49 protein-coding genes and 4 pseudogenes (2 of these 53 only partly in view) are annotated in these 57,025 nt (G+C 71.8%); 18 read left to right on the top strand and 35 right to left on the bottom strand.

The window, feature by feature from the left end; all coding sequences use genetic code 11:
• On the top strand, positions 1–3,189 hold the 3' portion of the coding sequence (gene cydD / locus ACR68M_RS15435; RefSeq protein ID WP_441251070.1) for a thiol reductant ABC exporter subunit CydD. 261 nt of this gene lie to the left of the window's left edge; 3,189 of the gene's 3,450 nt are visible here — the last part of the coding sequence; its start codon lies off the left edge, out of view; the stop codon is at positions 3,187–3,189.
• Positions 3,190–3,213: 24 nt separating this feature from the next.
• Complete coding sequence (locus ACR68M_RS15430) at positions 3,214–4,986, top strand: sensor histidine kinase (protein ID WP_441251069.1); 1,773 nt, start codon at positions 3,214–3,216, stop codon at positions 4,984–4,986.
• Between the two features lie 30 nt (positions 4,987–5,016).
• On the opposite strand, the gene ACR68M_RS15425 is transcribed toward ACR68M_RS15430, so the two are convergent.
• The 5 genes from ACR68M_RS15425 to ACR68M_RS15405 form a co-directional block, all read right to left on the bottom strand.
• Positions 5,017–5,841, bottom strand: a complete 825-nt coding sequence (locus ACR68M_RS15425) for an HAD family hydrolase (protein ID WP_441251068.1) — start codon at positions 5,839–5,841, stop codon at positions 5,017–5,019.
• 46 nt (positions 5,842–5,887) lie between these two features.
• Entirely contained in the window at positions 5,888–6,760 is an 873-nt protein-coding gene (locus tag ACR68M_RS15420; RefSeq protein ID WP_441251067.1) for a hypothetical protein, read from the bottom strand.
• Between the two features lie 77 nt (positions 6,761–6,837).
• On the bottom strand, positions 6,838–7,275 hold the full coding sequence (locus tag ACR68M_RS15415) for a DUF6153 family protein (RefSeq protein ID WP_441251066.1): 438 nt from the start codon (positions 7,273–7,275) through the stop codon (positions 6,838–6,840).
• Positions 7,276–7,342: 67 nt separating this feature from the next.
• Entirely contained in the window at positions 7,343–7,942 is a 600-nt protein-coding gene (locus ACR68M_RS15410) for a hypothetical protein (protein ID WP_441251065.1), read from the bottom strand.
• 62 nt (positions 7,943–8,004) lie between these two features.
• A complete protein-coding gene (locus ACR68M_RS15405; protein WP_441251064.1) occupies positions 8,005–8,892 on the bottom strand; it encodes an LLM class flavin-dependent oxidoreductase in 888 nt (295 codons plus the stop codon).
• 98 nt (positions 8,893–8,990) lie between these two features.
• Between ACR68M_RS15405 and ACR68M_RS15400 the strand changes: the two genes are divergently transcribed.
• Together ACR68M_RS15400 and ACR68M_RS15395 are read left to right on the top strand one after the other, a co-directional pair.
• Positions 8,991–9,272 (top strand): hypothetical protein, encoded by a 282-nt coding sequence (locus ACR68M_RS15400; protein ID WP_441251063.1) that lies wholly within the window; start codon positions 8,991–8,993, stop codon positions 9,270–9,272.
• Complete coding sequence (locus ACR68M_RS15395; protein ID WP_441251062.1) at positions 9,269–9,661, top strand: type II toxin-antitoxin system VapC family toxin; 393 nt, start codon at positions 9,269–9,271, stop codon at positions 9,659–9,661. Before ACR68M_RS15400 ends, ACR68M_RS15395 begins: the two co-directional genes overlap by 4 nt.
• A 135-nt stretch (positions 9,662–9,796) precedes the next feature.
• On the opposite strand, the gene ACR68M_RS15390 is transcribed toward ACR68M_RS15395, so the two are convergent.
• A complete protein-coding gene (locus ACR68M_RS15390) occupies positions 9,797–10,429 on the bottom strand; it encodes a hypothetical protein (protein WP_441251061.1) in 633 nt (210 codons plus the stop codon).
• Positions 10,430–10,457: 28 nt separating this feature from the next.
• The gene (locus ACR68M_RS15385; protein ID WP_441251060.1) at positions 10,458–10,814 is read right to left on the bottom strand and encodes a hypothetical protein; all 357 of its coding nucleotides are present in this window, start codon (positions 10,812–10,814) and stop codon (positions 10,458–10,460) included.
• 61 nt (positions 10,815–10,875) lie between these two features.
• Here ACR68M_RS15385 and ACR68M_RS15380 point away from each other — a divergent pair, with 61 nt between their 5' ends.
• Entirely contained in the window at positions 10,876–11,340 is a 465-nt protein-coding gene (locus ACR68M_RS15380) for a MarR family winged helix-turn-helix transcriptional regulator (RefSeq protein WP_441251059.1), read from the top strand.
• A gap of 322 nt (positions 11,341–11,662) precedes the next feature.
• On the opposite strand, the pseudogene ACR68M_RS15375 reads toward ACR68M_RS15380, so the two are convergent.
• From ACR68M_RS15375 to ACR68M_RS15340, 8 genes and pseudogenes are all read right to left on the bottom strand, one after another.
• Positions 11,663–11,854: pseudogene (locus ACR68M_RS15375) on the bottom strand (LLM class flavin-dependent oxidoreductase); the annotation flags it as partial.
• 178 nt (positions 11,855–12,032) lie between these two features.
• Positions 12,033–12,446, bottom strand: coding sequence for a hypothetical protein (locus tag ACR68M_RS15370; RefSeq protein ID WP_441251058.1), 414 nt, complete (start codon positions 12,444–12,446; stop codon positions 12,033–12,035).
• A gap of 461 nt (positions 12,447–12,907) precedes the next feature.
• Positions 12,908–13,143 (bottom strand): annotated as a pseudogene (locus ACR68M_RS15365) (LLM class flavin-dependent oxidoreductase); the annotation flags it as partial.
• A gap of 63 nt (positions 13,144–13,206) precedes the next feature.
• Complete coding sequence (locus ACR68M_RS15360; RefSeq protein WP_441251057.1) at positions 13,207–13,959, bottom strand: hypothetical protein; 753 nt, start codon at positions 13,957–13,959, stop codon at positions 13,207–13,209.
• Positions 13,960–13,961: 2 nt separating this feature from the next.
• The gene (locus ACR68M_RS15355) at positions 13,962–17,798 is read right to left on the bottom strand and encodes an RHS repeat-associated core domain-containing protein (protein WP_441251056.1); all 3,837 of its coding nucleotides are present in this window, start codon (positions 17,796–17,798) and stop codon (positions 13,962–13,964) included.
• Between the two features lie 147 nt (positions 17,799–17,945).
• Positions 17,946–18,047, bottom strand: a pseudogene (locus ACR68M_RS15350) (LLM class flavin-dependent oxidoreductase); the annotation flags it as partial.
• 52 nt (positions 18,048–18,099) lie between these two features.
• Positions 18,100–18,741, bottom strand: a complete 642-nt coding sequence (locus ACR68M_RS15345) for a hypothetical protein (RefSeq protein ID WP_441251055.1) — start codon at positions 18,739–18,741, stop codon at positions 18,100–18,102.
• Positions 18,742–18,769: 28 nt separating this feature from the next.
• Positions 18,770–19,126, bottom strand: a complete 357-nt coding sequence (locus ACR68M_RS15340) for a hypothetical protein (protein ID WP_441251054.1) — start codon at positions 19,124–19,126, stop codon at positions 18,770–18,772.
• A 61-nt stretch (positions 19,127–19,187) separates the two neighbouring features.
• On the opposite strand from ACR68M_RS15340, the gene ACR68M_RS15335 reads away from it, so the two are divergent.
• Positions 19,188–19,652 carry a MarR family winged helix-turn-helix transcriptional regulator gene (locus ACR68M_RS15335; protein WP_441251053.1) on the top strand — a complete coding sequence of 155 codons (465 nt, stop codon included), beginning with the start codon at positions 19,188–19,190 and terminating at the stop codon, positions 19,650–19,652.
• Positions 19,653–19,725: 73 nt separating this feature from the next.
• On the opposite strand, the gene ACR68M_RS15330 is transcribed toward ACR68M_RS15335, so the two are convergent.
• From ACR68M_RS15330 to ACR68M_RS15315, 4 genes are all read right to left on the bottom strand, one after another.
• Positions 19,726–20,037 carry an Imm53 family immunity protein gene (locus ACR68M_RS15330; RefSeq protein ID WP_441251052.1) on the bottom strand — a complete coding sequence of 104 codons (312 nt, stop codon included), beginning with the start codon at positions 20,035–20,037 and terminating at the stop codon, positions 19,726–19,728.
• Positions 20,028–23,726, bottom strand: coding sequence for a DUF6531 domain-containing protein (locus ACR68M_RS15325; protein WP_441251051.1), 3,699 nt, complete (start codon positions 23,724–23,726; stop codon positions 20,028–20,030). The genes ACR68M_RS15330 and ACR68M_RS15325 overlap by 10 nt, the downstream gene beginning before the upstream one ends.
• A gap of 186 nt (positions 23,727–23,912) precedes the next feature.
• The gene (locus tag ACR68M_RS15320) at positions 23,913–24,314 is read right to left on the bottom strand and encodes a hypothetical protein (RefSeq protein WP_441251050.1); all 402 of its coding nucleotides are present in this window, start codon (positions 24,312–24,314) and stop codon (positions 23,913–23,915) included.
• Between the two features lie 83 nt (positions 24,315–24,397).
• Complete coding sequence (locus tag ACR68M_RS15315; RefSeq protein WP_441251049.1) at positions 24,398–25,150, bottom strand: hypothetical protein; 753 nt, start codon at positions 25,148–25,150, stop codon at positions 24,398–24,400.
• Positions 25,151–25,416: 266 nt separating this feature from the next.
• Here ACR68M_RS15315 and ACR68M_RS15310 point away from each other — a divergent pair, with 266 nt between their 5' ends.
• The 10 genes and pseudogenes from ACR68M_RS15310 to ACR68M_RS15265 all read left to right on the top strand — a co-directional run bounded on the left by ACR68M_RS15310 (position 25,417) and on the right by ACR68M_RS15265 (position 35,133).
• On the top strand, positions 25,417–26,475 hold the full coding sequence (locus tag ACR68M_RS15310; RefSeq protein ID WP_441251048.1) for a hypothetical protein: 1,059 nt from the start codon (positions 25,417–25,419) through the stop codon (positions 26,473–26,475).
• The gene (locus ACR68M_RS15305; protein WP_441251047.1) at positions 26,462–27,763 is read left to right on the top strand and encodes a KamA family radical SAM protein; all 1,302 of its coding nucleotides are present in this window, start codon (positions 26,462–26,464) and stop codon (positions 27,761–27,763) included. Before ACR68M_RS15310 ends, ACR68M_RS15305 begins: the two co-directional genes overlap by 14 nt.
• A gap of 190 nt (positions 27,764–27,953) precedes the next feature.
• Entirely contained in the window at positions 27,954–28,757 is an 804-nt protein-coding gene (locus tag ACR68M_RS15300) for a hypothetical protein (RefSeq protein ID WP_441251046.1), read from the top strand.
• Between the two features lie 40 nt (positions 28,758–28,797).
• Complete coding sequence (locus tag ACR68M_RS15295; protein ID WP_441251045.1) at positions 28,798–29,565, top strand: hypothetical protein; 768 nt, start codon at positions 28,798–28,800, stop codon at positions 29,563–29,565.
• Entirely contained in the window at positions 29,562–30,461 is a 900-nt protein-coding gene (locus tag ACR68M_RS15290; protein ID WP_441251044.1) for a hypothetical protein, read from the top strand. Before ACR68M_RS15295 ends, ACR68M_RS15290 begins: the two co-directional genes overlap by 4 nt.
• The gene (locus ACR68M_RS15285) at positions 30,458–31,423 is read left to right on the top strand and encodes a hypothetical protein (RefSeq protein ID WP_441251043.1); all 966 of its coding nucleotides are present in this window, start codon (positions 30,458–30,460) and stop codon (positions 31,421–31,423) included. The genes ACR68M_RS15290 and ACR68M_RS15285 overlap by 4 nt, the downstream gene beginning before the upstream one ends.
• A 90-nt stretch (positions 31,424–31,513) precedes the next feature.
• Positions 31,514–32,539 (top strand): ABC transporter ATP-binding protein, encoded by a 1,026-nt coding sequence (locus tag ACR68M_RS15280; RefSeq protein ID WP_441251042.1) that lies wholly within the window; start codon positions 31,514–31,516, stop codon positions 32,537–32,539.
• Positions 32,523–33,461, top strand: a complete 939-nt coding sequence (locus tag ACR68M_RS15275) for an ABC transporter permease (protein WP_441251041.1) — start codon at positions 32,523–32,525, stop codon at positions 33,459–33,461. Before ACR68M_RS15280 ends, ACR68M_RS15275 begins: the two co-directional genes overlap by 17 nt.
• Before the next feature lie 75 nt (positions 33,462–33,536).
• Positions 33,537–34,388: pseudogene (locus tag ACR68M_RS15270) on the top strand (ABC transporter ATP-binding protein); the annotation flags it as partial.
• A 28-nt stretch (positions 34,389–34,416) separates the two neighbouring features.
• Complete coding sequence (locus ACR68M_RS15265) at positions 34,417–35,133, top strand: ABC transporter permease (protein WP_441251040.1); 717 nt, start codon at positions 34,417–34,419, stop codon at positions 35,131–35,133.
• A 23-nt stretch (positions 35,134–35,156) separates the two neighbouring features.
• On the opposite strand, the gene ACR68M_RS15260 is transcribed toward ACR68M_RS15265, so the two are convergent.
• The 7 genes from ACR68M_RS15260 to ACR68M_RS15230 form a co-directional block, all read right to left on the bottom strand.
• Positions 35,157–36,131, bottom strand: coding sequence for an NAD-dependent epimerase/dehydratase family protein (locus ACR68M_RS15260; protein WP_441251039.1), 975 nt, complete (start codon positions 36,129–36,131; stop codon positions 35,157–35,159).
• Positions 36,132–36,222: 91 nt separating this feature from the next.
• The gene (locus tag ACR68M_RS15255) at positions 36,223–38,799 is read right to left on the bottom strand and encodes an ABC transporter permease (RefSeq protein WP_441251038.1); all 2,577 of its coding nucleotides are present in this window, start codon (positions 38,797–38,799) and stop codon (positions 36,223–36,225) included.
• Positions 38,800–38,861: 62 nt separating this feature from the next.
• The gene (locus ACR68M_RS15250) at positions 38,862–39,608 is read right to left on the bottom strand and encodes an ABC transporter ATP-binding protein (RefSeq protein ID WP_441251037.1); all 747 of its coding nucleotides are present in this window, start codon (positions 39,606–39,608) and stop codon (positions 38,862–38,864) included.
• A gap of 186 nt (positions 39,609–39,794) precedes the next feature.
• Positions 39,795–40,490, bottom strand: coding sequence for a response regulator (locus tag ACR68M_RS15245; RefSeq protein ID WP_441251036.1), 696 nt, complete (start codon positions 40,488–40,490; stop codon positions 39,795–39,797).
• Positions 40,487–42,199 (bottom strand): sensor histidine kinase, encoded by a 1,713-nt coding sequence (locus tag ACR68M_RS15240; RefSeq protein ID WP_441251035.1) that lies wholly within the window; start codon positions 42,197–42,199, stop codon positions 40,487–40,489. The genes ACR68M_RS15245 and ACR68M_RS15240 overlap by 4 nt, the downstream gene beginning before the upstream one ends.
• Positions 42,200–42,294: 95 nt before the next feature.
• On the bottom strand, positions 42,295–43,524 hold the full coding sequence (locus tag ACR68M_RS15235; RefSeq protein WP_441251034.1) for an MFS transporter: 1,230 nt from the start codon (positions 43,522–43,524) through the stop codon (positions 42,295–42,297).
• 82 nt (positions 43,525–43,606) lie between these two features.
• Positions 43,607–44,332: a FadR/GntR family transcriptional regulator gene (locus ACR68M_RS15230; RefSeq protein ID WP_441251033.1), complete on the bottom strand. Its 726-nt coding sequence runs from the start codon at positions 44,330–44,332 to the stop codon at positions 43,607–43,609.
• Positions 44,333–44,650: 318 nt separating this feature from the next.
• On the opposite strand from ACR68M_RS15230, the gene ACR68M_RS15225 reads away from it, so the two are divergent.
• Entirely contained in the window at positions 44,651–46,516 is a 1,866-nt protein-coding gene (locus ACR68M_RS15225) for an LCP family protein (protein WP_441251032.1), read from the top strand.
• A 68-nt stretch (positions 46,517–46,584) separates the two neighbouring features.
• Here ACR68M_RS15225 and ACR68M_RS15220 read toward each other — a convergent pair whose 3' ends face one another.
• The 9 genes from ACR68M_RS15220 to ACR68M_RS15180 all read right to left on the bottom strand — a co-directional run bounded on the left by ACR68M_RS15220 (position 46,585) and on the right by ACR68M_RS15180 (position 56,643).
• Positions 46,585–47,424 (bottom strand): HAD family hydrolase, encoded by an 840-nt coding sequence (locus tag ACR68M_RS15220; RefSeq protein ID WP_441251031.1) that lies wholly within the window; start codon positions 47,422–47,424, stop codon positions 46,585–46,587.
• Positions 47,425–47,483: 59 nt separating this feature from the next.
• On the bottom strand, positions 47,484–48,758 hold the full coding sequence (serS, locus tag ACR68M_RS15215; protein WP_441251030.1) for a serine--tRNA ligase: 1,275 nt from the start codon (positions 48,756–48,758) through the stop codon (positions 47,484–47,486).
• A gap of 712 nt (positions 48,759–49,470) precedes the next feature.
• On the bottom strand, positions 49,471–50,406 hold the full coding sequence (gene pheA / locus ACR68M_RS15210; RefSeq protein WP_441251029.1) for a prephenate dehydratase: 936 nt from the start codon (positions 50,404–50,406) through the stop codon (positions 49,471–49,473).
• Between the two features lie 99 nt (positions 50,407–50,505).
• Positions 50,506–51,714, bottom strand: coding sequence for an iron uptake transporter deferrochelatase/peroxidase subunit (efeB, locus tag ACR68M_RS15205; RefSeq protein ID WP_441251028.1), 1,209 nt, complete (start codon positions 51,712–51,714; stop codon positions 50,506–50,508).
• The gene (locus ACR68M_RS15200; protein WP_441251027.1) at positions 51,711–53,687 is read right to left on the bottom strand and encodes a FixH family protein; all 1,977 of its coding nucleotides are present in this window, start codon (positions 53,685–53,687) and stop codon (positions 51,711–51,713) included. The genes efeB and ACR68M_RS15200 overlap by 4 nt, the downstream gene beginning before the upstream one ends.
• A 6-nt stretch (positions 53,688–53,693) precedes the next feature.
• On the bottom strand, positions 53,694–54,188 hold the full coding sequence (locus tag ACR68M_RS15195) for a copper chaperone PCu(A)C (RefSeq protein WP_441251026.1): 495 nt from the start codon (positions 54,186–54,188) through the stop codon (positions 53,694–53,696).
• Positions 54,185–54,853 (bottom strand): SCO family protein, encoded by a 669-nt coding sequence (locus tag ACR68M_RS15190; protein WP_441251025.1) that lies wholly within the window; start codon positions 54,851–54,853, stop codon positions 54,185–54,187. Before ACR68M_RS15190 ends, ACR68M_RS15195 begins: the two co-directional genes overlap by 4 nt.
• Before the next feature lie 85 nt (positions 54,854–54,938).
• Complete coding sequence (locus tag ACR68M_RS15185) at positions 54,939–55,667, bottom strand: YcnI family copper-binding membrane protein (protein ID WP_441251024.1); 729 nt, start codon at positions 55,665–55,667, stop codon at positions 54,939–54,941.
• Between the two features lie 130 nt (positions 55,668–55,797).
• Complete coding sequence (locus tag ACR68M_RS15180) at positions 55,798–56,643, bottom strand: hypothetical protein (protein ID WP_441251023.1); 846 nt, start codon at positions 56,641–56,643, stop codon at positions 55,798–55,800.
• Between the two features lie 230 nt (positions 56,644–56,873).
• Here ACR68M_RS15180 and ACR68M_RS15175 point away from each other — a divergent pair, with 230 nt between their 5' ends.
• Positions 56,874–57,025, top strand: partial view of an ATP-binding protein gene (locus tag ACR68M_RS15175; RefSeq protein WP_441251022.1) — the start only. The gene runs 493 nt beyond the window's last position; the window shows 152 of its 645 coding nt (coding positions 1–152); its start codon is at positions 56,874–56,876; its stop codon lies off the right edge, out of view.

Raw genomic sequence — 57,025 nt, 5'->3', positions numbered from 1 at the left:
AAGTCCGACCTGCGGCGGCAACTGCTGGAGCGGGCCACCGCGCTCGGCCCGGCCTACCTGAGCGGGCGCCGCACCGGCGAGCTGACCACCCTCGCCACCCGGGGCGTCGACGCCCTCGACGACTACTTCGCCCGCTACCTCCCGCAGCTCGCGCTCGCCGTCGTCGTCCCGGCCGTGCTGCTCGCCCGGATCGCCGGGGCCGACTGGGAAGCCGCCGCGATCATCGCCGGCACGCTGCCGCTCATCCCGCTCTTCATGGTGTTGATCGGCCTCGCCACCCAGGCCCGGATGGACCGTCAGTGGCGCACCCTGGCCCGGCTCTCGCACCACTTCCTCGACGTCGTCGCCGGGCTGCCCACCCTCAAGGTCTTCAACCGGGCCAAGGCCCAGGCCCGCACCATCGCCCGGATCACCGACGACTACCGCCGGGCCACCCTGCGCACCCTGCGGATCGCCTTCGTCTCCTCCTTCGCGCTGGAGCTGCTCGCCACCCTCTCCGTCGCGCTGGTCGCCGTCTCGATCGGCTTCCGGCTGGTCGACGGCAGCCTCTCGCTGGAGACCGGGCTGCTCGTCCTGGTGCTCGCCCCCGAGGTGTACCTCCCGCTCCGCCAGGTCGGCGCTCTCTACCACTCCAGCGTCGAGGGCCTCAGCGCCGCCGAGCAGATCTTCGAGGTGCTGGAGACCCCGCTGCCCCCGGCCGGGCGGGTAGCGGCCCCCGACCTCACCCGCGCCACCGTCGAGATCGACTCCCTCACCGTCACCCACCCCGGCCGGGCCCACCCCGCCCTCGACGGCGCCACCCTGACGATCACCCCCGGCACCACCACCGCCCTCACCGGCCCCAGCGGCGCGGGCAAGTCGACGCTGCTGAGTGCCCTGCTCGGCTTCGCGACCCCGGCTTCCGGCCGGGTGCTCATCCACGCGGACGGCGCTACCCACCATCTCGCCGAACTCGACCCCGAGAGTTGGCGGCGGCAGATCGCCTGGGTGCCGCAGCACCCCCACCTGTTCGCCGGGACGGTCGCCGAGAACGTCCGCCTCGCCCGCCCCGAGGCGAGCGACGACGAAGTCCGCGCCGCCCTCGCGGCCGCCCACGCCACCGACTTCGCCGAGCTCACCACCCGCCTCGGCGAAGGCGGCAGCGGCCTCTCCGCCGGGCAGCGCCAACGCCTCGCACTGGCCCGCGCCCTGCTCACCGACCGCCCGCTCGTCCTACTCGACGAACCCACCGCCAACCTGGACGGCGCCAGCGAGGCCACCGTCGTCGAGGCCGTCCGCGCGCTGGCCGGCCGCACCGTCCTGCTCGTCGCCCACCGCCCGGCCCTGCTCGCCGCCGCCGACCACCGGCACCACCTCCCCGGGCCCGCGCTACCGGTCGCCTCCGCGCTCCCGGCCTACGAGGGTCTCGGCCGTCCGGCGCTCGCTGAGCCGCCGGTGGTGGACCTCCCGGCCGAGCCGCGCCTCGCGCTGCCCGTCCTGCTCGGCTCGCTCGCGCTCGGCTGCGCCGTCGCGCTGATGGCCACCTCCGGCTGGCTGATCTCGTACGCGTCCGAGATGCCGCCGGTGCTCTACCTGATGATGGCCGTCACCTCGGTGCGCGCCTTCGGCATCGGCCGCAGCGTCTTCCGCTACGCCGAGCGGCTGGTCTCGCACGACACCGTGCTGCGCGCCCTCGGCGGCGTCCGCACCGCCGTCCACCGCAGGCTGGAGCAGCTCGCCCCCGCCGCCCTGCCCGTCTTCCGCCGGGGCGACCTGCTCTCCCGGCTGGTCGCCGACGTCGACTCGGTGCAGGACCACCACCTGCGCTGGCGGCTGCCCGCCGCCGTCGCCCTGGTCGTCTCGCTCGCCTCCGCCGCCGCGCTGGCCGCCTTCCTCCCGCTCGCCGGGGCGCTGCTCGCGCTCGGGCTGCTGCTCGCCGGGGCGGCCGTGCCCGCGCTGGCGGTCCGGATCTCCGGCCGGGCCGAGCGCCGGCAGGCCCCCGCCCGGGGCGAGCTGGCGGTCTCCGTGGTCGACACCCTCACCGGCACCGCCGAGCTGGCCGTCGCCGGGGCGCTGCCCGCCCGGCTCGCGGCCGCCCGCCACGCCGACGGCCGCCTCACCGCGCTCGCCGCCCGCTCCGCCGCCACCGCCGGGCTCTCCGCCGGGCTGGTCGCCCTCGTCACCGGGCTCACCGTCACCGGCACGGCCTGGGCCGGCGTACGCGGCGTTGGGGCCGGCACCCTGCCGGGCGTCTGCCTGGCCCTGGTCGTGCTGCTGCCGCTGGCCGCCTTCGAGGCCGTCGCCGGGATGCCCACCGCCGTCCAGTACCGCGAGCGCAGCCGGGCCGCCCGAGCCCGGCTCGCCGAGGTGCTGGAGGCCGAGCCGCCCGTCGCCGAGCCCACCGACCCGGTGGCCCTCCCCGTCGCTGCCCTGCCGGTGACCGTACGCGGCCTGACGGCCCGTTGGCCCGGCCGGGCGGCGGATGCGCTGCACGGCGTCGACCTCGACCTCACCCCAGGCCGCCGGGTGGCCGTCGTCGGGCCCTCCGGCTCCGGCAAGACCACGCTCGCCCACGTACTGCTGCGCTTCCTGGAGCAGCGCGCGGGGAGCGTCACGTTCGGTTCTCCACAGCCTGTGGACAGCCGTTCCGTCCCGTCCGACGAAGTGCGCCAGGTGATCGGCCTGTGCGCCCAGGACGCCCACGTCTTCGACAGCTCACTGCGCGAGAACCTCCGGCTCGCCCGGCCCGGGGCCGACGACCCGGCGCTGCGCGCCGCGCTCGGCCGGGCCCGGCTGCTCGACTGGGCCGACACCCTCCCCGAGGGCCTCGACACCATGGTCGGCGAACATGGCGCCCGGCTCTCCGGCGGTCAGCGCCAACGCCTCGCGCTGGCCCGCGCCCTGCTCGCCGACTTCCCCGTGCTCGTCCTCGACGAGCCCGCCGAACACCTCGACCTGCCCACCGCCGACGCCCTCACCGCCGACCTGCTCGCCGCCACCACCGGCCGCACCACCCTGCTGATCACCCACCGGCTCGCCGGCCTGGACGACAGCACCGTCGACGAGGTGCTGGTGCTCGACGGCGGCCGGGTGGTCGAACGCGGCCGCTGGTCCGAGCTCGCCGCCGACCCCGACAGCCGGCTGAGCGCGATGCGCGAGCGCGAACAGCGCGCCGACACGCTGCTCACCGACACCTGCTCCGTGCTCTAAACCGGGACAAACTACGCTCAGCCCATGGAGACTCCCCAGGACCAACCTCCCCACCGCGTGCCCGAGATCGCCTCCCTCGGCCTGGACACCCTGGTCACCGAGGTCTCCGAACGCCTGCAGTCCGCCGCCGCCGTCACCGACCGGATGCAGCGGCTGCTCGAGGCCGTCGTCTCCGTCGGCGCCGGGCTCGACCTGCACGCGACCCTCCAGCGGATCGCCAACGCCGCCGCCGAGCTGGTCGACGCCAAGTACGCGGCCCTCGGCGTCATCTCCCCGCACGCCGACGGGCTCTCCGACTTCATCCACATCGGGGTGGACGACGCCACCGCCGCCGCGATCGGCGAACTCCCCGCCGGGCGCGGCATCCTCGGCGCACTCATCGACCGCCCCGAGCAACTGCGCCTCGACGACCTCGCCGCCGACCCGCGCTCGACCGGCTTCCCCCCGCACCACCCGCCGATGCGCTCCTTCCTCGGCGAGCCCATCCGCGTCCGCGACGAGGTCTTCGGCAATCTCTACCTCACCGAGAAGCGCGGCGGCAGTGCCTTCACCCCCGAGGACGCCCAGGTCGTGCACGCCCTCGCGGCGGCGGCCGGAGTCGCCATCGAGAACGCCCGCCTCTACGAGGAGGGCCTGCGCCGCGAACGCTGGATCGCCGGAGCCTCGGCCGTCACCACCGCGCTGCTCTCCACCGACGAGGCCCAGGTCGCCCTGACCATCGCCGCCGAGCAGGTCCGCGAGCTGGCGGGCGCCGCCCTCGGCATGATCCTGCTGCCGACCGGCGACGGGCAGATGCGGGTCGCCCACGCCTCCGGCGAGGCCGCCGAGTTCGTCAACGGCGAGCTGATGCCGCCGACCAGCTTCGCGGCCGACCTGCTCGCCGGGAACAGCGTCTACCTGGACGACATGTCCAGCGACCCGACGGTGGTGCTGCGGCTGGCCCGCAGCTTCGGCCCCTCGATGGCGGTGCCGATGGTCGCCGCCGGGCGGGTGCTCGGCGGGCTCTGCGTCTGGCGCAGCCGGGGCGCCGCGCCGTTCATGGAGGCGGAGAAGCAGCTCGCCGAGACCTTCGCCTCGCAGTCCGCCCTCGCCCTGCGGCTGGCCGAGGGCCAGCGCGACCAGCAGCGCCTCGCCGTCTTCCAGGACCGCGACCGGATCGCCCGTGACCTCCACGACCTGGTCATCCAGCGGCTGTTCGCGACCGGCATGATGCTGGAGACCGCCGCCCGGCGCGCGATCGTCCCCGACGTGCAGACCGGGATCGGCAAGGCCGTGGACGAGCTGGACGCCACCATCCAGGAGGTCCGCACCACCATCTACGCCCTCCAGCACGACGACACCGGCAACGAGCCCGACACCCTGCGGACCCGGGTCCTGCGCGAGGGCAGCCAGGCCGCCGCCGCCCTCGGCTTCAAGCCGTCGGTGACCTTCACCGGTCCGGTGGAAAGCCTGGTCGGCGAGAAGACCGGCCGCCAACTCCTGGCCGCCCTGCGGGAGATGCTCTCCAACACGGCCCGCCACGCCCGAGCCTCCCGGGTCGGCGTCGAGGTCGACGCGACCGTCCACCTCGACGCACAGGGCCGCCCCGTCCCCGGCGACCCCGAATCCCTCGACCGGGCGGGCCGGCCCGGCGTGCTGCTCACCGTCACCGACGACGGCGTCGGCATCCCCGACGGCGGCCGCCGCAGCGGCCTGCGCAACCTCACCCGCCGCGCCGAGACCCTCGGCGGCGACGCCTGGCACGAGCCTGGCCCGTACGGCAAGGGGACGCGGGTGCGGTGGTCGGCGCGGCTCTGAGCAGTGCTGCTCTGCTCAGTGCTGTTCTGCTCAGCGCTGCTCGATCAGCTGCTCCAGGACGGCCGCGACGCCGTCCTGGTCGTTGCTGAAGGTGTGCTGGGCGACGGCGGCGAGGACATCCGGGTGGGCGTTGGCGACGGCGTACGAGGTGCCGGCCCAGGCGAGCATCTCCAGGTCGTTGGGCATGTCGCCGAAGGCGACCACCTCGGTGCGGTCGATGCCCTGCTCGGCGCACCAACTGGCAAGCGTGCTGGCTTTGGTGACGCCGCGTGCGCTTATCTCGACCATGGCGACCGGTGCCGAGCGGGTGATCTCGGCGAGGTGCCCGGCGGCCCGGCGGGCGGCGGCGAGGAAGGTGTCCGGTTCGAGGGTGGGGTGCTTGGCGAGCAGCTTGAACAGGCCCGCCACCCGCCCGTCGGCGAGCAGCTCCTCCGCCGGGGCGACATCGTGCTGCACGTCGTCCCCCCACATCCGCAGCTCGTACCCCGGCTCCCGGGCCCACCCGCGCGGGTGCTCGAACGCGAAGGCCACGCCCGGGAGTTCGGCCCGCAGCGCCTGGACCAGCGCGAGCGTGTCCGCAGCCCCGAGCGGGAAGCTCTCCAGCAGCTCACCCCGGCGGACGTCGACGACCGCCCCGCCGTTGGAGCAGATCGCGACGCCGTGCCCGCCGATGTGCGGGCTGACCTGCTTCATCCAGCGCGGCGGCCGGCCCGTCACGAACACCACCTGGATGCCCGCGGCCTCCGCCGCCGCGAGCGCGGCGGCGGTCCGGGCCGAGACGGTACCGCCGTCGCACAGCAGCGTGCCGTCGAGGTCGGTGGCGATCAGGCGGGTGCGGCGAGGGGTGATGGTCACCCGTCCATCTTCGCTCACGCCGCCTGATCGCCACCTGTCCCGGTGCTCAGCCGACCTTGAGGGTCAGGGCGGCGGTGTGCAGGACGCCGCCCGTCCGGAACTGCAGGAAGAGCCGCCAGTCACCCGGCTGGGACAGCTCGGCGTGGAAGGGCAGGGTCGGGCCGCCGCCGGTGGTCCCGTTCACCGGGGTCCCGGGGTGCAGGTGGGCGAAGGCCTGGTCGCCGGCGTGGAAGGCGGTCAGGTGCGCGTACGTGTCGAGGTAGGGCTCCAGGTCGGTGACGGGCTTGCCGTCCTTGGCGAAGCCGACCTTCAGCTCGCCCGCCTGCCCCGCCTTCGGGCTGCCCTCGACCGTGACGGTGTAGCCGTCGGCGGTGGTGGAGCCGCTCGCGGCGGGCAGCGGCACGGCCGCCGCCTGCCCCGGCACGGTGACGGCCCGGCTGAGCACCATCGTGGTGCCCCTGCCCGGCCCGCTCGCCGGGGTGAACTGCGTGTACAGCCGCCAGCTGCCCGGCTGGAGCGCGGCGAGCGCGGCCGTCCAGGTGCCGTCCCCGGTGGTGGTCGGGTGCAGGTGCTGGAACCCGGAGAGGTCGCTGCGGACGGCGTAGAAGTGCAGCTGCTTGGTCTGTTCGGTCTCGAAGGCCGTCAGCGGCTTGCCGTCCGGCGCGGCGATCCGGAACCGGAAGTCGGCCGCCGCGCCGGCGGGCAGCTCGCCGCTCAGCGGCTCCAGTCGGTAGCCGCCCTGCTCGGCGGCCAGGCCGTCACCGGCACCCGCCATGGTGGTGGCGGTCGCGCCGTGGGACATGCCGGGCATGTCGCCGCTCATCGAGCCTGCGGAGCCTGCGGATCCGGACGAGCCGCAGGCGGTCAGGGCCAGCGCGAGCGCGGTGGTGGTCAGGGCGTAGCGGATCGGTGAGCGCATGAGAGGTCCCTCAGGGTGTGCGGGAGTGGGCAGGACGCGGCGCCCGGGGTCTCCTCGCGGAGCCCGGGTGCGGCCTGTCACGTCCGTGAGACGCACACCTGGAGCAGTACGGCGCGCCCGCCGGAGGGCGGCGCGCGGGAGCCGTCGGCCGTACCGGCGGGCGGCTCGGGGCAGTGCGGCGGGGCCGCTGCGGCGGCGTACGGCGACGGGCCGGGGGTGGTGAGCGGCAGCCCGTCGCGGCCGGGGGTGGCGAGGCAGGTCTCCCCGGCATGACTGTGCCCGCCGGGGCCGGGGCCGGGGCCGGGGGCTGGGGCGGCCTGCGGGCCGTCCCCGTGGTCGGCCATGGGCATCGCGTGCCCGGCCGGGGCCATGGCCCCGGGGTCGACCGCCGTCCGGTGACAGCCGGTCGCGGCGGCCGCCGGGCTGCCGTGCATCAGGAACAGCCCGGTGAGGACGCCGAACAGCAGCAGGAGCAGCCGGGCCGTCGGCCCGCCACCCTTCGCCGTCCTCGTCACGCCCAGCCTCCACCGTCGTCGTCGTCGTTCCGGTGGTCGACGATACCCCCTCCAGGTACCCGGAGGGTCAGGAGTGCCACAACTCCCGGATGGCGGTGATCCGGCCCGCCGAGTTCTGGGTGATCTCGTACGCGGGGTACGCCGAGCAGCTCAGCGGCGCCTGCACGTCCGCCCCGCCGCTCAGGCAGTCGCCGATGTGCGTCCAGAGATCACCGACCAGAGCACTCTGCGGCGCCCCGCCCTCGCCGGCCAGCTCCGCCTTCACCTCGGGCGCGAACTGGTACGTCTGCTCCGCACCGCCCGCCCGGTAGTGGCCGTCGTTCGGATCGCAGACGTACTCGCCGACGCGGGCGAACATGACCCCCTGCGTCGGCCGCGCCCTCGGCACCACGACGTGGTGGCCGGGGGCGAGGGCGGGCGTGCTGCAGTCCATCCCGGGGGCGTCGTCCGAGGGCTGCGTCTTGGGTGTGGGCGTGCGGGAGCTGGGCGCGTCCGGCACGGCCTGGACGGGCGGCGCGGTGCTGCCCGCAGCCTGCGTGGTGACCGCGACCGGCGGAGGCGCCGCCGCCCCCGCCCCGCCGCCCGGCCGGCACCCGGCCAGCCCCAGCGCGCCCGCCACCAGGCCCGTCACCACACCCGCCACCGCGACCGACCGCCGAGCCGACATCCGCTGCTCCCCCTGACCGAGAACCACCTACCGCTGACGGTCCGACAGACTATCCGCCGCACTCAACCCAGCTGAGCCAGGCCCTCGGTGGCGATCCGCTCGAAGACCGCGAGGTCGTTCTCGAAGATCGAGCCGGGCACCGGCCAGTGGATCACCAGCTCGGTGATGCCCAGCTCCCGGTACGTCCCCGCCCAGTCCACGAACGCGTCCAGCGACTCCAGCGGCCGCTCCGCCGTCGAGCCCTGCAGCAGCACCTTCTCCAGCTCGCCCGCATCCCGGCCCCGCGCCTCGCAGACGGCCGTCAGCTTGGCCAGCTGCGCCGCGATCACGGCGGGCGCCTGCTCGACCGGCACCTCCGCCGGGCCCTTCGGGTCGCCGTACGTGACCCAGCCCTGCCCGTACTCGGCCGCCAGCCGTAGCCCGCGCGGGCCGGTCGCGGCGACGTAGAACGGCACCCGGGGCTGCTGCACGCACCCGGGGATGTTCCGCGCCTCGACCGCCGAGTAGAACGTGCCCTCCTCGGTCGTCGAGTCCTGCGTCAGCAGCTTGTCGAGCAGCGGCACGAACTCCGCGAACCGGTCCGCCCGCTCCTTCGGCGACCAGGCCTCCTGCCCCATCGCCGTCGCGTCGAACCCGACCCCGCCGGCCCCGACCCCCACCGTCAGCCGCCCACCCGACACGTCGTCGACCGACACCAGCTCCTTCGCCAGCGTCACCGGATGCCGGAAGTTCGGCGAGGTCACGAGCGTGCCGAGCCTGATCCGCTCGGTCGCCGCAGCAGCCGCCGTCAGCGTCGGCACCGCCCCGAACCACGGCTCGTCCCGGAACGACCGCCACGACAGGTGGTCGTAGGTGTAGGCGGAGTGGAAGCCGAGGTCCTCGGCCTGCCGCCAGATCTTCTGCCCCTCGCTCCACCGGTGGATGGGAAGGATCACTGTGCTCAGACGCATATTCGCGACCCTACGTGCATCAGGGGCCGGGAGGCACGGTTGAGCGCTTCAGGGCTGATCGCCAGCAGCCTCACACATCATGTACTACAGTTTTTTTCATGGATACACCTCGTCCTGGCAAGACCCGAGTCACCAGCGTCTCCCTGCGAGCCGAGACCCTGGAAGCGATCCGCGCACGCGCCGGCAAACAGGGCATCTCCTCATACATCGAGGAGGCCGTGCAACGACAGCTCCAGCGCGAAGCAATCGACGAATTCATCGAGGCTGCCGAAGCCGAGCACGGACCGGTGGATCCGGCCGATGTGGCGGCCAAGGCCGAGCGCATTCGCGCGCACCACGTCGCTCACCGCGGAGACTCCGCCCCGGCGGACGCCGCGTGAGCGGCACCCTTGTTCTCGACAGCGAGGCTCTCTCGAAGCTCTCCCGGCGGCATCGCGACATGACCACGTGGCTGGACGTCGCCCGCACGCTGGATCTTCTGGTGGTGACGAGCGCGGCCACACTGGTGGAGGCGCGTGACCCGAAGGTGCCGCAGGCGGCGTTCGATCACGCGGTCTCCCTGGCCAAGGTACGGCCCGTCACCGAGGAGATCGCACGTGCCGCGAGCAAGCTGCTCGTAGCCGAGGGCCTTCACGGCCACAAGCACGCCATCGATGCGATGCTCGCCGCCACCGCCCACCTGGAACACGGCGACGTGACCGTCGTGACCAGCGATGTCGATGACCTGCGACGGCTGTGCCAACGCCGCATCGCGGTTGAGCCGATCTGACCCGCTCCTTCCGTCCCTTCGGCCGCGTCCCCGCAGGTCAGGATGCGACGGGTGAAAGCGGGTTGACCGAGGTCACCAGGTGGTCGGGTGTAGTCGGAGTGGAAGCCGTGCTCCGCGCCTCTGAGGCCGGCCCGGTCACACCCGGCGCGAGGTGACGGCGGTGGCCGTCACCCAGAGCAGGAGCAGCACGCCGGAGACGTACGCCGCCGGAGCGAGTGCCGTGCTGAGCAGGAGGTAGCCGATGCCGGAGACCGTGATGGCCGCGGCCAGGGCCAGGCCCGTCCAGTTGATCCAGTTGGCCGACCGGGACCGGACGGCGGGCGCGGAGGCGAGGAGTGCGGTCGCCGCCAGCAGCAGCATCTTCACGCCGTCGAGGCGATTGAGTAGGGCGAACGCGCTGTGAGCGGCGGCGACTTGGTGCGCGGGGGCGAGGTACGCGGCCAGCTGCACGCCGAGTGCGCACTGCACCAGGGAGACCGCGACTGCGGCGTAGCCGGTGAGCCGTGCGGGCCGGCGCAGTCGGCCGGCCACCACCACCGCCAGGGCGAGCCCGGCGATGCCCTGGGTGGCGACGTACTGGGTGATCGCCGCTCCGGTGTGCCCGGCCAGTCCGGCCAGCACCTCGGGGCCGGTCGCGGTGACGGCGGGGTTGGTCGGCCAGACTGACAGGCCGATCACCCAGGCGGCGAGGTAGCCGATCCCGGCGACGGCGACGCGGCGAGGGCGAACGATCGGGGCGGCGAGTGTGGCGAGGGCGTTGCTGGTCATGGTGGTTCTCCTTCAGGGGCGGTTGCGGTCAGCGGGCGAGCAGCCAGGTGGCCGAGGCCAGGTGGATCAGGGCGAGGCCGACGCAGCTGGCGGCCATCGGGTGGTTGCCCCGACGGGCGCCGAGGACGGCGTCTCCCACCCGGGCCAGCCCGGCCACCGCCAGCACGGGCACCTGTGCGGCGACCGGGCCGGCGAGCAGCACCACCAAGGTGACCAGGCTCAGCGGCAGCGCGCGGGCGGCGTAGGCGCCCAGGAAGAACGATCCCGCAGCGCCGAGTTGCTCGCCCTCGGCAAGCGCGACCGACGGTCGGACCAGGCCGACCAGCGAGGAGCCCCCTGACAGCAGGGCCACTGCGGCGTTCGCGGCTACCAGTACGGTCTGCACTCTCTTCGCACCTCAAATCATTCGAGCTCTGAATCATTTGCTTGATTGTATGCTTCGAGGCATGGATGAAGTCAAGGGCGGCAGTGGGGAAGCCGGGATCCCCAGCACGGCGGTGTTCCGGCTCGGCACCCTGGGGACGGTCGCGGCCGACCGGTTCGCGGCGGCCGTCGAGCCGCTGGACCTCAAGCCCAAGCACGTCGGCCTGATGGCCGCACTGGCACACGGCGAAGCGTCGGCCTCACAGCAGGAACTGGCCGGCCGCCTCGGCGTGGTCCCCAGCCTGGTGGTCTCGCTGGCCGACCATCTCCAACACCTCGGCGCGGTCCACCGCGTCCGCGACCCGGACGACCGGCGCCGCCAGATCCTCACCCTCACCGACCAGGGCCGCACCCTCCTCGCCCAATGCACGGCCGCAGCAAGGGAGTTGGACGAGCAGTTCACCGCGACCCTGACCCCCGCCCAGCGCAACGCACTTCAGGAGGCGCTCGCCATCCTGGCGGCGGAGGCGGGTCTGCCGACGAAGTGACGTGCAGAGTGGGCGAGTTGCCTGCTACTGCGGTCGACTGCTCCGCTTGCTCTGTTGTCGGAGCGCGACGCCAACTTGCCCATGGCGTAGATCTCCTGGACATCGCCGGTGTTGCTCAGTGGCGATCCCATGGAGACAGCGCGCTGGCCCCGCTGGGCTGGCAGCTGCCACCAGGTTCGTCCCGGCGCCTGGGCGACTGAGGTAGCCGCCGTGGGCTCCGATGGCTCGAGGCCAGCCACGACGCGTGAGCTCCGGACTGTTCCACAGGTCAGGCTGCGACAGGCGAGAAGGGCAAGACCGAGGTCACGAGCGTGCCCAGTCAGATCCGTTCGGCCACCGTCGTGGCCGCCGCCAGGGTCGGGATCGCTCCGAACCACGGCTCGTCCCGGAATGACCGCCAGGACAGGTGGTCGTAGGTGTAGGCGGAGTGGAAGCCGAGGTCCTCGGCCTGCCGCCGGATCTTCTGCCCCTCCGCCCACCGATGGATGGGGAGGATCACCGTACTCAAGCGCATGTACCCCACCCTGCGAGTGCGGCGTCAGTACAGCTCGACGGCTATTGGGGGCGCGTGGTCGAACAAGTCTGCGGGCCGCAGTTCCTTGAACCTGGCGAGTGCGCGGCAGGCGACGGTGCGGGAGGCCGGTCCGTGTTGCGGAGTGCCGGCCTGACCTGCGGCCGGCCTGCCGATGGCGTCAGCGCAAGGACTCGAACTCGGGCTCCTCGCTAGGGAAGTCGCCGGGGAGGATGCCCGACTGGACCGAGCCGCTGAGCAGACCCAGGAGGATGTCGGTCGAGTCGCCGGCCAGAATTTCCTGATCGAATTGACGTGCGGCAACCAGGAGAGTCGGCCACTGGTCGGGAGTACCGGTGGGAATCCAGAAGAACGAGTCCGCGTTGTGGGTGCTCGCCCAGTGGATGAGCTCCTCCGGTCGGCTGTCATATTCGGCGAGTCGAGCCCGGATATCGGGGATTTCCTTGGCGGCCAGGATCGCGGTCGATTCCTCGGTCCGACGGCCGATGTCAAGGAACTTGTTGGGCCACTTCGGGGCGTAGACGACGATGAACTCGTCGAAGACTCCGGGGCCGTAGCGGTTGGTCAGGGTCACGTGACCGGGGGGAACGCGGAGACCGGACGCAGTTGCCCGCGCCCCAAGTACGGGAACAGTGGACGGGGGTGGGCAGAGTGAGATGAGCCGTTCGAGTGGGGTCATGATCCTGATGCCTTAAAAGTTGTCGATCGTCCGGTCGAAGCTCCAGCCGAAGTCGTCCACCGCTTCGAGCCTGATTGGCCGCGACCTTCTTCAGGTTCTTGCCCGCCGAGTGGTACAGGTCCTTGATGGCTTTGCTCGCGCCCTTGGCGATCGCGGTGCCGACCTTCTTCGTCTCGTGCTCCAGCGCCCTGACGATCTGGTTGCTCATTCGAAGCTTCCCCCGTGATTGAACGTATGGACGGGCGCAGCCCGGGTATCCGACGGGAGAAGCTGAGTTTCGGAGCTGCCCGACAATTTCCGGGTGTCGGCATTCTTTCCTCCTGCATCGGTAGCTACGTCCTCGCAGGTGAGGCTGCGATAGGTGAACGAGGCTTGACCGAGGTCACGAGCGTGCCGAGCCTGATCCGCTCGGTCGCCGCAGCGGCCGCCGTCAGCGTCGGCACTGCGCCGAACCACGGTTCGTCCCGGAGCGACCGCCAGGAGAGGTGGTCGTAGGTGTGGGCGGAGTGGAAGCCGAGGTCTTCGGCTCGCCGCCAGATCTTCTGCCCCTCGCTCACCGGTGGATGGGGAAGATCAACGTACTCAAGCGCATGGTGCCGACCCTGGCGGCCGTCGGCCGCTTGCTGCTCGCGCCAGGCCCTCGGGAGCCTCGGCCTCAGCCATACCAGTCGGCGATGAGCTCGTCGATCCGGTCGCGGAGCACGGCCCTGCGGAGGAAGTCGCCCGCCGTGAGCGGGATGTCCGCATGGATCCGTTCCAGGAGCAAGCGCGCTCGAGGATCCTCGTCGAGCAGAGCGTCCAGGGCTGGGTACGTTGTGAGAGTGAGGAACCGAGCAAGGGCGGCGGCGAGTTCGTTGTCGTCCTGGACGGCCGGGGAGGGGCCGGAGCCGTCGGAAAGGTGGCGGGCCGGGCCGGTCAGGAGCCAGCCAGTGAGCCGACCGTTGGTGAAGAGCAAGTCGAGGTCCTCGGCCACGCGCAGCCGCAGCGACGGCGTCCCGACACTGCTCTCAGGGTCGATGTAGTGGCAGAGGAGAGCGGCCGGGGTGTGCCGACGGACCGTGGTGGCCGGGAGGTGGAACTGCCGAGTCTCGCCCAGGCGCAGCGTGCCCGGGGTGGGCGGCGGGAGTTCCGATGCTCCCGAGCACGGTCCGGCAGGTTGGTCGGGCACGTGGAGAGCGAGGCTGCGCAGCAGGCCGCTGCCCCGGTCGAAGCGCAGCTCGTCGACGTGTTCGAGGGAGAACCAGTCGACACTGCCGTCCGTGTCGAGCACCTGCTGCTCGTGGGCATCCCGGTCGGCGTACGGACCGACCGTGACCAGCGAGCCGTCGAGGAGAAGCTCGGGCCGAGGGCAGGAGCCCGGTCCCGGCCCGACGACAGCCGTGACTCCCCCGGTCAGGAGTACATCCATGGTCACTCCTCGTTCAGGATGGACGGGAAGAGCTGGACAGCGGGCGGGAGGAATCCTCCGCCGGGCACGGGGATCTCACCATTGACGATCATGTCATGGGTCATCGGCATGCCCGGCTCGCTCGGTTTGCCGCCGAAGATCGAGGCGCCGCTCTCACCACGGGGCCCAGCAGGGCCGTAGCTGGTCACGAGCTTCCCGGGGGAAGGTCCAGCGCCCTCGGTGACGACGATGTTCGGCCCCTGCCGGAAGGTCCACCGGCCGCCACCGCCGGTGGACGCGTAGACGGCATCCGGGTTGGCCATGATCTCCGTCTCCTTGGCCGCCGGCAGACGGCCGTGGTAGCCGTTGGTCAATGGGCGCTTCCCGGCTCGGGCATTGGCGACGGCGCGGCCGGCGAGCTTGGTCGTCCGGTCCTCGTGCGGTGAAAGACCTGTTGGGTCCGTCCAGGTGTGCGGATTACCGACGTAGCCGACCGGGTTGTCGGACCCGCCGAGACCTAGGGGGTCGGGTGAGAGATAGCGAGCGGTCTCGGCGTCGTAATAGCGATGGAGGTTGTAGTTGAGCCGGGTCTCGGGGTCGAAGTACTGACCGGGGAAGCGGAGTGGGGTGTAGGCGCTGCTGTCGTTCGGCCAGGTCGTGTTACCCCACAGGGTTGGAATGGCACGCCAGGCAATGGTGTCGTCGGTGGGGTCGATCAGCTCCGTGGGGGTACCGACGAGATCCGTGAGGACAGCGAAGAAGCGCCGCTCGGTCCGGACCGGTTCCTGGACCGTCGTGATGGTCAGCTGCTCACTCTGTGCCAGCGGGTGCAGGCCGACGTGATCCCAGCTGATCGTGTGGGGTCCAGGTAGGTACGGGGCGTACGTCGTCTGCTCGGCGAGGGAGGCACCGTCCCAGGTGAAGTCGGTCTGCTCGGCGACGCCTTGGTCAGAGGTGAGGCGTTGCTTGGCGATGCGGCGGCCGACCGGGTCGTAGAGGTACCGCCACTGCGTGCCGTCAGGAGTGGTGACCTGGGTGAGCCGATTCTCGGCGTCCCAGCTGTACCGCCAGGTGTCGGGTTTGCGGGAGATCCTCGTCACCTGACGGAGCGTCGTCCGTCCTGCAGCGTCGTACTCGTAGCGCACCCGCCCGGCACCGATCAGCCGGGTACCGGTGTACGTGCGCGGGCCGTGGGCGGCCGCCGTGGCGCTGGTGGCCGGCCAGTCGGCGTCCGTCAGGTTGCCCGCCGGGTCGTAGGCGTAGGACTCCGCCCCCGACGAGGCCCGGACCGCGGTGACCCGCCCGGCTGGGTCAAGGTCGTAGGCACGGGAGCCCGCGAGCAGGTCGTCGAGTCCAGCCAGGTTGCCGTCGGAGTGATAGCGGTAGGCCCGCTGCTGGAGGAGCTCATCGGGGGTGCGGAGGGTCTGGCCAGTGAGACGGTGCAGGTCGTCCCAGTCACGGGTCAGGGTCAACCGGCCCGCGAGAGTGCGGTCGCTCTCGCGGCCGGCCGCATCGTAACCAAGGCTGATCGCTCCGGACCGGGTGACCAACGCGGTCGGGAGCCCGAGGGCGTTGTAGGCCCAACTGCTGCTGTGTCCACCTGGAGTCGTCCGCTCGGTCCGCCGTCCGAGCTGGTCCCGGGCATGGGTCGTCGTGCGACCGTTGACCGTCTCGGCCAGGAGGCGGCCTTGGGCGTCGACGGTGCGGTGCAGCTCGGCGTCCGGGGCGCTGGCCCGGACCAGGTGCCCGGCGTCGTCGTAGGTGAAACGGCTGGCCCGACCAGCCGCGTCGATCTCCGTGACCCGGCCCATCAGATCATGGCGGTACCGGATGACCTGCCCGAGCACGTCGGTACGCGAAACCACCTGACCGACCACGTCCAGCTCGTAACTGACGACACGTCCGTCGAAGTCCGTCTCCGAGGCGAGTCGTCCGGCGGGATCGTACGTAAAGGTCCACTCTCGGCCGAGAGGGTCCACGACGGCGACGAGCTGCATGTTCGCGTCGTACCTGAACTCCATCCGCGCACCGTCGGGTCCGGTGCGGGCAGCCAAGGTCTCGAAGTGGGTGAACTCGAACGTGCTCGGTATCCCAAGCCTGCCGGTGTACGACAACGGATTGCCTTCGCCGTCGTAGGTCCACACCTCGGTGACCCCGTCTGCGGCCGTACGCGAAGCCAGGTGGCCTTCCACCGTCCAGGCCGTCCGGGTCACCCCGCCAACCGCGTCGGTGAAGGTCACCAGGCGGCCGAAGGGGTCGTACTCGTACCGTGCGGAGGCGCCAGTCGGGTCGGTTATTTCGAGCGGCAGACCAGCAGCGTTGCTCCTGATCCGGGTCGTGTCACCGACCGGGTTGGTGATGGCCGTGAGATGGCCGAGCTCGTCGTGCGCGTACCTGGTGGTCCCGCCGAGCGGATCGGTGACGGCGACTCGGCGCCCGGCTCCGTCGTACTCCTGCCGCCAGGTCGCGCCTCCCGGCTCCACGACCAGAGAGGGCAGGTTCAGCGCACTCGCATAGGCAGCTGTCGATCTGGTGCCGTCTGCGTGGGTGACTGCTACGAGGTCGCCGGCGCCGTCGTATTGGTAGCGGGTGGTGCGGCCGAGGGGGTCGGTTTCGGCGAGGAGGCGGTCGTGGTCGTCGCGTTCGTAGTGGGTGGTGTTCCCGAGCGGGTCGGTGACGGTGGTGATCTGGGCGTGGTCGTTGACGGTGTAGGTGGTGGTGTGGCCGAGGGCGTTGGTCTCGGTGTGGGGTTTGAGACCGGTGGTGGGGTCGGGGTCGCCGTAGGTGAAGTGGAAGCGCAGGGCGCCGTCGGCGCCGCCTTCGTCGGTGATGCGGTCGAAGGCGTCGTAGGTGTAGTGGTATTGGGAGTTGTTGCGGTCGGTCCAGGAGAGGATGCGGCCGCTGGTGTCGTTGGCGAAGCGCATGGGCTTGCCGGAGGAGTTGTAGACGGTGGTGAGGTGTCCGTCGGTGTAGCCGTAGCGCATGAGCAGGGCGTCGCCGCCGGTGTCGGTGGCGTTGGCGAGGCGTAGGGCGGTGATGCGGTCGTGTTCGACGGTGACCAGGAGCCGATAGCCGCCGGAGTGGGTGATCGAGTGCGGGGCGCCGTCCGCGTCGTAGGCGAGGGTGTAGTGGCGGCCGTGGCGGTCGCGGACCTCTGTGAGGAGTGCTTCGTCGCCGTCGGGGGTGGGGGTGAAGGTTTTGACCTGGCCGGTGGCTGGGTCGGTGATGGTGAAGTGGCCTTCTTCGAGGCCGAGTTCGTGGCGGGAACCGGCGGTGGCGTGTACGGGGTCGCCGGGTTCGGGGTGGGGGTAGGCCTGGGTGATGCGGTCGGCCCGGATGTGGACGATGCCTTGCTCGTCGAGTTCGAGGCGTTCGTCGAAGGTGCAGAGCCACTTCGGGCCCATCCAGCGGCCGGTGAGGAGCCCTGACTCGAAGTTGCGGGTGAACAGCAGCGGGAGCGATCCGGGCAGCGAGGCGTCCGTCTGGTCGATGAACATCCGCCCGGTGGCGATGTCGACGGGCTCGCCCGGACATTTACGGGAGTCGTGTTCCCGGGCTTCGGTGCGGGGGCTCTTGACCTGGTCGCGCCCGCGGCCCTTGGGGTGGGAGCCGCCGTGGTGGCCTGGGCCGCCGCCGCCAGGGGTGTGCGGGTGGGGTGCGTCGTGCTTGCCGCCCTCGAAGAGCTTTCCGAGGTCCTTGGCGTGCTTCTCCTCGGTCTCGCGGACGTTGGCCGCGACCTTCTTCAGGTTCTTGCCGGCCGAGTGGTAGAAGTCCTTGACGGCCTTGCCGGCGTCCTTGGCGAGCGTGCCGCCGATCTTCTCGGCGGCGTGTTCCAGTGCCTTGACGATCTGGTTGCTCATTCGAAGCTTCCCCCCGTGATCGCACGTACGGACGACCGTAGCCCGGGGGACGGGCGGGAAGGGCTGAGTTTCGGAGTTGCCCGACAATTCCCGAGTTGTCGCTGCCTTTCCCCTTGGCGTCGGTAGCGGCGCTCCCGGCGCTCAGGCCGTGATGGGTGAACGAGGCTTGACCGAGGTCACGAGCGTGCCGAGCCTGATCCGCTCGGTCGCGGACGGTGCGACTGTCAGCGTCAGGACCGCCCCGAACCACGCCTGACCGATTGGGCGCAAGCCGTGCTCCGCGCCTCTGAGGCCGGCCCGGTCACATTCGGCGCGAGGTGACGGCGGTGGCCGTCACCCAGAGCAGGAGCAGTACACCGGAGACGTACGCCGCCGGAGCGAGTGCCGTGCTGAGCAGGAGGTAGCCGATGCCGGAGGCCGTGATGGCCGCGGCCAGGGCCAGGCCCGTCCAGTCGATCCAGTTGGCCGACCGGGACCGGACGGCGGGCGCGGAGGCGAGGAGTGCGGTCGCCGCCAGTAGCAGCATCTTCACGCCGTCGAGGCGATTGAGTAGGGCGAACGCGCTGTGGGCAGCGGCGACTTGGTGCGCGGGGGCGAGGTACGCGGCCAGCTGCACGCCGAGTGCGCACTGCACCAGGGAGACCGCGACTGCGGCGTAGCCGGTGAGCCGTGCGGGCCGGCGCAGTCGGCCGGCCACCACCACGGCCAGGGCGAGCCCGGCGATGCCTTGGGTGGCGACGTACTGGGTGATCGCCGCTCCGGTGTGCCCGGCGAGTCCGGCCAGCACCTCGGGGCCGGTCGCGGTGACGGCGGGGTTGGTCGGCCAGACTGACAGGCCGATCACCCAGGCGGCGAGGTAGCCGATCCCGGCGATGGCGACGGCGATGGCGATGGTGGCGCGGCGAGGGCGAGCGACCGGGGTGGCGAGGGTGTTGCTGGTCATGGTGATTCTCCTTCAAGGTCCGTTGCGGTCAGCGGGCGAGCAGCGAGACGGCCGAGGCCAGGTGGATCAGGGCGAGGCCGACGCAGCCGGCGGCCATCGGGCGGTTGCCCCGACGGGCGCCGAGGACGGCGTCTCCCACCTGGGCCAGCCCGGCCACCGCCAGCACGGGCACCTGTGCGGCGGCCGGGCCGGCGAGCAGCACCACCAAGGTGACCAGGCTCAGCGGCAGCGCGCGGGCGGCGTAGGCGCCCAGGAAGAACGCTCCCGCAGCGCCGAGTTGCTCGCCTTCGGCCAGCGCGACGGACGGCCGGACCAGGCCGACGAGCGAGGAGCCCCCCGACAGCAGGGCCACTGCGGCGTTCGCGACTACAAGTACGGTCTGCATTCTCTTCGCACCTCAAATCATTCGAGCTCTGAATCATTTGCTTGATTGTATGCTTCGAGGCATGGATGAAGTCAAGGGCGGCAGTGGGGAAGCCGGGATCCCCAGCACGGCGGTGTTCCGGCTCGGCACCCTGGGGACGGTCGCGGCCGACCGGTTCGCGGCGGCCGTCGAGCCGCTGGACCTCAAGCCCAAGCATGTCGGCCTGATGGCCGCACTGGCGCACGGTGAAGCGTCGGCCTCACAGCAGGAACTGGCCGGCCGACTCGGCGTGGTCCCCAGCCTGGTGGTCTCGTTGGCCGACCATCTCCAACACCTCGGCGCGGTCCAACGCGTCCGCGACCCGGATGACCGGCGCCGCCAGATCCTCACCCTCACCGACCAGGGCCGCACCCTCCTCGCCCAATGCACGGCCGCAGCAAGGGAGTTGGACGAGCAGTTCACCGCCGCCCTGACCCCCGCCCAGCGCAACGCACTTCAGGAGGCGCTCGCCATCCTGGCGGCGGAGGCGGGTCTGCCGACGAAGTGACGTGCAGAGTGGGCGAATTGCCTGCCACTGAACATCGCCAGGCGGTCAGAGCGGTGGTCCACCCAGTGGTGCCCTAGGCCTGGCCTTCCTTCCCGTGCAGGGCGGCGAAGTCCCTGAAACGTTCCAGCCCAGGGCCGAGGTCGCCGGGTCCGCAGCGGAGGTGGAAGACCGAGCCGTCGGACCAGGCATGGATCCAGGAGCCCCCCTCAGCGGCCTCGACGCGGTCGAGAGTGACTCCGTCGAGCTCGGTCTCCTCGAGGTCGATCTCGACGGACCAGCCGGGATTGTCCAGCGTCTCGATGCGGATGCCGTACTCGTGTTCCCAGTCGCCGTCGCACTGACCCGTGTACCAGGCGGTGATAAAGCCCAGGGCGTCTAGGGGCACGGCGTTATCTCCCACGGGTCGGCTGCGCGAGCGCTTCCATCCGGAAGGTTCACATGGGGCGTCGGAATCGTAACGCCGGTCGTCCGGTCGTAATGGGCCGGACCGACCATGTCGGCCCGCTTCGTCATCTTCCACGGTGCGGGGTCGCGCGGGTTGTCCTGGGGCTCCCACTCCGCGAAGTGGGTGACCTGACCGGTCGTCCCGTCCCGGCGGAAGGTGGTGTGTGGTCCTACCGCGTTCGGATCCGGGCGGAGCCGCTTCGCTCGGGCGAGGCCGAGCGGGTCCAGCTGGCTCAACGGGTTGTCGACGTACGCGTGATGGTTGAGCGCCGGAGCGAGGCCCAGCGGGTCGGGGGAGACGTAGCGGCCGACCTCTGCGTCGTAGTACCGGTGATAGTTGTAGTCGAGCCCGGTCTCGTCGTCCCTGTACTGGCCGGGGAACCGCAAGGGACAGTCGGTCTCCGTCCCACCACCCGCGACGGTCGAGCCCCACAGATCCGTGGTCATGTACCAAGCGATCCGCCCGTCGGGAGTGACGAGCTCACTCGGCGCACCGACCGCGTCGGTGACGATCGCATAGAACCGCTGATCGACCTCCGCCTGCGTGGCATCGGTCGGCCATGAGCGGTGGAGCTGGCCGGCCGGACGGTACTGGCCGGGCTCCCAGTCCCATGTGGTGATGACGGTCCGGCCCTCGGCCGAGACGGAGGCCTGTTCGGCGAGACAGTCGTCGTCCCAGGAGAACGTGACGGCGGGGCCGACCACGTCGGTCCGCTGCTTGGCGACCCGTCGCCCCAGCGGGTCGTAGCGGTACTCCCAGGTCTGGCCCTGCGCCGTCACAGCGCGGACCAGGCGGTCGTACGCATCCCATTCGAGGATTCGTTCCAGAGACTTTCCGGAGAGCGTGCGCCGCGTCTCCCGGACGAGTCGCCCCTGCCCGTCGTGCTCGTAGCTGGTACGCCCGGCTGAGCGGATCAGCGTTCCGGAGTAGCGCCGTTCACCCGACGTATCCTCCGCGGACTCGGCTTGTCCGGTCGCCATCGTGACGTTCCCGAGGGCGTCGTAGGCGTACTCCTCCGTCCAATCGGCAGCCTGCACGGTGGTGACCCGGCCGACTGCGTCGACACCGTACGACCGATTGCCACGGACCAGGTCGGTGACGGCGGTCGGGTGGCCGTCCGAGCGGTAGACGTACGTGCGCTGCTGGAGCGCGTCGTACCGGGCCGGCGACTCGCCGACGGCGGGGATCTGCGACCACACGGACTGTGCGGTCAGCCGATGGGCCGCGTCCCAGGTCTGGGTCAGAGCGGCTCCCTGGCCCAGATGACGGGTCGTCTCCCGGCCTGCCAGGTCGCGTCCGAAGGACAGCCCGCCGCCCAGTGTCGCCAGCGTTCGCGGCATGCCGTTCGCGTCGTACGTCCACTCCGAGATCGCGCCGGTCGGTGTGGTCCGGCGGACACGTCGGCCGGTCAGGTCGTACTGGTTGGTTACGGACCGCCCGTCGACGGTCTCCGTGAGAACTCGGCCGACGGCATCTCGTTCGAAGACCACAACACTGTCGGCTGACGCTTCCAACAGGCGGCCGAGCGCGTCGTAGCGGAACGTGGCGGGAGCAGTGCCGTCCGCCTGGCGCAGCGTGACGCGGCCCTCGGGATCACGGGTGAGCCTGACAGTCTGTCCGCAGCCGTTGATCCGCTCGATCGGTCGGCCGACTGCGTCGTTGCGGTAGGTGAGGGCGCATCCGTTGAAGTCCGACTCGGCGGTTAGACGACCGGCAGGGTCGTACGTGTAGTGCCACACCTCGCCCTGCGGATTGCGCACCCCGGTCAGTCGCATCTCCCGGTCATAGCGGAACTCGTGACGGGTACCGTCGGCATCCGTACGTGCCTTCACCTGGCCGAACGGGCCGTATTCGAAGGTCACTGCGCCCCCGTCGGGGCCGAGGTGCCGCAGCAGGTTGCCTGCGGCGTCGCACTCCCACTCGTCCCGTGCACCGTCGGCACCGACCCGCCAGATCGGTCTGCTCTCGACGGTCCAGCCCATCCGTGTGACACCCCCGAGCGCATCGGTCAGAGTCACCACGCGGCCGAACGCGTCCCTGGTCACCCGGGTGACCGCACCGAGCGCGTCGATCGCCGCGAGCGGCAGGCCGACCCGGTTTGATTCGTAGCGCCGCACCGCGCCGAGGGCGTCGGTGACGGAGGCCAGCCGACCGTTTCCGTCGTAGCTGTAGACGGTCGTGGCACCGAGCGGGTCGACGGTGGACAGCAGGTTGCCGCAGGCGTCGTAGGTGAGCCGCCAGAGCTGGCCATCGGCGCCCGTGATCTCGGTGGGCAGGCGGAGTTCGTTGTACGTCGCCGTCTCCGACGTCCCGTCGGGCCGGTCGATCCGGATCGGATCGCCGTCGGCGTCCAGGGTGTAGCGGGTGGTGTGTCCGAGCTCGTCGGTGCGCGAGAGCAGGCGGCCGTAGCGGTCGTACTCGGCCCGGACGGAGTTGCCGAGAGCGTCGACCGTCCTGGTGATGTGGTGGTACTGGTCGTAGTGGTACTTCCTGCGATGGCCGAGGCTGTCGGTCACAGTGGTGACCCGCTGCTGCGGGTCGTACTCGAAGGTCGCGGCGAGGACGCCGTCGGAGCCGTGCGCACGGGACACCCGGCCGTCGGCGTCGTAGTCGTACTGGTACCAGAAGCCGTTGCGATCAGTCCACGAGGTGAGGCGGTCCTGGACGTCATGGACATGGACCGACGCGACGGCGGACGAGTCGGTGATCTCCGTCAGGCGGCCTCGGACGTCGTAGCCGTACGTCATCACGGTGGTGCCCAGCCCATGGTTCGTGCCGTCCAGCAGCCGCAGGGCCTCGATCCGAGGGCCCGATGCCGTGTGGATGGTGTCGACCACGACGCGGTAACCGCCGGAGTGACAGAGCTCGGCCGGCAAGCCGTCGGACCCTGCGAGATAGTCCACCCGATCTCCGTTACGGTCGGTCAGCGCGCTGATCGACCGTAACGATCCCGCCTCAGGAGTCACGGCGAAATGCCTGGTCCATCCGGTCTCCGGGTCCTCGATCAGGATGGTGTCGGTGTCCGGATCCCAGGTGAGCGGCCAGCGGGCTCCCTCGGACGGCAGCACCTTCTGCCCCGGCTGCGAGGGTCGCGGGTAGTGCAGGATCTCCGCGTCCTCCCCCGCGTAGTGGACACCGTCCGCGTCAACCTGCACACGCTGGTCGAGCGTCGAGGACCAGCCAGGCCCGAACCAGCGGCCGCCCGGGTAGCCGGACGCGTAGGACCGCTGAACAACCAACGGCAGGAGACCGGGCAGCTCCAGATCGATCGCCGACGTGACCATCTGACCGGAGACCACGTCCACCGGGTCACCTGCGGTCTGGCATTTCCGATTGCCGTGCGAGGACTGCCCAGGCTTGCCGGAGCCGTTCAGCTTCGTGCGGCCGCTGCCCGAACCGCCCCTGCCCGCATGCGGGCTGCGAGGCATGTCCTTCTGGCCGCCCTCGAGCATCTTCTTGAGGTCACCGGCGTGCTTCTCCTCCACCTCACGCACATTCCTGGCGACCTTCTTCAGGTTCTCCCCGGCCGAGCGGTAGAGGTCTTTCACCGCCTTGCCGGCGTCCTCGGCCAGCGTCTTCTCAAGCTTCTGGGCCCCGTGCTCCAGTGCCTTGACGATCTGGTTGCTCATTCGAAGTTCACCCCCGCAATCCTCGACCGGAACATCTCGGCGTGCCCCGACGCCACTTCACCAGGCAGCTCGATCGCCATACTGTTCCTCCCCCGAGACGGCACGCGGACTTGACCCTACCCAGGACACCGTCCGTACGAACGAAGGTTCCAGGAGCCCCATGGTCGAGTTTTCGGCAGCTGGGTGTCACCAGGTCAGCCAGTGCGCCCCGACGGTGCCGGGCGCAGCCTCGGGCGCCACCGCGACCGCGCTCATCAGCGGCTTGATCCCCAGAACATGGCTGGTTTCATCCTGCAAGCTCGGCTGGTGCTCTGCTTCCGATGTGGACAGGGCAGTGATGCCGCTGCTCTCCAGCAGGAGCCGGCGCTGGTCCTCGGGAGACGCGGTCAAATGAGATCGATCCGCGACCTCGGTCTCGGGTGATGGCCTCCAGGAAGTCCGCGACACGCATTCGATCGTGACTTTCTCGCCATGCCAGCCGAATCTCAGCGAGCGCTCGACCCCCTGGGAATAGAAGTCGATATCCATCGGAGTGCTGAAACTCAAGCCGAGGATGAGTTCCGGCAGCTGCTCGGCAAAGGCTGACATGTCGTACGAGACGTCAAATCTGGCGTGACCGGGTCCGTTGGGGGGATGAGCGAGAACTTGAAAGTCATGACCGCTTTCCAGGGTTACCGGAGAATGGGGAATGCTGTCGTGGGATCGTGCTCGACCGGCCCGACGGCCGCGGAGATTCCAAATCGGAAGGTCATCGAAGTTCCCATCGAGGTTTTCGCTGATCGGATGTCCGGCTCGGAGAATGCCGCCCGGAATTCGGCGTCGGTGGTCTTTCCGGTGCGCCACGACCAGAGTGCGCGCGCGGCTCTGCGGTCGAGGGTGAGGGCCTCGCGGGCGGCGCGCAGGAAGAGGCCGTCCGTCGCGGCGGCGTAACGGCCGGAGGCCCGGAACTCGAGGCAGGCCTGGGCCGGGGTGAGGCCGTCGGTGAGCAACCCGACGAGCGCGGCCACATCGGCGTCGAAGCGTGATCGCGGCTGGATCTGCACGCCGTAGGCCTGCTCGAACTCCGCGCAGAAGTGTCGGGCCGCGTACGCCGGGCAGTTCCTCAGCCACCACTGGTCGGCCGGCTGCCGGGGAAACACCTCCCGGTTCAGTACCTGGTGCAGCATCAGATCGTCCTGCTCGACGGCGGCCCGCAGCTGGTCCGCCTCCGGGCCGGCCGACGCCGGGAGCACAGCGGCGAGCGTCGTCCGCAGGGTCAGGTCGTCGAGGTAGTCCTCCAAGTCCCAGGCGTACCCGGCCACGCAGTCCTCGGCGAACCGCCGCCACCTGGCCGCGACCCCGGCGGCGGTGACCTCGGAGCGCCGGCCCTCGGCGGCGAAGGCCTGCGAGAGTTCCCGGTCGAACGTGGTTCCATTCCAGCTCAACTTCACCCTCCAGGTACTGCCGTGAGTTTCCGCGGTACGGACGGGTCGCGGAGTAGCGCTTCCATGTCGTCCGGGGTCATCCTGCTCCTTGTCTTGACGCTTGGTCGGGTCGACCGTCTCGATGGCGGGCGCCGGTTGGTATGACCGTACGACCGTGCGGGTACCACGGTTCGTACAGGCCCGCTCGATCCGTGGGGGGATGCTCCGGGCGGCGGGCGGATTCGTATGGGGGTCGGGTGTTCGGGGATGGTGCGGTTCGGCGTCGGGTGATCCTGCTCTGTGCGGTGCTTGCCGTGTGTCTGGGGCTCTGTCTCTGGTTCGCTCGCGGGCTGCCGGATTTTCGGCAGAATCTGCTGCTCAATCTGGCTCCGGAGCTCCTCACCACGGTGATCACCCTTCTGATCATCCAGCCGTTCCTCACCAGGCTGGAGGAGGAGCGGGTGCGTGAGCACCTCCGCCTCGACTATCCCGCCTTCTGCGACAAGGTGGCGCAGACCAGCGACATCGTGGAGGTGCTCGACACTTTCTCCTACCTGCTCTCCGGCCGGAGCGCCGACCGCTTCGCCGAGGCGGTCCGGAGTGCGGTCGGCCGAGGTGCCACTGTCCGGATCATGCTGCTCGACCCGGATTCGCTGGCGGCCCAGCAGCGGTCCCACGAACTCAGCGCCGATGTGCGCCACGAGGTCATGCGGAACCTCCGTGACCTCAGGCATCTGGAGGCCCAACTGCCCAGCGAGCGCCGGGGGCAGTTGCAGGTGCGGGTCTACGGGGCTGCGCCGTCCATCCAGTTGTACCGCTCCGGCGAACGCATGATGGTGAGCTTCTACCCCGTGGACCGGTTCTCCGGTGAGGGGCAGCAGTTGGAGGTGCGCGTCACCACGCCGCTGGGCTCCTTCGTCTCCGAGCGCTTCGCCGAGCTGTGGAGCAGCGGCCGTTCGATCAACGAGCTGCTGACACGCCACGTGCAGGTACTCGAGGAGGGGGCTGGCCAAGTACCGGGGGAGCCGATGCGGTTGGATTACGTCCTCCACGGCGGCGGGCTGTACGTCTGCGACCAGCGGGTGGTCGTGGCGCTCGCCAGGCGGCGCGAACACCCGGTGCGAGTCCGGCTGGACGGGCGAACCGATCAGGTATTCGAGCTGGAGATGATCGGTGAGTCCGAGGGCGGGCTGCTTCAACTGCTTTCGGCCGCCTACTCGGAGAAGTACGGCACCGACGCCGATGTGTTCGTGCGCCTCAAGCCCGTCCACCATGGCATCATTGGCGCTGTATCGGGTGACTTAGCGTCATCTGATGGGGCGGAGGTAGGAAGTGACGGAGGATAACGGTGATCGGCGGCCGGTTTTCCGTGCGCTTGCGCTGCCGCATCTCGACGCGCTTCTCGTGCGCGCCGGTCTCGACGAGAATGACCGCCTGCGGGCTCGTGCTGTCGCCGAAGTGCTGCCTTTCCGGACCAATTCGTACGTGGTCGACCACCTGATCGACTGGGACGCGGCACCCGCCGATCCGATCTACCGGCTGGTCTTTCCGCAGCCCGACATGCTGCCGAAGGCCGATGTCGACCGCATCTCCGCGCTGCTGGTCCAGGGTGCCCCGCCGGCGCGTCTGGCGGAGGACGTCCGCGAGATCCGAATGCGGCTGAATCCTCACCCCGGCGGGCAGATGGTGCTCAACACCCCTCTGCTCGAAGGCATTCCGGTCGAGGGCATGCAACACAAGTACCCGGAGACGGTGCTGTTCTTTCCGCGTCAAGGACAGACCTGTCACGCGTACTGCACCTACTGCTTCCGCTGGCCGCAATTCGTCGGTGAGCCCGACATGCGGATGGCGAACGGTGACGCAACTGCCCTGCGCGAGTACGTACTTGCTCACCCCGAGGTCACCAGCGTGCTCATCACGGGTGGCGATCCCCTGATCATGAGCAGCAAGGTGCTCGCCCGGTACGTCGAGCCGCTGCTGGAGATCCCGCATCTGGAGTCGGTGCGGATCGGCAGCAAGGCCCTGTCCTACTGGCCGCACCGAGTGCTCACCGACCCGGATGCCGACGATCTGCTGCGCCTGTTCGAGCGGGTGGTGGACAGCGGACGCAACCTTGCGCTGATGGGCCACTATTCGCATCCTCGGGAGCTGGACACCGTCGAGGCGCAGCGCGCGCTGCGGCGCGTGCAGTCGACCGGCGCGGTGGTGCGCAGTCAGGCGCCGCTGATCCGGGGAGTGAACGACCGGGCGGCGGACTGGGCCACCCTGTGGCGGAAGTTGGTCTCCCTCGGCGCCGTCCCCTACTACATGTTCGTCGAACGGGACACCGGGCCCCAGGACTACTTCGCGGTACCGCTGGCGCGCGCGTACGAGATCTTCCGCGACGCGTACGCGCAGGTCTCCGGCCTGGCCCGGACGGTGCGTGGGCCGATCATGTCGGCGACGCCGGGCAAGGTCCAGGTGGACGGGGTCACCGAGGTCGGGGGCCAGCGCGCCTTCGTCCTCCACTACGTCCAGGCACGCAACCCGGAGTTGGTCGGCAAGCCGTTCTTCGCGGCATACGACCCCGATGCGCGTTGGTTGACCGACCTCAAACCGCTGGCCGGCGACGGCGCACTGCCGGGCGTCGACTGAGGTCAGGCGACGGAAGCCGGCGCTCGGGGCAGGCGCTGGGGGCCGGTGCTGGGGCCGGGCAGTCACGGTTCGATCACGGGGTGTCCCATTTGGTGGGGCATTGGGCGGAGTGCCGGAGATAAGCCTGTTGGTGGGCGGGCCGGGCGGCTCTCATAATCGCCACACGATCTTTCTGCCCTGGGGGAGCTTCTTGTCCGCGCTCGAACCTGAGCCGTCTGTCGTCGCACGCAGGCAGCCGCGCGCGCTGACCATCGCGCTCACCACTCTCGGCCTGCTGGCGGTGACGGCGACCAGTGCTGCCGTGACCGTCGCGGTCGGTCGGCCAGACAACTCGTCGGGCGCCCGTGGACGGGTCGTCGCTGCGGCTCCTGCTCCGCACAACAGCCCCTCTCCGTCGCCGAGTTCGAGCCCGTCGCCGCTACCCGTGCCGTCCGAGACCTCGGCGCCTGCGGCGCCCGTGCCCGCGCCGAGCAGCACCGTGCACGGCACGGTCGACGGCAGCACGCACGGTGGGGACATCCGGTACTTCCTGATTCCGATGCCCGCCGGCGCGGAGTCGTACGGCTCGGCCGACGGCACCAGCCTGAGCACCAAGGAGGTGGCGGCGGAGTTCAACAACGCCGACGAGATGAGCTCCGTGCTCGACTCCTACGGCTACCAGGGCGACGCGGCCACCCGCCACTACCGCACGCTCGACGGCCAACAGGAGGTATCGACAAGGCTGTTGCGCTTCAAGTCGCGGCAGATGGCGAAGGAGTTCGCCAAGGGCATGTCCTTCAAGAGTGGCGACACCTTCGACGTCGACGGTGACAGCGACGCCCAGGGCGTGCTGCTCAAGCCCGAACAGCAGGCCTGGACGGGCGAGATGATCGGCGTCAGCTATGTCGGCGACATCGAGTACGAGGTCACCGTGATGGTGAAGGGCACGCCCGACAAGGCGCTGCTGGTGGATGCGATGAAGCGTCAGCGTGATCGGCTGGCCGCCGGTGGCTGAGAACCCTGAGAGTGAGCAAGTTCCTTTGGTGGAACCGTACTTGACCGACGAGAGGGCAGAGGGGAAGGAGGCGGAGGAGGGGGCTGAGCCGGTGGAGGGTGCCCCGTCGACGGGTGGCCGCCGCCGCACCGCCCGGCTGCTGGTCGCCGCGCTGCTGCTCGGCCCGGTGCTCGGCGCCGGGGTCGGGTACACCGTTCAGGCCACCAGGCGGCCCACCCCGCTGCCACCGCTCCAGGTGAGCATGCCGACCTACCCCGACTCGGTGCTCGACGCGAAGGCCGCGGCCGAGGCCGCGCCCAAGCCGCTCGGCATCGACGGCGATCTGCGCAAGCTGCTGATCGCCAAGCCCGCCGACGCCGGGAGCTGGGACAACTACGGGCGTGGCGACATGTCCGGGTGGATCAGCCCGGGGGAGAAGGCCATGACGTACGGCAAGGCCGACCGTGAGTTCACCAGCCTGCTGGCGGACGGCTTCCGTCGCGACGCGATCGTCGCCTGGGAGAAGAACGACGTGAAGTACCGGATCGAGCTGATCCAGTACGCCTCGGACCACACGGCCGACGCCATCAGCTCGGTCAACGCGCTGTCCGAGGCCGACGCCCACCCGTTGGACGGCACGTCCACCGGGTACTACACCGCACCCGCGACGCAGATGACGTACGCGGAGAGCACCGAGCAGTACTACTACGGCCGTGCGGTGGCCCGCCGGGGCGACGTCGTGATGCGGATCAGCCTGTTCTCTCCGGGCCAGGTCAACGCCGACGAGCTGCAGGACCTCGCCAAGCGTCAGTGGGAGCGACTGGCATGACCGACACCGAGAAGCTCGACCAGGACCAGGACCAGGACCAGGACCAGGACCAGGACCAGGCGCAAGAGCAAGAGCAAGAGCAAGAGCAAGAGCAAGAGCAAGAGCAGGACCAGGCGCCGGAGCAGGGGCCGCGCCGCGCCGGGCTCGCCGTCCGGGTGGGTGCGGCTGTCGTCGTCGCCGCTCTGCTGGGCGTGGGCATCGGGGTCGGCATCCTGAAGGTGAAGTACCCGGACGGGGCTGCCGTGGCGGCCCCGGCGCCCACCGGAGTGCCCAGCGCCGGGGCCGGGGCCGGGGCCGGGGCCTCGGCTTCGCCGAGCCCGGCCTTCGGGGCGAAGTCGAACGGTACGCACTTCGGCTCGATGCGCGACCTGCTGGCGCCGATGCCCGGGGGCTTCAGCCTCGGCCCGGATTCGGGTGCCTATGGCAACGACACCGAACTGACGGACGAGCAGCGCAAGACCTGGGTCGAGGACACCGTGCTCGGTCTGCCCCAGAAGTTGCAGGATGCCGTCCGCCAGAAGTGGCAGGACCAGCCGCTCAAGGGCGCCGGGGTGCGCAGCTACCGTGCCGCCCAGGACAACCTGGTCGTGACGATGTGGCTGTTGCAGTACCACCAGGACGCGGTGAAGGCCGACAACGCCTGGGTCGAGGCGCTGGGTTCGGACTCGGGCCTGTTCCGTACCGGCCCGGACGTCCCCGGGCATGCCGAGGCACACTGCTACCTGCCGTACGCGGCGCCGGGCGACGCGATCGACAGCCTGGTCTGCTCGGCGGCCGAGGGCGATCTCCGGGTGGAGATGCAGGTGGAGGGCATCGCGCCACTGCCCAAGAGCCAGGCCGTCACCCTCTTCACCCAGCAGCTCGACCGGCTGGCCCGCCCAGGAGCGTCCGCATGACCGATCACGTAGACCACGAAGACCAGACAGACGTGACGCATACGGACGTGACGCACGCCGACGTGACCCCGGCGGACGTGACCCCGGCGGACGTGACCCAGCCGGACGTGCTCGACGCCGGTGAGCCCCGGCGGCCGCGTTCGGACGGGCTGCTGCGCTGGGGCGCGGCGGCGCTGGTGCTGCTGCTCACGGGCGCAGCCGCCGCCGTGGCCGTGACCCTCCCGGAGCGGGCCGACCTGCCGGGGTTGGGGACACCGAACGACGGCCGGTACAGCTTCGCGCCGTTGGTGCTGCCGCCGCTGCCGTCGGGCAAGCCACGGCCGGACTCGGTCGCCGACCGTGCCCACCACTTCGCGGATCTGCGCGGGCTGCTGCTCCCGGCCCCGAAGGGCGCGACGTCTGTCGTCCCGGCAGTGAGCCCCGCCGTGAGCCCGACCGCTACCGCTACCGCTACCGCGACCCCGACCGGGTCCGGTACGCCCACGGCCACTCCCTCGGCGACGCCGCCGGGTACCGGCACGGTCTGGGCCCGCTGCACCGACTACGCCGCGCGCGACCTCCACCCGGCGACGTACACCAGGCTGCTCACCGAGAACGCCTGCCGGTCGGCCGCCCGGCGCAGTTGGACGGGCCCGGACGGCACCCGTACCGAGCTCTGGCTGCTGGGCTTCGGCTCGGGGCCGGAGGCGGACACCTTCTACCGCGAGATGGTCAGCGACGACCCGCTCGAACTGCCGCATCTCGCCTCGACGGATCTGGACCTCGGGCCGGGCGTCCACCTGCCGGAGGCGAAGTTCCGGGCCACCGAGAAGACTGCGGGGGCGAAGAAGAACGCGGTCGGGCGGGTGGCGTACCTGAGCCAGGGGGACGTGCTCGCGGCGGTCGTGATGACCAATCCGAAGGGCGTACCGGTGCAGGCGTTCGCGCAGGTGACGCTGTTGCAGGGGGATCTGCTCCGGTAGCCACCGGCCGACCCCTAGGGGTAGCCGGTGCAGGTGTCATCCCGGAGAACCATTGGTGCTCGTCATCCCAGCGCATGTACCGCTGAGCTGATGGGCACTAGGTTGGGTCACGTGTCCACTGTCATCAAGACGGACGGCCTCACCAAGAGGTTCCCCCGGGTCACCGCCCTCGATCAGCTCACCGTAGAGGTGCAGCCCGGGGTCGTCGGCCTGGTCGGTGCGAACGGCGCGGGCAAGTCCACACTCATCAAGATTCTGCTCGGTCTGGCTCCGGCCACCTCCGGCACCGGTCAGGTCCTCGGCCTGGACATCGCCACCGAGGGCCCGGCCATCCGCGAGCGGGTCGGCTACATGCCCGAGCACGACTGCCTGCCGCCGGACGTGTCGGCGACGGAGTTCGTCGTCCACATGGCGCGGATGTCCGGCCTGCCGGCCGCCGCCGCCCGCGAACGGACGGCCGACACGCTGCGGCACGTCGGCCTGTACGAGGAGCGCTACCGCCCGATGGGCGGGTACTCCACCGGCATGAAGCAGCGCGTCAAGCTCGCCCAGGCGCTGGTCCACGACCCGCAGTTGGTGCTGCTCGACGAGCCGACCAACGGCCTCGACCCGGTCGGCCGCGACGACATGCTCGCGCTGATCCGCCGCGTCCACACCGACTTCGGCATCTCGGTGCTGGTCACCACGCACCTGCTCGGCGAGCTGGAGCGCACCTGCGACCACCTGGTGGTGATCGACGGCGGCCGCCTGCTGCGGTCCTCCTCCACCGCCTCCTTCACCGAGGCCACCCAGTTGCTCGCCGTCGAGGTCACCGACCACCCCGACGACCACACCCTCGACGTCGAGGGCGTGCTGCGGAGCCGGCTCACCGCCGCCGGGCTCAGCGTGCAGCCGGACGGCTCCCGGGTGCTGCTGGTCGAGATCGGCGGCGACGAGACGTACGACACCGTCCGGGACGCCGTCGCCGAGCTGGGCGTCGGCCTGGTGCGGCTGGAGCAGCGCCGTCACCGCGTCGCCGAGATCTTCACCGCCGACGCCCGCCCCGAGGCGGCCACCCCCGAGATGACCGCCGCCCACACGACGACAGGGGGTGCCGCAGATGTCGCTGCCTCCTGAGACCACGCCGGCCACCGCGCCCGCAGCTGCCACCGTGCCCGCAGCCGCCGACACCGGCGTGATCCACAACATCGGCTACCGCGCCTACCAGGGCCCGCGCCTCGGCCGCTCGTACGCCACCCGCTCGCTCTTCACCCAGAGCCTGCGGGCCGCGTACGGCCTCGGCCGCTCGGGCAAGTCCAAGGTGGTGCCGATGCTGATGCTGGCGCTGCCGGTGCTCGTCGCCACCATGATCGTGGTGATCGCCGTCCTGCAGACCGCCGACGAGCTGGCAGTCGACTACCCGGACTTCCTGAACACCGTCAGGCTGCTGGTGGCGATCTTCGTCGCCGCGCAGGCGCCCGTGCTGCTCTCGCGCGATCTGCGGTACAACACCATGCCGCTCTACTTCTCCCGCCCGATCACCCGGGCCGACTACGTCCGGGCGAAGTTCGCGGCGATGGTCAGCGCCATGATGATCGTCATGGCGACGCCGCTGCTGGTGCTCTACATCGGCTCGCTGCTGGGCGGGCAGAGCTTCGGCCACAACACCGGCCACTTCCTGATCGGGCTGGCCGCCGCCCTGCTCTACGCGCTGGTCTACTCCGCGATCGGCCTGCTGATCGCGGCGAGCACCCCGCGCCGGGGCTTCGGCATCGCCGCGATCATGGGCGTGCTGGTGGTCAGCAACATCCTGGCGAGCATCGTCTACGGCCTGAGCGGCGGCCTGCACGGTGACACTCCGGAGTCCGCGAACTGGGCGGCCATGCTCTCGCCGGGCATGCTGATCGACGGCTTCGTCAAGCAGGTCTTCGGCCTGGCCACCGACTCCCGCGCGGTGCACGCTCCGGGCGCGCTCGGCGTGGTGGTCTTCGCCGTCGAGATGATCGTCATCGTCGGGGCCTCGTACTGGGCCGTCGACCGTCGCTACCGGAAGATCTGAGGAGCCGTCATGGCAGCGATCACCATCGACAAGGTCTCCCGCTGGTTCGGCAACGTCGTCGCCGTCAACGACATCTCGATGACCATCGGCCCCGGTGTCACCGGCCTGCTCGGGCCGAACGGCGCGGGCAAGTCGACCCTCATCCACATGATGAGCGGCTTCCTCGCCCCCTCGGCGGGCTCCGTCACCCTCGACGGGGCGCCGATCTGGCGCAACCAGGAGGTCTACCGCAGCATCGGGCTCGTCCCCGAACGGGAGTCGATGTACGACTACCTGACGGGCTGGGAGTTCGTGCTCGCCAACGCCGAGCTGCACGGCCTGGCCGACCCGGGGGCGGCGGCCAAGCGGGCGCTCGCCCTGGTCGAGATGGAGTACGCCCAGGAGCGCCGGGCCGGCACCTACTCCAAGGGCATGAAGCAGCGCGTCAAGATGGCCTCGGCGCTCGTCCACGACCCGGCCGTGCTGCTGCTCGACGAGCCCTTCAACGGGATGGACCCGCGCCAGCGGCTCCAGCTCATGGAGCTGCTGCGGCAGTTCGGCGCGGACGGCCGCACGGTGCTGTTCTCCTCGCACATCCTGGAGGAGGTCGAGCAGCTCGCCCGGCACATCGAGGTGGTCGTCGCGGGCCGGCACGCCGCCTCCGGCGACTTCCGCAAGATCCGCCGCCTGATGACCGACCGCCCGCACCGCTACCTCGTCCGCTCCAGCGACGACCGCCGGCTCGCCGCCGCGCTGATCGCCGACGGCTCGACGGCCGGTATCGAGCTGGACGGCCAGGAGCGGGCGCTGCGCATCCAGGCGATCAACTTCCAGGGCTTCACCACCCTGCTGCCGAAGGTCGCCAAGGAGGCGGGCATCCGGCTCTACACCGTCTCCCCGGCCGACGAGTCCCTGGAGAGCGTCTTCTCCTACCTCGTCGCCTCCTGACCGACTCCCCCTCGAAGGGCCCAGAACCGTGAACCTGACCGTCGCCAGGCTGACCGTACGCGGCCTGCTGGGGCGCCGCCGCGGCATCCTGCTGCTGGTCGTCCCCGCGCTGCTGCTGGTGATCTCCGTCATCGGGCGGAGCTCCGGCAGCGACAAGCACGACCTTGCCGTCACCATCCTCGGAGAGCTCTCCCTCGGCACCCTGGTGCCGATCCTCGGGCTGATCGTCGGGACGGGCGTGATCGCCACCGAGATCGACGACGGCTCGATCGTCTACCTGCTGGCCAAGCCGCTGCCCCGCTGGAAGATCATCACGACCAAGCTCGCCATCGCGGTCGTCACCACCTGGGCCTTCGCCGCCGTCCCGACCCTGCTGGCCGGGCTCATCCTGTACGGCACCCAGGACGGCCTCGCCGTCGGCTTCGCCCTCGGCACGGTCGTCGCCGGGGCGGCGTACAGCGCGGTCTTCCTGCTGCTCGGTGTCGTCACCCGGCACGCGGTGGTCGCGGGCCTCGGTTACGCGCTGGTCTGGGAGAGCCTGGTCGGCAACTACGTCCAGGGTGCCAAGACCCTCAGCGTCCAGCAGTGGGGCCTGTCGGTCGCCAAGGCCGTCGCCGCCGACGGTGCCATCCCCGCCCACGTCAGCCTTGCGGCGGCGGTCCCCCTGCTCGTCGTCGTCACCGTCGCGGCCACGGCCTTCGCCTCCGTCAAGCTGGCCGGTCTGACGCTCGCCTCCGACGAGTAGGGGGCAAGGGCGTACGCGCCTCGCTAGCCGAGCAGGGCGGCCTCCACCGCCGGGTCCAGCCCGACCACCGGGCGGTCGGGCCGCTGGGGGGCGACGCCGCCGATCGACTGGAGCCACTTCCAGGTGTCGGCGACGGTCTCCGTGAGCGGGCGGCAGTGCAGGCCCGCCGCGAACGCCTTCGAGACGTCGGTGCTGTAGAGGAAGTCGTGGAACTCGCCCGGCGGCGCCCAGATCGGCAGCTGCGTCCAGGGCGAGACCCCGGCGGCGGTGATCAGCTCGGGTGCCGTCCAGCGCAGCTCCGCGTCCGAGCCGGTCGCGGCCAGGCAGGCTTCGAGCAGCTCCCGCATGGTGCCGTGGCCCGACCTGCCGGCCAGGTTGTACGCACCGCCGAGCCCGGCCACGGCGGCGTCCAGCGTCCACCCGGCGAGATCCCGGACGTCCACGTACTGGAGCGTGAGCTCCGCCGGGCCCGGTGCCAGCACCGGGCCGCCGCGGGCGATCCGGTTGAGCCACCAGGGCAGCCGCCCGATGTCCTCGCCGGGCCCCAGGATCAGGCCGGAGCGGACGAGCAGCGAGCGCTGCTCGCCGAAGGCGGCGACGGTCGCGAGCTCACCGCCGCTCTTGGCGGCGGCGTAGTCGACGTCGTCCCCCGCGTCCGGCGAGCTGTCGACGACCGCGCCGAGCTCGGCCGCCGCGTGGTCGACCGGCTCGGCGTACACCGAGCAGCTCGACACGTACACGTACCGCCCGGCCCGGTCGGCTAGGGCCGCCGCCGAGTCGCGCACGGCGCTCGGCCGGGCGCTCCAGGTGTCCACCACCAGATCCCACTCGCCCTGGGCGAGGGCGGCCAGGCCGTCGGGGGCCGTCCGGTCACCGTGCAGGACGGTGGCCCCCTCGGGCGTCTGCTTCGTACCTCGGTGAAGCACCGTCACCGACCAACCCCGGGCCACGGCATCCTCGACGACGGCGCGTCCGACGAAGCCTGTCCCTCCGAGCATCAGAAGTCGCATACCCCCAACTTCGCTCACCCGGACGGTAAATCACACCCCAGTAAGCCGACAGCGCAACCCGGGCGAGCCTGCGCCCGCGCTACTGCGCGCTGATCGCCAGCAGCATGTTCAGGCGGGCCGCCCGCCGGGCCGGCCAGACCGCAGCCAGCACCCCGATCGCCGGGCCGAGCAGCAGGAACAGCCCGAGCCGCGCCCAGGGCAGCACGATCTCGTACTGCGCGAGCGAGGACCTGGCGAGGCTCCCGCACGCCCAGGCGAGGAAGATCCCGGTGCCGATGCCCAGGGTCGCGCCGAACAGCGAGATCACCACGGACTCCAGGCGCACCATCTGCCGGACACCCCGGTGGTCGAGGCCGATCGCGCGCAGCAGCCCGATCTCCCTGGTCCGCTCGAAGACCGACATGGCCAGGGTGTTGACGACGCCGAACACCGCGATGACGACGGTCATGCCGAGCAGGCCGTACATCATGTCGAGCATCGCGTCGATCTGGCCGGACTGCGCCTTCGTCAACTGCTCCTGGTCCTGCACCTGGAGGAGCGGACTGTTGCCGAGGGCCTGGCGGATCTCGCGGTCGAGGCCGCTCGTGCTCCGGCCCGGCGCGGCCTTGACCAGAATGCTGTCGAGCCGCCCACCGTCCGCGTACGGCAGGACGTCGGCCATGGTGCCGATGACGCCGCCGACCGCACGGGTCTGCCGGTAGACGCCGACGACGGTCAGCTCCTTCCGGTCGCTGCGGGAGCCCAGCGTGCCCTGGAAGGTGTCGCCCTTCGACAGGCCGGTGTCCCCGGCCAGTTTGTCGGAGAGCGCGACCCTGCCGGGGCCGAGGTCCGCGAGCGAGCCGCTGCTGAACTTCAGGTCGGAGACGGCGGCGAGCCGCTGCGGCTCCGCGCCGGTGAGCGAGGCGAACTTGCCGCGCACACCAAGGTACGAGGCGGCGACGGGCGCCGACTCCGCGACGCCGGGGACTTCGGCGACCGCGGCGGCGAGGGCGGGGTCGATGCCGCCGGAGCCGGCGTTGGACACCTTGTAGTCCGCCGTCAGACCCGCCACGGCCGCCGCCCGGAGAGCGGCGTTCATGGAGCTGCCGGTCACGCTCAGGCCGGTGATCAGGGTGAGCCCGATCATCAGGGCGGAGGCGGTGGCGGCGGTCCGGCGCGGGTTGCGCAGCGCGTTCTCCCGGGCGAGCTTGCCGCTGACGCCGAACAGCCTGCTGGTGACCTCCCCAGCGAGCCGGATCAGCGGCCGGGACAGCAGCGGTGCGATCACGACCATGCCGGTCAGGGTGAGCAGTGAGCCGAGCCCGGCGGTCTTGAGGTTGTTGTCGGACCCGTTCTGCTGCGTGGAGACGTACAGCAGGCTGAGGATGCCGACGCCCGTGAGCAGCCCGCCGACGCTGCCCAGGCGCAGCATGCCGCGCCTGGCCGGCGGCTGGTCGACGCTGGTCAGAGCAGCTACCGGCGCGATCTTCGCGGCCTTCCGGGACGGCAGCCAGGCGGCGAGCACGGTGACGCCGACGCCGACCAGGAGGGACCGGACGAGCGCGTCCGGGGAGATCACCAGCGGGCCGTCCGGCAGGCCCGCGCCGCCCGCGTCGAGGATCGGCCTCATGGCGGCCGCGATGCCGATGCCGAGCGCGATCCCGGCCGCGGAGGCGCCGAGCCCGAGCAGCCCGGCCTCGACCAGGACCGCGCGCACGACCTGGCGGCGCGAGGCCCCCACGGCGCGCAGCAGCGCGGTCTCGCGGCTCCGCTGGGCGATCAGCATGGTGAAGGTGTTGGCGATGACGAAGGCGCCGACGAACAGCGCGATCGCGGCGAAGGCCAGCAGCATCCGGGTGAGGTCCTTGGTGCCCTCGGCGATCTGCTGCGCCTGCTCGTGCGCGAGCTGGGCCCCGCTGGTGACCGTGATGCCCTCGGTGGGCAGCAGCGCGCGGATCGTGTTGGTGAGCTGCTGGTCGTCGGTGCCGGGGGCGGAGCCGACGGTCAGCTCGTCGAACCGGCCTGCCTGGAGGAAGAGTTGCTGCGCGGTGCCGGTGCCGAAGAGGGCGAGGCTGCCGCCTGCGGTGACGCGCGGGTCGTCGGTGTCGACGGTGCCGACCAGCGTCTTGGTGAGGGTGGGGCCCTGGGTGGCGAAGCGGACGGTGTCGCCGAGGTGGTAGCCGGCCTTCTCGGCGGTCCGGCGGTCCAGGGCGATCTCCCCGGCGGCGGTGGGGCCGCGTCCGGCGCTGATCGGGAAGCGGCTGTCCCGGTCGGTGGCGGGGGTGTCCGGTGAGTAGTTGAGCGCCAGGTTCTGCCAGCTGTTGTCGGCGTTCAGCGGTCGGCCGTCCTTGGCGGCCAGCGTGGCGGTGCCGTTGACGACGGCGTGCACGGACGTGACGCCGGGCACGGCCCGGACCCTGTCGGCGAGTTCGCCGGTGAGCGCGGTGGACCGGGCGTCGGCCATGGGCCTGCTGTCGGAGGTCCGGGCGGACTCGGCCTGTACGGAGACGGCGACGTCCTTGAGGTTCCTGGCGGAGGCGCCGCGAAGGGCCTCGGTGACGGTGTCGCCGAAGACCAGCGTGCCGGAGACGAAGGCGACGCCGAGCGTGATCGCGAGGGCGGTCATGACCAGTCGGGCTCGGTGCGCGAAGACGTTGCGCAGGGCTGTACGCAGCATGGTGGTGGTCCCAGTTCTGGGGGTGCGTGGCGGAAGTCCGGGCGGGAGAGCGGCAGTTGGCGTCAGCTCGTCCGGGCCCTGCTGTCGAACTGCCGCATCCGGTCGAGGACGCCCTCGGCGGTCGGCGCGACCAGTTCGTCGGTGAGCCTGCCGTCGGCGAGGAAGACCACGCGGTCGGCGTAGGCGGCGGCCGCCGGGTCGTGGGTGACCATCACGACCGTCCGGCCCCACTCCCGTACGGAGTCCCGCAGGAAGCCCAGGACCTCGGAGCCGGAGCGGGAGTCCAGGTTGCCGGTCGGCTCGTCCGCGAAGATGATCTCCGGCCGGGAGGCGAGGGCGCGGGCTACGGCGACCCGCTGCTGCTGGCCGCCGGACAGCTGGGCGGGGCGGTGGCTCAGCCGCTCGGAGAGGCCGACGGTCGCCACGACCGTGTCCAGCCACTGCTGGTCCGGCCGACGGCCCGCGATGGCCAGCGGCAGCGTGATGTTCTCCAGCGCCGTCAGGGTGGGGAGCAGGTTGAACGCCTGGAAGACGAAACCGACGCTGTCCCGACGCAGTCGGGTGAGCTGACGGTCGTTCAGGCCGGACAGTTCGGTGTCGCCGATCTGCGCGGAGCCCGAGGAGACCGAGTCGAGACCCGCCATGCAGTGCAGCAGGGTCGACTTGCCGGAGCCGGACGGCCCCATGATCGCGGTGAACCGGCCGCGTCCGAACTCCAGCGAGACCGAGTCCAGGGCGACGACCTGGGTCTCGCCGTGGCCGTAGACCTTGCACAGCTCGGTGGCGCGGGCGGCAGCCTGCATCGACATGTCAGCTCCGGAGTTACGGGGAAGAGGTGTGTGACTACCTCTCATCCTCGAAGCGCCGCAGCACTGAACCGTCGGCCGCAGGGCGTGAATGAGGCGTCCGTCGAAGGGCTGGGCCGGGGGCGCGCGTACTCCTCGGGGCGGACGGCCGGCTCTGCCCTGCGGCAGAGACGCTGTGCGGGGCTGCGCTCAGGACAGCAGCCCCGTCCGGTACGCCAGGAGCGCCGCCTGGACGCGGCTGTCCGCGCCCGTCTTCACCAGGACGGCACTGACGTGGGTCTTCACCGTGCCCACGCCGATGCCCAGTTGACGGCCGATCTCCGCGTTGGCCAGGCCCTGGCCCAGCAGTACGAGGACGTCGCGCTCCCGGCCGGTGAGCGCCGCCAGCCGCTCTTCGGGGCCAGGTCGGGACGCCGCCTCCGGCTTGCCGGCGCCGCCGTCGAGCATGCGATCGATGACGGTGCGGGTGACTCCGGGCGAGAGGACGGCATCGCCCCCAGCAGCGGCCCGGACGGCGCTGATCAGCTCCTGCGGGCCCTCGTCCTTGAGTAGGAAGCCGGTCGCGCCGGACCGCAGCGCGCGCGTCACGTTCTTCTCGTCGCCGAAGGTGGTGAGCATGACGACCTGCGGCCGGGGGTGGAGGGCGACGAGCCGCTCGATCGTGGCGAGCCCGTCGAGCACCGGCATCCGGATGTCGATCAGGGCCACGTCGGGACGGGTCTCGGCGGCGATCCGCACGGCCTCCTCGCCGTTCGCCGCCTCGCCGACCACCTCGATACCCCCGGCATGACGCAGGATCAGCCGGACGCCGTGCCGGATCAGCTCCTCGTCGTCGGCGAGCAGGACCCGGATCGGGCGGTGGTCGGAGGTGGGGGACTCGGTCACGGGGACTCCCAAGGCGGCGTCTGCGACACCACCGGTACGGTGAAGTGGTCGATCGTGGTCAGGGTGTCGCCACGGAAGCAGTACCGGGCGATCGCGAGGCTGGTTCCCTCGCCGGGGCCCTCGGCCGGAGCCCTCGTGTACAGGCAGCTCGTCACGGACGCCGGGCGGGCCGGCTCCCGGCCCGTCGCCGCCGCGCGCACGGCTGTGTCGTCCCCGTACACGGCCTCGACCACCTGCTCGCGGGACATCCCGACCCTGGGCTGCTCGCGAGGGCGGGAGTCGGGCTCGGGGAACGCCTGGGTGACCAGGAAGATGCCGCACAGCATCAGCACGCCCATGCCCACGAGGCCGAGGAACCCGCTGAGCCCGCGCACGACCCGGCGTTGGAAACCGGCGGGTGGGTGGTCGGCGTCCGGGTGGTCGGGGTGCAGGTGGTCGGGGTGCAGGTGGTGCGGCTCGGACGGTGCTTCACGCGGCGGGGCGTCTGCGGCGGCGAGGCTCGCTCCCGGGTCCGGCTGGGCCGGGAGCCGTGCCGCCAGGGCGAAGCCGCCGGCCGGCATCGGGCCCGCCTCCAGGGTGCCGCCGAGCAGTGCCACCCGCTCCCGCAGCCCGACGAGACCGCGCCCCGAGCCCAGCCCGGTCGCCGCCTCGGGGGCCACCGGCGGCGGCCCGTTGCGTACGAGCACCTCGACACGGTGGTCGGTGTGCGTGACCGTCACGGTGACCGGGGCTCCGGCGGCGTACCGGTGCACGTTGGTCAGCGCTTCGCGCACCACCCGGTGCACCGCGCGCCGGACCTGGGCCGGGCGGTCGTTCAGGTCGGGGCCGTCCCAGCTGAGCTCGACGGGTATGCCGCCGCTGCGCGACTCCTCGGCCAGCGCCTCGACGTCCGGCCGGGTGCCGGTCGTGTCGGTCAGCGCGTCCGTCCCGGTGTCCCGCCCCAGCGGGCCCAGGACGCCGAGCACCTCGCGCAGCTCCCGCATCGCGTCCGCAGCGGCCCGGCGTACCAAGGCCGCCTCGTCACGCAGTTCGGGCGACTGCTTCCGCAGGGCCATCTCCAGGCCGCCCGCATGCAGCGAGACCAGGCTGAGCCGGTGGCCGACCAGGTCGTGCATCTCGGCGGCGATCCGGGACCGTTCATGGATCCGGGATTCGCTGTCCGCGAGCCGGCGGGCCGCCTCGGCGGCGGCGGCCCGCTCCCGGAGCGCCCACAGCAGCCGGTCCTCCTGCCCGCCCGAGCTGCCGAGCAGCCCCGGCACCATCAGCGTGGTCGCGGCGAGCACGGCGCCGAGCGCGAGCCCGAACGGGTGGCCGCCGAGCCCGGTGGCCGGGGCGGAGAAGGCGCAGGTCAGCGTCGCCAGCACGGTCGAGGCGAGCAGCACGGTGCCCCGGCGCCGGGGGACGGGCAGGTGCTTGGCCGTGGTGTACGCGGTCACGGCGGCCGGCAGCCCGGCAGCGGGCAGCAGCCCCACGAGCACGGAGATGCCCAGCAGGCTCGTCGTGGGGAAGCGGCGGCGGACGGCGAGCAGCGCGAGCACGACGGCACCGAGGAGGAACTGGATCTCGGCGGACGGGCCCCGGCCCCGCAGGATCTCCTGGGTGAGGAGCATCAGCCACGCGCCGCCGGTCACCTCCGCGAGCGCGCGCCACAGCCCCCGGCTCTTGCTGCCGGGGGCTGTGAACGGATTACGGGAGGTGAGGGGGGCCACCGGCCAATTGTCGGGGGCGGTGGTGCCGGTCCGGATGCGACCTGGGGATGAGCGCCGCTCTGTCGAAAGCCGGAGGCGTCGGGTTCTACCGGGCTCTACAGGGTGCGGTTGCGCCCCGCGCCCCAGCCGGCCAGCGCGGCGACGGCGGAGAGCGCCAGCATCAGCAGCAGCGTCACGCTCCAGCCGCCCGTCAGCTGGTGCAGCGCACCGGCCCCGACCGGCCCGGCCGCCGCGACGAGGTAGCCGACGGCCTGGGACATGCCGCCGAGCTGGGCGGCGCCCGCCGCACTGCCGGTCCGCAGCACGATGAAGGCCAGCGCCAGGCCGAGCGAGCCGCCCTGGGCGACACCGAGCACGGCGGCGTTGATCCAGGCCCCGGAGACCGGGGCGAGCAGCAGGCCGGTGATGCCGGCGGCGTTCAGGGCGGCCATGGTGACCGCCAGGCCGCGCTGACGGGTCATCCGGCCGGCCGCCAGCGGGACGAGGAAGGCGCCCGCGACCTGGGCGAGGTTGCTGAAGGCGAAGACCAGACCGGCCTTGCCACGGTCCATGCCGTGGTCCGCCAGGATCGTCGGCATCCAGGCGACCATGATGTAGACCAGCAGCGACGAGATGCCCATGAAGAGGCTGATCTGCCAGGCCACCTTCGAGCGCCAGATGCCCTCGACGGGCCGGCCGACCGGCGCGGCGGCGACGGCGGCCTGCTCCTGCCGGGAGCGCAGCACCTGCGGCAGCCAGGCGAGGGCGGCGATCAAGGCGAGCAGCGACCACGCGCCGAGGGAGGCCTGCCACCCGCCGCCGAGCACCTTCTCCAGCGGTACGGAGACCCCGGCGGCGAGCGTCGCGCCGACCAGCATGGTGGTCGAGTAGACGCCCGTCATGGTCGCGGCCTTCGCCGGGAACTCGCGCTTGACCAGGCCCGGCATCGAGACGTTCAGGACGGCGATCGCGACGCCGATCACCATGCACCCCGCATACAGCGCGGCGACCGACGGCAGGACGCGCAGCAGCACGCCCGCGCCGAGCAGCAGCACCGCGCCGAGCACCACCCGCTCGGTGCCGAAGCGCCGCGTCAGCCGGGGGGTGAGCGGTGCGCCGAGGCCCTGGAAGAGCACCGGGATGGTGGTGATCAGGCCGCTCGCGGCGGTGGAGAGCCCGAAGGTCCGCTGGACCTCGACGACCATCGGGGAGATCGCGGCCAGGCAGGCGCGCATGTTGAGTGCGACCAGCAGGATGCCGACGAGCAGCAGGGCGGGGTGCGCGAGCCTCGTGCGGGTACGGACGACTGGGGTGACGACCGGCTGCTGGGCACGGGTGACCGTCATGGTGTGGTTCGCTCCGGGCGGTTCTGTACGGAAAAGGAAAGGCGGACGGACGGGACGCGGGCTGCGCCTTACGGGCTGCGCGTTACTTCCGGGCCGCGATGGTCGCGAGCAGCTGCTCCACGGCGGCCGTCGGCTCCGCGAGCAGCTCGCGACAGGCCGCCTCGGCCCGGTCGGGGTCGCCGCTCTCGATCGCGTCGACCAGTGCCTCGTGGGTGGCGACGACGACCTCGGGCATCTCGTGGTCGCCGAAGGCCGTCCGCATCGACTCTCGGACGGAGGCGCCGAAGTACCGGTAGATCTCGGCCAGCGCCGGGTTGTGGGCCGCGTCGACGACGGCGGTGTGGAACTCGAGGTCGTGCTCGACGGTGGCCTCGCGCCCCGCCCGGTCGGGCTGGCTGGCGATGATCTCGGCCTCGCGGGCCAGCGCGGCCCGCATCCGGGCGATGTCCTCGGGGGTGTGCCGCAGCGCGGCCAGCCTGGCTGCCTCGGCCTCCAGCGCGGCCCGGACCTCCAGCACGTCCCGGACGCCCGAGCGCTGCACCCCGCGCAGGACGGCCGCCGGGTCGCTGGTGCTCCGTACGAAGGTGCCCTCGCCCTGCCGGGTGACCAGCATCCCCGCGTGCACCAGCACCCGGACCGCCTCGCGCACGGTGTTCCGCCCGACCTGGAGCCGCTCGGCGAGCTCGTGCTCGGTCGGGATCTTCCCCCCGACCGGCCAGGCGCCCGCGCTGAGCTGCTCGCGCAGCTGCTCGATCGCGGCGTCGACCAGGGAGCGCCGTCCGGGAGCCTGAAGGCCTTCGTTGCTCACTGGCTTCTCCCTCCCGGTCGGTCTCTGTGCATCAGTGCTTGTCCGGTCATCCTACAACCACTTGCCCGGTCATCCTACAACCGGGGCCCTGGGCTCCCTCCCCAGCGTCACCCCGGCCCGGCCCGCGTCAACCCGGAACACGTGGTCACGGCGGGGTCCCGAATCGTTGGAGGATGGTGCAATCGGGAGCCCAGGCCGTGACTCTGCAATGTTGCCTTTATATGCTCCGCAGAAGCTCTACGCGTCTGTACGAGAAGGCGGCGTGCCCCAGCGGGCAGCGTGGGCTGTCGTTCATGCCGGCTGGTGAAGGGTGTACGCATGTCAGGCCAGAGGACGGGGTCGTCCGGTCACGACGCCGAATGGTGGCGCGACGACGCCCCGTACCGTGGTGACGCGCCGCAGCGTGACGATGCCCCGTACGGCCCCCCGTACGAGTCCTCCTACGCCAACGTGCCGCGCCAGGGCGCGCCGCGTTTCGCGGAGGGGCCCCGCCCCGGGGGCCGGGCCGAGGCCCGGCGGGCCCAGGCACAGGGCCAGCAGGGCCAGCAGGGCCAGCAGAACCAGAACGGCGGGCGGCCGCCGCAGGGCGGCGGGCCGGAGAGCGGTGGCCGGGCGGCTGCGCGGGCGGCGGCCAGCGAGCGGGTGAAGAAGAACCGCAAGAAGGCCGTGGTCTGGACGACCGTCGGTGTGCTCTCCCTGGTCGGTGCCGCGGGCGGAGCGGTCTACTGGAAGCTGAACGGCAACATCAGCACCTTCGGCCAGGACGGCGTCAGCGCCGAGCGCCCGGCCGCCGCCGCGCCCGACGCCAACGGGCACACCCCCATCAACATCCTGCTGATCGGCTCCGACTCGCGCGGTGGTGCCAACAAGGACCTCGGCGGCGGCCAGGACGGCGGGGCGCGCTCGGACACCACGATCCTGCTGCACGTCTACGCCGACCACAAGCACGCCGTCGGCGTCTCCTTCCCCCGCGACGCGCTGGTCACCATCCCCAAGTGCAAGCTGCCGAACGGGAAGTGGACCCCCGAGCAGACCAACACCATGTTCAACTCGGCGTTCTCGGTCGGCGACACCGACCAGGGCAACCCGGCCTGCACGCAGAACACCGTCGAGAAGCTCACCAACCTGCGGGTCGATCACACGATGGTGGTCAACTTCCAGGGCTTCGCCTCGATGACGGCGGCCATCGGCGGCGTCAACGTCTGCCTGCCGAACGCCATCTACGAGGGCGATCTCAACCCCAACCTCGGGCACAAGGGCCAGCAGATCTTCGCCAAGGGCGAGCAGACCGTCTCCGGCCAGCAGGCGCTGGACTACGTGCGACTGCGGCACGGCGTCGGCGACGGCTCGGACATCGGCCGGATGAAGCGTCAGCAGGCCTTCATGTCCGCGCTGATCAAGGACGTCAAGAGCAAGGGCATGAGCCCGACCACGCTCCTGCCGCTGGCCGACGCGGCGACCAAGTCGCTGGTGGTCGACGAGGGCCTCGGCAGCGCGGCCAAGCTGATCAGCTTCGCGATGTCGATGAAGGACATCGACCTGCACAACATCAAGTTCATCACCACGCCGTGGCGTTACGACGGCCCCCGGGTGGCCCTGGTCAAGTCGGACACCGAGGCGCTGTTCGGCGCCCTCCGGGCTGACCGGACGCTCGACGGCGAGGACGCCAGCGGCGGCAGCGAGAGCCCCTCGCCGTCCTCGGGCGGCTCCTCGGCGCCCGCCGCGCCGTCCGCCCCGGCCACCCCCTCGGAGGTGGCGAAGGCGGCGGACCCGGGCACGGTCAAGGGTGCGGGCATCCGGGTCGGCGTCTACAACGGCACCACCACGGCCGGGCTGACCAGCAAGGCCGCCGCCTCGCTCAAGGCCTCGAAGTTCACCGTCAGCACCATCGGCAACGCCTCGACCCAGAACCACGCCACCACGGTCGTCCAGTACGGCCCCGGCGAGAAGTCCGCCGCCCAGACCGTCGCCGCGCTCTTCCCCGGCGCGACCCTGGAGTCGAGCAGTCACGCCGGCATCAGCCTCGTCCTGGGCAAGGACTACGCGGCGGACAACGGCGGCAGTGGCGCCGGCGGCGGCTCGAACTCCTCCGCGTCGGCCGTCCCGACGGCCCTCCCGAGCAGCGTCAGCGCGGCAGCCCGCTCGGCGGACGACGACCCCTGCGCGAACGTCTCGTACGGGTAGAGCGGCGTAGTCCAGGTAGGCCCGGTCGGGGTGCCCGACCGGGCACACGTCAGTCTCAGCCGCAGGCCTCAGCCGAAGAGACGCTCGAGCACCACCGCGACGCCGTCCTCGTCGTTGGAGAGGGTGACCTCGTCCGCGACGGCGAGCAGGGCGGGGTGGGCGTTGGCCATGGCGACGCCGTGGGCGGCCCAGCCGAACATCGGGACGTCGTTGGGCATGTCGCCGAAGGCGATGGTGCGGGCGGCCTTGACGCCGAGGCGGTGGGCGGCGACCGCGAGGCCGGTGGCCTTGGTGAGCCCGAGCGGGAGCAGCTCGACGACGCCGGGCCCGGCCATGATGACGCCGACCAGGTCGCCGGCGACCTGCTGGGCGACGGTGGCGAGGGCGTCGTCGTCGAGGGTGGGGTGCTGGATGTAGAGCTTGCTGAGCGGCCTGCTGAGCAGTTCGGAGCTGTCGACCCGGACGAGCGGCAGCTCGGAGCCGATCTGGAGCTCGTAGCCGGGCCCGGCGAACACCGCGCCGTCGAGGCCGTCCTCGTTGGCGGCGACGGCTAGCGGGCCGGTCTCGGCCTCGATCTTGCCGAGGGCCAGGGCGGCGAGCCGGCGGTCCAGGGTGACGGAGGTGAGCAGCTGGTGCGCCCCGGCGTCGTAGACCTGGGCGCCCTGGCCGCAGACGGCGAGCCCGGTGTAGCCGATCTGGTCGAAGACCGGGCGGGCCCAGGTCGCGGAGCGCCCGGTGACGATGATGTGCAGGGCCCCGGCCGCCTCGGCGGCGGCGAGGGCGGCCCGGTTGCGCGGTGAGACCGTCTCGGCGGTGTTGAGCAGGGTGCCGTCCAGGTCGGTGGCGACCAGCCCGTAGGGCAGGTCGCCACCGGGGGAGACGTCGGTTCGGTGGCTGGTGTTGCTCATGTGCCGTACGTCTCCCGGGAGTTGCTGGACGGTGCCGACAGGGTCGGCGGGCGGGGCCGCTACTTGACGGGCTCCAGGATGGTGCGGCCGCCGAGGAAGGGCCGCAGGGCCTCGGGCACGACGACCGAGCCGTCGGCCTGCTGGTGGTTCTCCAGGATGGCCACGATGACGCGCGGGACGGCGACGAGCGTGCCGTTGAGCGTCGCGAGGGGCCGGACGCCCTTCTCGTCGCGCATCCGGATGGAGAGCCGGCGGGACTGGTACTCGGTGCAGTTCGAGGTGGAGGTGACCTCGCGGTACTTGCCCTGGGTCGGGATCCAGGCCTCGATGTCGAACTTGCGGGCGGCCGAGGAGCCGAGGTCGCCGGAGGCGAGGTCGATCACCCGGTACGGGAGTTCGAGCGCGGTGAGGAAGTCCTTCTCCCACTGGAGCAGGCGGCGGTGCTCCGCCTCGGCCTCCTCGGGCGTGGTGAAGACGAACATCTCCACCTTCTCGAACTGGTGCACCCGGATGATGCCCCGGGTGTCCTTGCCGTAGGTGCCCGCCTCGCGGCGGAAGCACGAGGAGTACCCGGCGTAGCGCAGCGGGAGCTTCTCGGCGTCGATGATCTCGTCCATGTGGTACGCGGCGAGGGGGACCTCGCTGGTGCCGACGAGGTAGCGGTCCTCTTCTTCGAGGTAGTAGACGTTCTCCGCCGCCTGGCCGAGGAAGCCGGTGCCGTCCATGGCGGCCGGGCGGACCAGGGCGGGGGTGATCATCGGGGTGAAGCCGGCGGCGGTCGCCTGGGTGATCGCCATGTTGACCAGGGCGAGCTCCAGCAGCGCGCCGACGCCGGTCAGGTAGTAGGAGCGGGAGCCGGCGACCTTGGCGCCGCGCTCGGTGTCGATGGCGCCGAGGATCTGGCCCAGCTCGACGTGGTCCTTGGGCTCGAAGCCCTCGGCCGCGAAGTCGCGCGGGGTGCCGATCTCCTCCAGCGTGAGGAAGTCCTCCTCGCCGCCGATCGGGGCTGCCGGGTCGATCAGGTTGGCGAGCGAGCGGAGCAGCCGGTCGGCCTCCTCCTTGGCCTCGCCCTGCGCGGCGTCGGCGGCCTTCACCTCGGCGGCCAGCTCGGAGGCGCGGCGCAGCAGCGCGGCCTTCTCGTCGCCCTGGGCGCTGCGGATCTGGTTGCCGAGCGTCTTCTGCTCGTTGCGCAGCTCGTCGAAGCGACTGCCCGACGACCGGCGCCGTTCGTCGGCGGAGAGAAGGGCGTCGACGAGGTCGACGTCCTCACCACGGGCGCGCTGCGAGGCGCGCACTCGGTCGGGGTCCTCACGGAGCAGGCGAAGGTCAATCACGGGGCCCAGCCTACCGGGGCGGGGGCCCGGTACCGGAACCGGTTTCCCGGGTGGGAGTGCGGCGCGCCGCTCGTACCTTATGTCGCTTTCTGTCCCGCTATCTGCGATCCTGTCCGCCGTCCTGGCCGGGGTCGCAGGTCGGCGGGGTGCGGACGGGCGGATCTCCGTTGTGGATAACCCGGCTCAGCCTGTGGATAACTGCTGTGGGAAACGGCTCTGCGGGGCGCTGTCCACAGGAAGTCGGCGGCGGCTGTGGATCGAAGGAATGTGAGGGGCTTGCCGCCCGACTGCGAAGGAATTGAGGTTTAAAACCTTGATACACCTTCTCAGGTGAGGGAATTCCTCCACTCGCACGGGTGAAATAGCGGATCAAGGGTGACTCTGGTCCGATTGGCCCACTCTGCGGCGCTAGCTGATGATCTGACCGGTTCTCCCAGTGGATATGCCGGTTTGTCGACTCATCCCCAACCCTGTGGATAACTGTGGATAACTTTCCGTCCCCACCGCCTGTGGACGGACCGTCCGGCCTGTGGACGAAGGGCCCGCCCACCGAGCGTCCCTCGAGCATCCCCCGAACGCCGCCGGGGAGTCCGCCCCGGGCGGGTGGCTGCACCGCCCGGGTGAACTCCCCGGAGTGTCGAAAAACGACCGAGGTGATCCAATTGCGATCCCGGGATGGTCAGGATTCGCTCAGGAATCGATCATAAACCGCTCAGAGTTCTCCGCGGCCGTCGAGGCAGCGGGAGAGCCAGTCCGCCGCCGCGCTGAAGTCCGCGTCCGAGGTGCCGGGGCGGCGCGCCGAGCCGGCGCCCTCGTCGGCGCGGGGGTACGAACCGAGGAAGCGCACCTGCGGGCAGATCCGCTTCAGGCCCATCAGGGCCTCGCTGACCCGGCGTTCGCTGAGGTGGCCCTCGCAGTCGATCAGGAAGCAGTAGTTGCCGATGCCCTCGCCGGTCGGGCGCGACTCGATCCGCATCAGGTTGATCCCGCGTACCGCGAACTCCTGGAGCAGCTCCAGCAGCGCGCCCGGGTGGTCGTCCGGCAGCCAGACCACCATCGAGGTCTTGTCCGCGCCGGTCGGCGACGACACCCGGCCGGGGCGGCCGACCAGCACGAACCGGGTGGTCGCGTTCTCGGCGTCGTGGATGTCGCTGACCAGCGGCTCCAGGCCGTACAGCGGGGCGGCGAACTCACCGGCGAAGGCGCCGTCGAAGCGGCCCTCCTGCACCAGCCGGGCGCCGTCCGCGTTCGAGGCGGCCGACTCCCACCGGGCGTCGGGGAGGTTGGCCGCGATCCAGCGGCGCACCTGCGGCTGGGCGACGGGGTGGCTGGTGACGGTCTTGATGTCCGCCATCGCCGTGCCCGGCCGCACCAGCAGCGCGAAGGCGATCGGCAGCAGCACCTCGCGGTAGATCATCAGCGGCGTGCCGGTCGCCAGCTCGTCGCTGGTCGCCGTGACGGCCCCCTCGACCGAGTTCTCCACCGGCACGAACGCCCCGCTGGCCTCCCCGGCCCGGACGGCGTCCAGCACCGCCGGCACCGAGGCCATCGGCACCAGCTCCCTGGTCGCCGCCTCGGGCAGCGTCCGCAGCGCGGCCTCCGTGAAGGTGCCCGCAGGCCCTAGATAGGTGTAGCGGGTGGCCGACATGCCGCCTCCGTCGCGAAAGGTGTGCTGACCTCGTCAGCCTAGTCAGTGCGGTTGCCCCGGCGCGGGGCCTTCCACCAGGTGATCCTGAACCCCCTGCCTCTACGGACCCTCTAGCAACGCCTGCCCCACGTACCCGCCCGGCACCGCGCCCGGCGGCACCGCGTACAGCCCGCTCGCCTCGTGCCGCAGGAAGCGCGAGAGGCTGTCGCCGCGCGCCAGCCGCCGCTGCACCGGCACGAAGCCGCGCGCCGGGTCGGCCTGGAAGGCGAGGAAGAGCAGCCCGGCGTCCGGGGTGCCGTCCGCCCGCAGGCCGTCGTGGAAGGAGAAGCCCCGGCGCAGCATCGCGGCGCCGCCGTTCGCGGCGGGGGCGGCGATCCGGATGTGCGCGTCGGCGGGGATGGCGAGGGTGCCGTCCGGGTGCTGGGCGGTCAGGTCGGCGGGGGTGCGCTCGCTGCCGCCGGAGAGCGGGGCGCCGTCGGCCTTGCGGCGGCCGATCACCCGCTCCTGGCGGTCCACCGGGAGGTTCTCCCAGTTGTCCAGCAGCATCCGGATCCGCCGGAACACCAGGTACGAGCCGCCGGTGAGCCAGCCCGGCCCGTCGGCGAAGACCTTCGCGGTGAAGTCCGGGGCGTCCGGCTGCGGGTTGTTGGTGCCGTCGACCTGGCCCATCAGGTTGCGGGCCGTCATCGGGTGGGCGGTGGCGCCTGGCGTCCGGCTGAAGCCGCCGGTCTGCCAGCGCGGCACGGCCAGCCCGGTCGCCTGCTGCTGGAGCACCCGCAGGGCGTGGAAGGTGACGAGGGCGTCGTCCGCGCCGATCTGCACGAACAGGTCGCCGTCGCCGCGCGCCGGGTCGAGGGCGTCCTCGGGGAAGGCGGGCAGCGGGGCCAGCGCGGGCGGCCGCTGGGCCGTCAGCCCGGCCTTGTCGAAGAGGGTGGCGCCGAAGCCGAAGGTGACGGTCAGCGAGCAGGGCCCGGCGTCCGCCGCGATCTGGTTCTCGTGCGTCTCGGCGGTCTCGCCGCGCTGCAGCCGCTCGGCCGTCGCCGACCAGCGCTGCAGCAGCTGCCGCAGGCCCGCCCGCCCGGCGCCCGGCGCCAGGTCGAAGGCGGCCAGCTGCACCCGGGCCTGCTGCGGCTGGAGGATGCCTGGCTGGTGGGCGCCGTGGAAGGGCACCGCCGCCGGGCCGAGCCGGGGCGCGGCCGGGCCGGGGGCGGCCAGCGCGTGCCCGCCCGCGACGCCGCCGGCCGCGCCCACGGCCAGCCCGGCGGCCACGCCGCCGAGCACCGCACGCCTCGAAGGTGTGTCCGTCATCCGACGGTCACCGGCTTCACCACGGTCGCCTGGTCGAAGTCGGAGGAGCGGATGACCACCGAGACCACCCACTGGCCCGCCAGCGGCAACTGCGCGGTGCCGCTCCAGTGCCCGGTGCCGGACGGCTGGAGGGTCACCGGCAGCGGCCCGAGATCCCGGTCGGGCAGCGTGAAGGCGAGCTGCACCTCGGGGACGGCGACGGGCTTGCCGCTCTCGTCCGCGACGGTCAGCTGCACCGCGTTCTGCCCGGTGGCGGCCGGGCCGAGGGCGACCGTCGCGGTGCCCTTCGAGCCGGGCGCCTTGCCGCCGGTGTCGTACGGGAGCTTCAGCTCGACGCTCTTGCCGGGGACGACCGGTGCGCCGGGCGCGGCCGGAGCCGCCGGTGCGGCGGGCGCGGTGGCGGCGATCGACTCGGCGACCCGGCCGGGCGGCGAGTTGGTGAGCATGGTGGTGACCACCAGCACCGCGACCGCGACCCCCGCCTCGACCAGCACCGCGCGCCGCAGCCCGGCGCGGGCCGGGGGGCCCTGCTGCGTACGGCGCTGCTGCGCGTCCGCGAGGGCCGCCCGCTGGCGGTCGAGCTGGGCCTGCCGTACGGGGTCGGCTGAAGCGGGGGTGGAGGCGGTGACCGGCTCCGGGGCCTCCTCGGCGGGTGCGATCTCCTCGGCGGGCGTGGGCTCCTCCGCCGGTTCGGTCCGCAGCCGGGCGAGCCAGCCACGGGAGAACCAGGCGACGCCGGTCATCGCGACCACCAGCCCGGTCTTGATCAGCAGCAGCCGGCCGTACTCGGTGTCGACCAGCGCGCTCCACGAGCCGAGCCCGCGCCAGGACTGGTAGACGCCGGTGACCACGAGCACCCCGACCGACGCGGCCGCCAGCTTGGAGAACAGGTCCACGGCGGCCGTCTCCAGGCCGTGCCGCAGCCCGATCAGCAGGGTGGCCAGGCCGCCGAGCCACAGCGCCATCGCCAGCAGGTGCAGGGCGCCCAGTGGCAGCGCCAGCCAGACCTGGATGCCGACCGAGGCGTGGTCGGCGCCGACCCAGGTCGCCGAGAGGGCGATCGCGAGCACCACGCCCGCGACGCCGAGCCCGAGCCGGGCGTCCCGCAGCGGGCGCTCGGCGGCGCGGCGCTCCAGCTGCCGCAGCTCGTCGTCCTCGCTGTCCTCGCCGTCGTCACCCGCCGCGGCGGCCTGCTGGCCGAGCTGCCCGACCAGCAGCGAGAGGAAGACGCCGCCAGCCGCGAGCAGCAGCAGCCGGGCCGAGAGCGCGGTGCCGATCCGCTCCTCCAGCGTGGTGCGGACGAGGCTCAGGTCGAGCGCCTGGCCGATGCCGCTGCCGCGCTCGTACGGGCCGCGCAGCAGCAGCACGGCGACGGTGGAGACCAGCAGCGCGACCCAGCCGGTCATCAGCAGCCGCTGCACCCGGGCGACGCCCGCGCCCTTCGGCCAGCAGATCAGCACGAAGGCGGCGGCCCCGGCGAGCAGCGCGAACGCCGCGTACGCGACGACCCGCCCGGTGCCGTACGCGAGGGCGACCAGGCCGTCGGCCTTGCCGCCCTGGACGGCGCTGGTGTCGACGGTGGTGCCGGAGGGCGCGCCGATGGAGAAGGTGAAGGCGCCGCCGACGGGGTGCGAGTCCTCCGAGACGGCCCGCCAGGCGACGGTGTAGGTGCCGTTCGCCAGGCCGCTGTTCAGCTGGACGCGGGCGGTGTCCGCCTTGCCGTCCGCGTGGCTCGGGTTGCCCGCGTCGACCGCCTTGCCGGTGGGCCCGAGGACCCGGACCGAATCCGGTGCGAGCGAGACGCCCTCGCTGAAGGTCAGCGTCACGGCGGCGGGCGCCGTGGGCACCACGGAGTTCTGCGCCGGGTCGGTGGAGACCAGCGTCGCGTGCGCGGCGGCGGGCCCGGCGCCGCCGAGCAGCATGATCAGCGCGGCGCCGAGGGCGGCGAGCAGACCCCCAAGCCTCTTCAGCATCTTGAGCTAGCTCCCCGGTCGGTAGGTGAGGGGCTCGACCGGCACCTGGACGGTGACGGTGGCGCCCTTGGCGAAGGTCAGGTCGAGTTCGAGGTGGTCACCGACGACGGGGGCCTTCGCCCATCCCATGATCATCAGGTGGTTGCCGCCCCGGGCCAACGCCAGTGTGCCGTGCGCGGGCACCGGCAGGGCGTCGACCTCCTCCATGGTGGTGCCCGTGGAGCGGTGCATCGTGACCGAGGAGGCGGCCGGGCTGCTCACCTTCACCAGCTGGTCCTCGCCGCCGCTGTTGCTGACCGTCAGGTACCCGGCGCCCATGCCGCCCGGGGTGGCGGGCAGCGGTATGTACGAACCGGAGACGGTGAGCTCGCCGGGGCCTTCGCCGTCGGCCGTGCCGCCGCCGCAGGCCACCAGCAGGGTGCCCGCCGTCAGCACGGTGGCCAGCCCGGCGCCGATCAGGGCGCCCCGGCGGAAGCGGCGCGGGTCGTGCGGGCCGCTCATGCGGGCACCCCCTTGGCGAGCAGGGCCAGGTCGTGGGTGTACGTCTCGACGGAGCTGCTGCTCAGGTAGAGCAGGTGCGCCTTGTCGTCGGAGGGCAGGAAGGCCAGCACCTGGGCGCCGTGGGTGGAGGTGACGCTGCCGTCCTTGTTGACGATCGGGTCCTCGACCATCACGCCGAGCGGCTTGGCGGCCGCCTTCACCTTCTCCAGGTCACCGGTCAGCCCGACGAAGCTCTTGCCCATCGAGTCGAGCCAGGTGCGCAGCACCTTGGGGGTGTCGCGGACGGGGTCGGTGGAGACGAAGACGACGTCGATCTTCTTCTGGTCCTCGGGGGAGAGCTTGGACATCGCGACCCCGATGTCGCCCATCGTGGTCGGGCAGACGTCCGGGCAGCTGGTGTAGCCGAAGAAGAGCAGGGTCGGGTGCCCGGCGGTCTCCTTCCGCAGGTCGTACGGCTTGCCGGCGGTGTCGCCGAGCACCAGGTCGGGCTTGTCGAAGTGCTTGCTCAGCACCGTGGCCTGGTACGGGGAGCTGCTGGTCTCCCGGGTGACCTTGGCGGGGCCGTCGGCCGAGCTGCCGCTCGAACCGCAGGCGGTGAGGGCGAGCGCGGCGGCCAGCCCGAGGGCGGCCGCGCCGAGCAGGCGGGGGCGGATGTGACGTGCCATGGCGGTGGATCCCATCGGTGGAGTGCTGCCGGCCGGGGCGGCGCAGGCGGTTTCGGGCGCCTGCGCCGCCCCGGCCGGACGGGGCTCAGCTGGTCTTGCGGCGCAGGCCCATGACACCGAGCGCGGCGCCGATCACGCCGACCACGATGCCGACCACGCCGAGCGTGCGGGCGGCGTTGTCGGAGCTCTTCGCGGTGGCCGTGCCGGTGATGGCGGCCTTGTCCTGGGACGCCCCCATCGCGTGCTGGTCGGTCGCCGCGGCGGCCTTGGTGAGGGTCAGGGTCGGCGCGGGGTGGGCGGGCTCCGCCTGGCCCTCCTTGGCCTCGTCGATCCAGCGGACGACGTCACCGTTGTCGTAGGTCTGGAGCGCCTTGAAGGTCATCTTGTCGGCGTCGGCAGGCAGTGCACCGAGCGAGAGCCGGAACTCCTGGAACTGGCCGGGGGCGATCTTCGTACCGGCGTCGGCGGTCCAGGTGACCTTGGAGACGGCCTCGGTGATGTCCTGGCCGTGGGCCTTCAGCGGCTTGTCGAGCTTCGACTTCTCCATGGTGGCCGTCCAGCCCGGCAGCGGCTGGGTGCGCACCGAGGCCAGCGGGTGGTCCATCGGCAGGCTGACCTCGATCTTCACGGTGCTCGCGGTGTCGCTCTCGTCCGGCACCCGGAAGGCGACGGCGGTGTAGCCGCCCTGGGTCGCGGTGCCCGGCTGCACGGTCACGTGCGCGAAGGCGGGGGCCGCGAGGGCGACGACGGCCGAACCGGCGACGGTGGCGACGGCGGCGACGGCGGCGAGACGGCGGGCAGGGGTGATGCGCATGGAGTTCTCCAACGGGAGACGGGCACGCGGGCAGGCCGTGGAGGCGGCGCGCGTGCGCGAGGGGCTGAGGGGTGGTGCCTGACCGGTGTCCGGTCGGTGCGCGCGCCCGCAGCTCCCCGAGGGGGCTCGCTCAGCGCGCGAAGGCCGCCACCGGCGGGCCCCGCCGCAGCAGGCTGTGCCGCAGCGCGGCGGCGGCCGGCAGCGGCCAGTCCTCGGCCCGCTCCAGCCGGCTCGCGGACGGCTGCGCCGCGCTGCCCAGCAGCACGGCGGCGAGCAACGCGAACGCCCTCCGCAGCGGCGCCGCGTACTCCTTGGCGACCGTCGCGGCCAGCTCCAGCAGCCGCCAGAGCGCGGCCTCGCCGCGCCGCAGCCACCAGCCGGCCAGCACGGCGGCGGCGAGGTGACCGAGCAGCATGTTCGGGCTGAGGCCCAGCAGGGCGGCGTGCGGCGCGGCGGCCGCGTACGCCTGCGGGTCGAGCCCGGCGGCGCTCACCACCTGCTCGGGGGTGGTGCCGGGCGGGACGACCGTCAGCCCGTCGTGCGGCCGGTCGTCGCAGAGCAGCTGCCCGGCGATCTGGGTGAGCGTCAGCGGGCCGCCCCGGCCCGCCATCCCGGGCATGCCCGCCATGCCTGCCATACCTGTCGGCGCTGCCATCGCGGACATGTGCCCGGAGCAGAAGTGGAAGAGCAGGTGCAGCCCGAGCTGCCCCGCACCGAGCGCCCCGGAGATCGCGAGCAGCGAGCGCTCCCGGCCGCCGAGCAGCGCGGCCACCGCGCAGACGGCGGCGAACCCGGCCGCCAGCGTCGTCGGCGACACCTCACCGGCACCGACCAGGGCGTGCCCGGCGGCGGCGATCAGGGTGCAGACCAGCGCGAACGGCACCGCGCGTGCCAACCGCAGATCCCAGGCCGCGGCCGGTCCCGGGAGACCGGGTACGGCGGCGCCTGTCTGCGGGGCGGCGAGGTCGGGAAGCATGGCCGGGACATCATCTCATCGCGTACGGGACGCCCCCAGGGAGGGTCAGGAAATACATCAGAATGCCCCGTTCGGCCCCGGCGCGTACCCCGGGGTGTGCGCCGCTCGGCACACCGTGCAGCCCCAGTCCATCCGCCGAACGGGCGGTACCGGCCCCGGCGGACGGTTCACCGCCGGATCGCTCGGAGATACCTAGTTGTATGTGGAGCCGCAGCCAGGAGGGACCTCCCGTGGACATCTGGTGGACTCTGCACCTCAAGCGCGACCCGGCCAGCGTCCCGCTGGCCCGGCGCATCCTGCTCGGCGCCATGGAATCCGCCGGCGTCGACCCGCAGATCGCGTACGACCTCGGCATCGCCCTCACCGAGGCCTGCGCCAACGC

The sequence above is a fragment of the Kitasatospora sp. McL0602 genome (genome assembly GCF_052076145.1).
Taxonomy (GTDB): Bacteria; Actinomycetota; Actinomycetes; order Streptomycetales; family Streptomycetaceae; genus Kitasatospora.
The sequence above is the reverse complement of the archived record's forward strand: the minus strand, read 5'-3'. Positions and strand labels throughout refer to the sequence as shown.

Coding starts and splice junctions, on each gene's coding strand:
- ACR68M_RS15430 (WP_441251069.1), top strand. CDS start 3,214: ATGGAGACTCCCCAGGACCAACCTCCCCACCGCGTGCCCGAGATCGCC.
- ACR68M_RS15420 (WP_441251067.1), bottom strand. CDS start 6,760: ATGCGCTCACCGATCCGCTACGCCCTGACCACCACCGCGCTCGCGCTG.
- ACR68M_RS15410 (WP_441251065.1), bottom strand. CDS start 7,942: ATGTCGGCTCGGCGGTCGGTCGCGGTGGCGGGTGTGGTGACGGGCCTG.
- ACR68M_RS15405 (WP_441251064.1), bottom strand. CDS start 8,892: ATGCGTCTGAGCACAGTGATCCTTCCCATCCACCGGTGGAGCGAGGGG.
- ACR68M_RS15400 (WP_441251063.1), top strand. CDS start 8,991: ATGGATACACCTCGTCCTGGCAAGACCCGAGTCACCAGCGTCTCCCTG.
- ACR68M_RS15390 (WP_441251061.1), bottom strand. CDS start 10,429: ATGACCAGCAACGCCCTCGCCACACTCGCCGCCCCGATCGTTCGCCCT.
- ACR68M_RS15380 (WP_441251059.1), top strand. CDS start 10,876: ATGGATGAAGTCAAGGGCGGCAGTGGGGAAGCCGGGATCCCCAGCACG.
- ACR68M_RS15360 (WP_441251057.1), bottom strand. CDS start 13,959: ATGGATGTACTCCTGACCGGGGGAGTCACGGCTGTCGTCGGGCCGGGA.
- ACR68M_RS15355 (WP_441251056.1), bottom strand. CDS start 17,798: ATGAGCAACCAGATCGTCAAGGCACTGGAACACGCCGCCGAGAAGATC.
- ACR68M_RS15345 (WP_441251055.1), bottom strand. CDS start 18,741: ATGACCAGCAACACCCTCGCCACCCCGGTCGCTCGCCCTCGCCGCGCC.
- ACR68M_RS15340 (WP_441251054.1), bottom strand. CDS start 19,126: ATGCAGACCGTACTTGTAGTCGCGAACGCCGCAGTGGCCCTGCTGTCG.
- ACR68M_RS15335 (WP_441251053.1), top strand. CDS start 19,188: ATGGATGAAGTCAAGGGCGGCAGTGGGGAAGCCGGGATCCCCAGCACG.
- ACR68M_RS15325 (WP_441251051.1), bottom strand. CDS start 23,726: ATGAGCAACCAGATCGTCAAGGCACTGGAGCACGGGGCCCAGAAGCTT.
- ACR68M_RS15320 (WP_441251050.1), bottom strand. CDS start 24,314: ATGTCAGCCTTTGCCGAGCAGCTGCCGGAACTCATCCTCGGCTTGAGT.
- ACR68M_RS15290 (WP_441251044.1), top strand. CDS start 29,562: ATGACCGACACCGAGAAGCTCGACCAGGACCAGGACCAGGACCAGGAC.
- ACR68M_RS15285 (WP_441251043.1), top strand. CDS start 30,458: ATGACCGATCACGTAGACCACGAAGACCAGACAGACGTGACGCATACG.
- ACR68M_RS15280 (WP_441251042.1), top strand. CDS start 31,514: ATGGGCACTAGGTTGGGTCACGTGTCCACTGTCATCAAGACGGACGGC.
- ACR68M_RS15275 (WP_441251041.1), top strand. CDS start 32,523: ATGTCGCTGCCTCCTGAGACCACGCCGGCCACCGCGCCCGCAGCTGCC.
- ACR68M_RS15260 (WP_441251039.1), bottom strand. CDS start 36,131: ATGCTCGGAGGGACAGGCTTCGTCGGACGCGCCGTCGTCGAGGATGCC.
- ACR68M_RS15255 (WP_441251038.1), bottom strand. CDS start 38,799: ATGCTGCGTACAGCCCTGCGCAACGTCTTCGCGCACCGAGCCCGACTG.
- ACR68M_RS15250 (WP_441251037.1), bottom strand. CDS start 39,608: ATGTCGATGCAGGCTGCCGCCCGCGCCACCGAGCTGTGCAAGGTCTAC.
- ACR68M_RS15235 (WP_441251034.1), bottom strand. CDS start 43,524: ATGACGGTCACCCGTGCCCAGCAGCCGGTCGTCACCCCAGTCGTCCGT.
- ACR68M_RS15225 (WP_441251032.1), top strand. CDS start 44,651: ATGTCAGGCCAGAGGACGGGGTCGTCCGGTCACGACGCCGAATGGTGG.
- ACR68M_RS15220 (WP_441251031.1), bottom strand. CDS start 47,424: ATGAGCAACACCAGCCACCGAACCGACGTCTCCCCCGGTGGCGACCTG.
- pheA (WP_441251029.1), bottom strand. CDS start 50,406: ATGTCGGCCACCCGCTACACCTATCTAGGGCCTGCGGGCACCTTCACG.
- efeB (WP_441251028.1), bottom strand. CDS start 51,714: ATGACGGACACACCTTCGAGGCGTGCGGTGCTCGGCGGCGTGGCCGCC.
- ACR68M_RS15200 (WP_441251027.1), bottom strand. CDS start 53,687: ATGCTGAAGAGGCTTGGGGGTCTGCTCGCCGCCCTCGGCGCCGCGCTG.
- ACR68M_RS15195 (WP_441251026.1), bottom strand. CDS start 54,188: ATGAGCGGCCCGCACGACCCGCGCCGCTTCCGCCGGGGCGCCCTGATC.
- ACR68M_RS15190 (WP_441251025.1), bottom strand. CDS start 54,853: ATGGCACGTCACATCCGCCCCCGCCTGCTCGGCGCGGCCGCCCTCGGG.
- ACR68M_RS15185 (WP_441251024.1), bottom strand. CDS start 55,667: ATGCGCATCACCCCTGCCCGCCGTCTCGCCGCCGTCGCCGCCGTCGCC.
- ACR68M_RS15180 (WP_441251023.1), bottom strand. CDS start 56,643: ATGCTTCCCGACCTCGCCGCCCCGCAGACAGGCGCCGCCGTACCCGGT.